The sequence below is a fragment of the Streptomyces sp. NPDC002577 genome, from assembly GCF_053594815.1.
In genome coordinates this window covers 113,804-169,763 of record NZ_JBSFWK010000003.1, presented here as the reverse complement: position 1 = coordinate 169,763, position 55,960 = coordinate 113,804, and the positions used below count along the sequence as shown (strand labels likewise).

The 55,960-nt window shown below is 70.4% G+C and carries 50 protein-coding genes and 1 tRNA gene (2 of these 51 cut by a window edge); 24 read left to right on the top strand and 27 right to left on the bottom strand.

Annotated features, from left to right (window positions below):
- Both dop and arc read right to left on the bottom strand, forming a co-directional pair.
- On the bottom strand, positions 1 to 586 hold the beginning of the coding sequence (dop, locus tag ACWD4J_RS06420; protein ID WP_451394164.1) for a depupylase/deamidase Dop. Its footprint begins 926 nt before the window's first position; only the first 586 of its 1,512 coding nucleotides appear in the window; its start codon is at positions 584 to 586; the stop codon falls past the left edge of the window.
- A gap of 268 nt (positions 587 to 854) precedes the next feature.
- Positions 855 to 2,621 carry a proteasome ATPase gene (gene arc / locus ACWD4J_RS06415; protein WP_451394163.1) on the bottom strand — a complete coding sequence of 589 codons (1,767 nt, stop codon included), beginning with the start codon at positions 2,619 to 2,621 and terminating at the stop codon, positions 855 to 857.
- A gap of 256 nt (positions 2,622 to 2,877) precedes the next feature.
- Between arc and ACWD4J_RS06410 the strand changes: the two genes are divergently transcribed.
- Positions 2,878 to 3,183 (top strand): ferredoxin, encoded by a 306-nt coding sequence (locus tag ACWD4J_RS06410; protein WP_451394162.1) that lies wholly within the window; start codon positions 2,878 to 2,880, stop codon positions 3,181 to 3,183.
- Positions 3,184 to 3,387: 204 nt separating this feature from the next.
- Here the strand turns inward: ACWD4J_RS06410 and ACWD4J_RS06405 are convergent, their stop codons facing one another.
- From ACWD4J_RS06405 to ACWD4J_RS06395, 3 genes are all read right to left on the bottom strand, one after another.
- Positions 3,388 to 3,957 carry a hypothetical protein gene (locus ACWD4J_RS06405; protein WP_451394161.1) on the bottom strand — a complete coding sequence of 190 codons (570 nt, stop codon included), beginning with the start codon at positions 3,955 to 3,957 and terminating at the stop codon, positions 3,388 to 3,390.
- Between the two features lie 436 nt (positions 3,958 to 4,393).
- Positions 4,394 to 5,296, bottom strand: a complete 903-nt coding sequence (locus ACWD4J_RS06400) for a tRNA (adenine-N1)-methyltransferase (RefSeq protein WP_451394160.1) — start codon at positions 5,294 to 5,296, stop codon at positions 4,394 to 4,396.
- Between the two features lie 102 nt (positions 5,297 to 5,398).
- Positions 5,399 to 7,228: a site-2 protease family protein gene (locus ACWD4J_RS06395; protein ID WP_451394159.1), complete on the bottom strand. Its 1,830-nt coding sequence runs from the start codon at positions 7,226 to 7,228 to the stop codon at positions 5,399 to 5,401.
- Between the two features lie 156 nt (positions 7,229 to 7,384).
- On the opposite strand from ACWD4J_RS06395, the gene ACWD4J_RS06390 reads away from it, so the two are divergent.
- Positions 7,385 to 8,494 carry a RecB family exonuclease gene (locus ACWD4J_RS06390; protein ID WP_451394158.1) on the top strand — a complete coding sequence of 370 codons (1,110 nt, stop codon included), beginning with the start codon at positions 7,385 to 7,387 and terminating at the stop codon, positions 8,492 to 8,494.
- Positions 8,495 to 8,508: 14 nt separating this feature from the next.
- Positions 8,509 to 9,180: a response regulator transcription factor gene (locus ACWD4J_RS06385; RefSeq protein ID WP_351290111.1), complete on the top strand. Its 672-nt coding sequence runs from the start codon at positions 8,509 to 8,511 to the stop codon at positions 9,178 to 9,180.
- A 107-nt stretch (positions 9,181 to 9,287) separates the two neighbouring features.
- On the opposite strand, the gene ACWD4J_RS06380 is transcribed toward ACWD4J_RS06385, so the two are convergent.
- The 4 genes from ACWD4J_RS06380 to metH all read right to left on the bottom strand — a co-directional run bounded on the left by ACWD4J_RS06380 (position 9,288) and on the right by metH (position 17,421).
- On the bottom strand, positions 9,288 to 10,877 hold the full coding sequence (locus ACWD4J_RS06380; RefSeq protein WP_451394157.1) for an ABC transporter substrate-binding protein: 1,590 nt from the start codon (positions 10,875 to 10,877) through the stop codon (positions 9,288 to 9,290).
- A 57-nt stretch (positions 10,878 to 10,934) separates the two neighbouring features.
- Positions 10,935 to 12,542 (bottom strand): ABC transporter substrate-binding protein, encoded by a 1,608-nt coding sequence (locus tag ACWD4J_RS06375; RefSeq protein ID WP_451394156.1) that lies wholly within the window; start codon positions 12,540 to 12,542, stop codon positions 10,935 to 10,937.
- Positions 12,543 to 12,952: 410 nt separating this feature from the next.
- Entirely contained in the window at positions 12,953 to 13,651 is a 699-nt protein-coding gene (locus ACWD4J_RS06370; protein ID WP_451394155.1) for an HAD-IA family hydrolase, read from the bottom strand.
- 251 nt (positions 13,652 to 13,902) lie between these two features.
- Complete coding sequence (metH, locus tag ACWD4J_RS06365) at positions 13,903 to 17,421, bottom strand: methionine synthase (RefSeq protein WP_451394154.1); 3,519 nt, start codon at positions 17,419 to 17,421, stop codon at positions 13,903 to 13,905.
- A gap of 260 nt (positions 17,422 to 17,681) precedes the next feature.
- Between metH and ACWD4J_RS06360 the strand changes: the two genes are divergently transcribed.
- The 6 genes from ACWD4J_RS06360 (at position 17,682) to ACWD4J_RS06335 (ending at position 25,084) form a co-directional block, all read left to right on the top strand.
- Positions 17,682 to 18,446, top strand: a complete 765-nt coding sequence (locus tag ACWD4J_RS06360) for an IclR family transcriptional regulator (protein WP_451394153.1) — start codon at positions 17,682 to 17,684, stop codon at positions 18,444 to 18,446.
- A 394-nt stretch (positions 18,447 to 18,840) separates the two neighbouring features.
- Positions 18,841 to 19,629, top strand: a complete 789-nt coding sequence (locus ACWD4J_RS06355) for an MIP/aquaporin family protein (protein ID WP_451394152.1) — start codon at positions 18,841 to 18,843, stop codon at positions 19,627 to 19,629.
- Positions 19,630 to 19,707: 78 nt separating this feature from the next.
- Positions 19,708 to 21,267 carry a glycerol kinase GlpK gene (glpK, locus tag ACWD4J_RS06350; RefSeq protein WP_451394151.1) on the top strand — a complete coding sequence of 520 codons (1,560 nt, stop codon included), beginning with the start codon at positions 19,708 to 19,710 and terminating at the stop codon, positions 21,265 to 21,267.
- A gap of 18 nt (positions 21,268 to 21,285) precedes the next feature.
- Positions 21,286 to 22,911, top strand: coding sequence for an FAD-dependent oxidoreductase (locus tag ACWD4J_RS06345; protein WP_451394150.1), 1,626 nt, complete (start codon positions 21,286 to 21,288; stop codon positions 22,909 to 22,911).
- 177 nt (positions 22,912 to 23,088) lie between these two features.
- Positions 23,089 to 23,760 (top strand): FadR/GntR family transcriptional regulator, encoded by a 672-nt coding sequence (locus tag ACWD4J_RS06340; RefSeq protein WP_451394149.1) that lies wholly within the window; start codon positions 23,089 to 23,091, stop codon positions 23,758 to 23,760.
- Positions 23,761 to 24,082: 322 nt separating this feature from the next.
- Positions 24,083 to 25,084, top strand: a complete 1,002-nt coding sequence (locus ACWD4J_RS06335; protein ID WP_451394148.1) for a PAC2 family protein — start codon at positions 24,083 to 24,085, stop codon at positions 25,082 to 25,084.
- Between the two features lie 135 nt (positions 25,085 to 25,219).
- Here ACWD4J_RS06335 and mshC read toward each other — a convergent pair whose 3' ends face one another.
- From mshC to ACWD4J_RS06315, 4 genes are all read right to left on the bottom strand, one after another.
- Complete coding sequence (mshC, locus tag ACWD4J_RS06330; protein ID WP_451394147.1) at positions 25,220 to 26,449, bottom strand: cysteine--1-D-myo-inosityl 2-amino-2-deoxy-alpha-D-glucopyranoside ligase; 1,230 nt, start codon at positions 26,447 to 26,449, stop codon at positions 25,220 to 25,222.
- 105 nt (positions 26,450 to 26,554) lie between these two features.
- A complete protein-coding gene (locus ACWD4J_RS06325) occupies positions 26,555 to 27,382 on the bottom strand; it encodes an SCO1664 family protein (RefSeq protein WP_451394146.1) in 828 nt (275 codons plus the stop codon).
- Positions 27,343 to 27,936 carry a DUF3090 domain-containing protein gene (locus tag ACWD4J_RS06320; protein WP_451394145.1) on the bottom strand — a complete coding sequence of 198 codons (594 nt, stop codon included), beginning with the start codon at positions 27,934 to 27,936 and terminating at the stop codon, positions 27,343 to 27,345. The genes ACWD4J_RS06325 and ACWD4J_RS06320 overlap by 40 nt, the downstream gene beginning before the upstream one ends.
- Before the next feature lie 65 nt (positions 27,937 to 28,001).
- Positions 28,002 to 28,691: a histidine phosphatase family protein gene (locus tag ACWD4J_RS06315; protein ID WP_451394144.1), complete on the bottom strand. Its 690-nt coding sequence runs from the start codon at positions 28,689 to 28,691 to the stop codon at positions 28,002 to 28,004.
- Between the two features lie 85 nt (positions 28,692 to 28,776).
- Between ACWD4J_RS06315 and corA the strand changes: the two genes are divergently transcribed.
- The gene (gene corA / locus ACWD4J_RS06310; RefSeq protein WP_451394143.1) at positions 28,777 to 29,775 is read left to right on the top strand and encodes a magnesium/cobalt transporter CorA; all 999 of its coding nucleotides are present in this window, start codon (positions 28,777 to 28,779) and stop codon (positions 29,773 to 29,775) included.
- Between the two features lie 46 nt (positions 29,776 to 29,821).
- Here corA and ACWD4J_RS06305 read toward each other — a convergent pair whose 3' ends face one another.
- Together ACWD4J_RS06305 and ACWD4J_RS06300 are read right to left on the bottom strand one after the other, a co-directional pair.
- Complete coding sequence (locus ACWD4J_RS06305; RefSeq protein WP_451394142.1) at positions 29,822 to 30,610, bottom strand: ferritin-like domain-containing protein; 789 nt, start codon at positions 30,608 to 30,610, stop codon at positions 29,822 to 29,824.
- Between the two features lie 283 nt (positions 30,611 to 30,893).
- Positions 30,894 to 31,958: an LLM class F420-dependent oxidoreductase gene (locus tag ACWD4J_RS06300; RefSeq protein WP_451394141.1), complete on the bottom strand. Its 1,065-nt coding sequence runs from the start codon at positions 31,956 to 31,958 to the stop codon at positions 30,894 to 30,896.
- 209 nt (positions 31,959 to 32,167) lie between these two features.
- Here ACWD4J_RS06300 and ACWD4J_RS06295 point away from each other — a divergent pair, with 209 nt between their 5' ends.
- Together ACWD4J_RS06295 and ACWD4J_RS06290 are read left to right on the top strand one after the other, a co-directional pair.
- Entirely contained in the window at positions 32,168 to 33,151 is a 984-nt protein-coding gene (locus ACWD4J_RS06295; protein ID WP_451394140.1) for an aldo/keto reductase, read from the top strand.
- Positions 33,148 to 35,490: a helix-hairpin-helix domain-containing protein gene (locus ACWD4J_RS06290; protein ID WP_451394139.1), complete on the top strand. Its 2,343-nt coding sequence runs from the start codon at positions 33,148 to 33,150 to the stop codon at positions 35,488 to 35,490. The genes ACWD4J_RS06295 and ACWD4J_RS06290 overlap by 4 nt, the downstream gene beginning before the upstream one ends.
- 126 nt (positions 35,491 to 35,616) lie before the next feature.
- Here the strand turns inward: ACWD4J_RS06290 and ACWD4J_RS06285 are convergent, their stop codons facing one another.
- Positions 35,617 to 36,306, bottom strand: coding sequence for a hypothetical protein (locus ACWD4J_RS06285; protein WP_451394138.1), 690 nt, complete (start codon positions 36,304 to 36,306; stop codon positions 35,617 to 35,619).
- Between the two features lie 47 nt (positions 36,307 to 36,353).
- On the opposite strand from ACWD4J_RS06285, the gene ACWD4J_RS06280 reads away from it, so the two are divergent.
- Positions 36,354 to 36,542 carry a DUF5703 family protein gene (locus ACWD4J_RS06280; RefSeq protein ID WP_067272272.1) on the top strand — a complete coding sequence of 63 codons (189 nt, stop codon included), beginning with the start codon at positions 36,354 to 36,356 and terminating at the stop codon, positions 36,540 to 36,542.
- Between the two features lie 152 nt (positions 36,543 to 36,694).
- Here the strand turns inward: ACWD4J_RS06280 and ACWD4J_RS06275 are convergent, their stop codons facing one another.
- The 3 genes from ACWD4J_RS06275 to ACWD4J_RS06265 all read right to left on the bottom strand — a co-directional run bounded on the left by ACWD4J_RS06275 (position 36,695) and on the right by ACWD4J_RS06265 (position 39,306).
- Entirely contained in the window at positions 36,695 to 37,396 is a 702-nt protein-coding gene (locus ACWD4J_RS06275) for a chaplin family protein (protein WP_451394137.1), read from the bottom strand.
- Between the two features lie 134 nt (positions 37,397 to 37,530).
- A complete protein-coding gene (chpH, locus tag ACWD4J_RS06270; protein ID WP_451394136.1) occupies positions 37,531 to 37,764 on the bottom strand; it encodes a chaplin ChpH in 234 nt (77 codons plus the stop codon).
- A gap of 207 nt (positions 37,765 to 37,971) precedes the next feature.
- Positions 37,972 to 39,306: a M20/M25/M40 family metallo-hydrolase gene (locus tag ACWD4J_RS06265; protein WP_451394135.1), complete on the bottom strand. Its 1,335-nt coding sequence runs from the start codon at positions 39,304 to 39,306 to the stop codon at positions 37,972 to 37,974.
- Positions 39,307 to 39,593: 287 nt separating this feature from the next.
- On the opposite strand from ACWD4J_RS06265, the gene ACWD4J_RS06260 reads away from it, so the two are divergent.
- Positions 39,594 to 39,678: transfer RNA gene (locus ACWD4J_RS06260), tRNA-Leu, on the top strand.
- A gap of 89 nt (positions 39,679 to 39,767) precedes the next feature.
- A complete protein-coding gene (locus ACWD4J_RS06255; protein ID WP_451394134.1) occupies positions 39,768 to 40,190 on the top strand; it encodes a YchJ family protein in 423 nt (140 codons plus the stop codon).
- Between the two features lie 34 nt (positions 40,191 to 40,224).
- Here ACWD4J_RS06255 and ACWD4J_RS06250 read toward each other — a convergent pair whose 3' ends face one another.
- A complete protein-coding gene (locus tag ACWD4J_RS06250) occupies positions 40,225 to 40,926 on the bottom strand; it encodes a FadR/GntR family transcriptional regulator (protein WP_451394133.1) in 702 nt (233 codons plus the stop codon).
- Positions 40,927 to 41,057: 131 nt separating this feature from the next.
- Between ACWD4J_RS06250 and ACWD4J_RS06245 the strand changes: the two genes are divergently transcribed.
- Both ACWD4J_RS06245 and ACWD4J_RS06240 read left to right on the top strand, forming a co-directional pair.
- A complete protein-coding gene (locus tag ACWD4J_RS06245; RefSeq protein WP_451394132.1) occupies positions 41,058 to 41,582 on the top strand; it encodes a gluconokinase in 525 nt (174 codons plus the stop codon).
- A gap of 92 nt (positions 41,583 to 41,674) precedes the next feature.
- On the top strand, positions 41,675 to 43,072 hold the full coding sequence (locus ACWD4J_RS06240) for a GntT/GntP/DsdX family permease (RefSeq protein ID WP_451394131.1): 1,398 nt from the start codon (positions 41,675 to 41,677) through the stop codon (positions 43,070 to 43,072).
- Between the two features lie 119 nt (positions 43,073 to 43,191).
- On the opposite strand, the gene ACWD4J_RS06235 is transcribed toward ACWD4J_RS06240, so the two are convergent.
- The 5 genes from ACWD4J_RS06235 to ACWD4J_RS06215 all read right to left on the bottom strand — a co-directional run bounded on the left by ACWD4J_RS06235 (position 43,192) and on the right by ACWD4J_RS06215 (position 49,147).
- On the bottom strand, positions 43,192 to 43,863 hold the full coding sequence (locus ACWD4J_RS06235; RefSeq protein ID WP_451394130.1) for a cytochrome b/b6 domain-containing protein: 672 nt from the start codon (positions 43,861 to 43,863) through the stop codon (positions 43,192 to 43,194).
- A complete protein-coding gene (locus ACWD4J_RS06230) occupies positions 43,847 to 44,596 on the bottom strand; it encodes a molybdopterin-dependent oxidoreductase (protein ID WP_451394129.1) in 750 nt (249 codons plus the stop codon). Before ACWD4J_RS06230 ends, ACWD4J_RS06235 begins: the two co-directional genes overlap by 17 nt.
- 149 nt (positions 44,597 to 44,745) lie before the next feature.
- Positions 44,746 to 46,278 (bottom strand): APC family permease, encoded by a 1,533-nt coding sequence (locus ACWD4J_RS06225; protein WP_451394128.1) that lies wholly within the window; start codon positions 46,276 to 46,278, stop codon positions 44,746 to 44,748.
- An 80-nt stretch (positions 46,279 to 46,358) separates the two neighbouring features.
- The gene (locus ACWD4J_RS06220) at positions 46,359 to 47,309 is read right to left on the bottom strand and encodes a hypothetical protein (RefSeq protein ID WP_451394127.1); all 951 of its coding nucleotides are present in this window, start codon (positions 47,307 to 47,309) and stop codon (positions 46,359 to 46,361) included.
- 182 nt (positions 47,310 to 47,491) lie between these two features.
- On the bottom strand, positions 47,492 to 49,147 hold the full coding sequence (locus tag ACWD4J_RS06215) for an FAD-binding dehydrogenase (protein ID WP_451394126.1): 1,656 nt from the start codon (positions 49,145 to 49,147) through the stop codon (positions 47,492 to 47,494).
- Between the two features lie 277 nt (positions 49,148 to 49,424).
- On the opposite strand from ACWD4J_RS06215, the gene ACWD4J_RS06210 reads away from it, so the two are divergent.
- From ACWD4J_RS06210 to ACWD4J_RS06185, 6 genes are all read left to right on the top strand, one after another.
- The gene (locus ACWD4J_RS06210; protein ID WP_451394125.1) at positions 49,425 to 50,318 is read left to right on the top strand and encodes a DMT family transporter; all 894 of its coding nucleotides are present in this window, start codon (positions 49,425 to 49,427) and stop codon (positions 50,316 to 50,318) included.
- 38 nt (positions 50,319 to 50,356) lie between these two features.
- On the top strand, positions 50,357 to 50,878 hold the full coding sequence (locus ACWD4J_RS06205; protein WP_451394361.1) for an NUDIX domain-containing protein: 522 nt from the start codon (positions 50,357 to 50,359) through the stop codon (positions 50,876 to 50,878).
- Positions 50,879 to 50,928: 50 nt separating this feature from the next.
- On the top strand, positions 50,929 to 51,321 hold the full coding sequence (locus ACWD4J_RS06200; RefSeq protein WP_451394124.1) for a YidH family protein: 393 nt from the start codon (positions 50,929 to 50,931) through the stop codon (positions 51,319 to 51,321).
- The gene (locus ACWD4J_RS06195) at positions 51,318 to 51,641 is read left to right on the top strand and encodes a DUF202 domain-containing protein (protein WP_451394123.1); all 324 of its coding nucleotides are present in this window, start codon (positions 51,318 to 51,320) and stop codon (positions 51,639 to 51,641) included. The genes ACWD4J_RS06200 and ACWD4J_RS06195 overlap by 4 nt, the downstream gene beginning before the upstream one ends.
- A gap of 154 nt (positions 51,642 to 51,795) precedes the next feature.
- The gene (locus tag ACWD4J_RS06190; protein WP_451394122.1) at positions 51,796 to 52,839 is read left to right on the top strand and encodes a phosphotransferase family protein; all 1,044 of its coding nucleotides are present in this window, start codon (positions 51,796 to 51,798) and stop codon (positions 52,837 to 52,839) included.
- Between the two features lie 9 nt (positions 52,840 to 52,848).
- Positions 52,849 to 54,081 (top strand): acyl-CoA dehydrogenase family protein, encoded by a 1,233-nt coding sequence (locus ACWD4J_RS06185; RefSeq protein WP_451394121.1) that lies wholly within the window; start codon positions 52,849 to 52,851, stop codon positions 54,079 to 54,081.
- 60 nt (positions 54,082 to 54,141) lie between these two features.
- Here ACWD4J_RS06185 and ACWD4J_RS06180 read toward each other — a convergent pair whose 3' ends face one another.
- Together ACWD4J_RS06180 and ACWD4J_RS06175 are read right to left on the bottom strand one after the other, a co-directional pair.
- Positions 54,142 to 54,735 (bottom strand): TetR/AcrR family transcriptional regulator, encoded by a 594-nt coding sequence (locus tag ACWD4J_RS06180; RefSeq protein WP_451394120.1) that lies wholly within the window; start codon positions 54,733 to 54,735, stop codon positions 54,142 to 54,144.
- A gap of 169 nt (positions 54,736 to 54,904) precedes the next feature.
- Positions 54,905 to 55,672, bottom strand: a complete 768-nt coding sequence (locus tag ACWD4J_RS06175; RefSeq protein WP_451394119.1) for an SDR family oxidoreductase — start codon at positions 55,670 to 55,672, stop codon at positions 54,905 to 54,907.
- A 150-nt stretch (positions 55,673 to 55,822) separates the two neighbouring features.
- Here ACWD4J_RS06175 and ACWD4J_RS06170 point away from each other — a divergent pair, with 150 nt between their 5' ends.
- On the top strand, positions 55,823 to 55,960 hold the beginning of the coding sequence (locus ACWD4J_RS06170; protein WP_451394118.1) for an exo-beta-N-acetylmuramidase NamZ family protein. The gene runs 1,164 nt beyond the window's last position; the window shows 138 of its 1,302 coding nt (coding positions 1–138); it begins with the start codon at positions 55,823 to 55,825; the stop codon falls past the right edge of the window.

Genomic DNA, 55,960 nt, shown 5'->3' with positions numbered 1-55,960 from the left:
CGTCCTGGCCGATGCCGACGCGGCCGGCGCCGGTGACGACCTGGCGGGTGACGAAGAAGGGGGTGAGGTGGCGCACGATGTCGGAGAAGGGGGTTTCCCGCTTCATCAGGTAGTTCTCGTGCGTGCCGTAGCTGGCGCCTTTGTTGTCGGTGTTGTTTTTGTAGAGGTGGATGGGCTGGGCGCCGGGGAGCTGGGCGGCGCGTTCGGCGGCTTCGGCCATGATGCGTTCGCCGGCTTTGTCCCAGAGGACGGCGTCCAGGGGGTTGGTGACTTCGGGGGCGCTGTATTCGGGGTGTGCGTGGTCGACGTAGAGGCGTGCCCCGTTGGTGAGGATGACGTTGGCGAGGCCGATGTCCTCGTCGGTGAGCTGGCTGGCGTCGGCGGCTTCGCGAGCGAGGTCGAAGCCTCGCGCGTCGCGCAGCGGGTTCTCCTCTTCGAAGTCCCATCGGGCGCGGCGCGCCCGGTGCATCGCCGCCGCGTATGCGTTGACGATTTGGGACGAGGTGAGCATGGCATTGGCGTTGGGGTGGCCGGGGACGGAGATTCCGTACTCCGTCTCGATGCCCATTACTCGCCGTACGGTCATGCGGCCCTCCTTGCCCGGCGGCGCCCTCGGTCGGGGGCGGCGCTCAAGTACCGCTGGTGCTCCGGTGCGTGTGCGGTGCCCGTCCCCGCACTGCGCGACTCGGCGGTACCGACGAGCCTAGAACGCCTTTGCGCTGGTGGGGAGATCATTTTCGTCTTTGCTCTCGCTCGGGTGTCGACACGGGTGAGGGGCTGTGTGCGGTCTGTCAGTATCAAGAAAGCAGTCGGCTGCGGGTTCCTGTGGAGGACACCCGCAGCCGTCCTGTCTTTTAGAGGTACTGACCGGTGTTTGCCACTGTGTCGATGGAGCGTCCGGTGTCTGCGCCCTGTTTTCCGGTGACGAGGGTGCGGATGTAGACGATCCGTTCGCCCTTCTTTCCGGAGATGCGTGCCCAGTCGTCCGGGTTTGTGGTGTTCGGCAGGTCTTCGTTCTCCTTGAACTCGTCCACGCATGCCTGGAGGAGGTGGGAGACGCGGAGGCCTTTCTGGTTTTGTTCGAGGAAGGCCTTGATGGCCATTTTCTTGGCGCGTCCGACGATGTTTTCGATCATTGCGCCGGAGTTGAAGTCCTTGAAGTAGAGGACTTCCTTGTCGCCGTTGGCGTATGTGACCTCGAGGAAGCGGTTTTCCTCGGATTCGGCGTACATCTGCTCGACGACGGACTGGATCATGCCGTGCACGGTGGCGGACTTGTCATGGCCGTGTTCGGCCAGGTCGTCGCCGTGCAGGGGGAGGCGTTCGGTGAGGTACTTGGCGAAGATGTCCTTCGCCGCCTCGGCGTCCGGCCGCTCGATCTTGATCTTCACGTCCAGGCGCCCGGGGCGCAGGATCGCGGGGTCGATCATGTCTTCGCGGTTGGAGGCGCCGATGACGATGACGTTCTCGAGGCCTTCCACGCCGTCGATCTCGGCGAGCAGCTGGGGGACGATGGTGTTCTCCACGTCCGAGCTGACGCCGGAGCCCCGGGTGCGGAAGAGGGATTCCATCTCGTCGAAGAAGACGATGACGGGTGTGCCCTCGCTGGCCTTTTCGCGTGCTCGTTGGAAGACCAGGCGGATGTGGCGCTCGGTCTCGCCGACGTACTTGTTGAGGAGCTCGGGGCCCTTGATGTTCAGGAAGTACGACTTTCCGGCGGGCTGGCCGGTCACCTCGGCGACCTTCTTGGCAAGGGAATTGGCGACGGCCTTGGCGATGAGTGTCTTGCCGCAGCCGGGCGGGCCGTAGAGCAGGACACCCTTGGGCGGGCGCAGCTCGTGCTCCTTGAAGAGGTCGGGGTAGAGGTAGGGGAGCTCCACCGCGTCCCGGATCAGCTCGATCTGGCCGCCGAGGCCGCCGATCTTCTCGTAGGTGATGTCCGGGACTTCTTCGAGGACCAGTTCTTCGACCTCGCTCTTGGGCACGACCTCGTAGACGTAGCCCGATCGGGGTTCGAGCAGGAGGGCGTCGCCGGGGCGGATGGTGACGTCCAGCAGCGGCTCGGCGAGCCGTACCACCCGTTCCTCGTCGGTGTGCCCGAGCACCAGGGCGCGCTCGCCGTCCTCGAGGATCTCCTTGAGGGTGACGATGTCCCCGACGCGCTCGAACTCCATGGCTTCGACCACGTTGAGCGCTTCGTTGAGCATGACTTCCTGGCCGCGCCTGAGCTCGTCGAGCTCGACGCTGGGGCTGACGTTCACCCGGAGCTTGCGGCCGCCGGTGAAGATGTCAGCGGTGCCGTCCTCGTTCGCCGTGAGGAAGACACCGAAGCCGGCCGGCGGCTGTGCGAGCCGGTCGACCTCCTCCTTGAGGGCCACGATCTGGTCTCGGGCCTCACGGAGCGTGTTCGCGAGCCGCTCGTTCTGTGCGGACACGCCGGCCAGGTTGGTCTGCAGCTCGACGATCCGCTCTTCGAGAATTCTCGTATGGCGCGGAGAGTCGGCGAGCTTGCGGCGCAGGACGGCGATTTCCTGCTCGAGATAGGCAATCTGACCGGCAGGGTCGTCGGACCCTCGACCCGGGCGGATGCCGCGGTTGATGTCGTCGTCGTGGGCTGCCACGGTCCTCACCTCCTCCAAAGGGAGCTGGACGCTTCCAGACCCTACCTGGGTGGGTGTCGATTGAAACCCCTAGATCACAAAGACGGTCGGGGTGTGTCCGATCTTCACCCTTGCGCTGCCCTTCACGCCAGGGGAATACCCACCCAACAACATCGGAAAGCGGGCGGTTGTATCGTCGGAGCGTTCAACACCCGTCAGACCTGGCCCGACTTGCTAGGGGGGCCGGTGGTCTCGGCGAAGGGAAATGGCAGGAGATATGACCGTGCAGGACGAGGCGGCCGCCGGCAGTGAGGCTCTGGAGGTCTGGATCGACCAGGACCTGTGCACCGGCGACGGGATCTGCGCCCAGTATGCACCGGAGGTCTTCGAGCTGGACATCGATGGTCTGGCCTATGTGAAGAGCTCTGCCGATGAGCTTCTGCAGACTCCGGGGGCCGCAACGCCCGTTCCGCTGCCGCTTCTGCGGGATGTGACCGACTCGGCCAGGGAATGCCCGGGTGAGTGCATTCATGTACGCCGCATTTCGGACAGGGTAGAGGTGTACGGCCCGGACGCTGAGTGACGGCGCAGCTGCGCAGCGCCATGAAAGCGAGGGGCCCGGGCGGTGGTGTCACCGCCCGGGCCCTTTTGCTGTGTCTGATGCGTCACATTTTCTCTGTGGGTGCCTGTGCGCCTGTGCGCCTGTGCGCGGCCGCGGCCGGGCCGGCTGTGCGCCGCGGGTCGGCGGCGGGGCGGTGTTGGGCGTGCTGCCGTCGCCGCCGTTGGGTCAGGCGCCTTGCGCGCCTGCGGGTGTGGAGCGGATGAACGCGCCGTTCTTCCACTGCCACTTGGCTCTCTGCTGCAGGTCGGGGCAGCAACTGGGTACGTCGGGCGACGAGTAGCCGAGCAGGGTGGCGGTGACGGCTGCGTGCTCGACGGCGAAGTCGGAGACGGTGAGGCGGTCCTTGGGGTCGACGAGTGTGGCCACGACACGGGGGGCGGCGTGCGCGTCGGTGGGCTGCGTGATCACGTAGACGCCGTTGGGCGGGGTGCCCGAGCCCGCGTCGCAGCGCACCACGGCGACGGTCTCGGGGCTGCCGTCGCCGTCGAGGTCCCCGGACGCCTTCTTCTGCACCACGGTCTTGGCGGAGCCGCAGTTGAGGCCGAAGTCGACGGTGGCCGGGTCCGGGGCGTGGGCCGCGGTGGAGTGGCGGGTTTCCGGCTGGGCGGCGGTGGCGGCTTCGGTCTGGAAGAAGGAGGAGCCCGCGACGACTGCGGCGAGGGCGGTGGCGGTGGCCACCCAGTGGATCGGGCGGGTTTGGGTGTGTGCCAGTTCCGGGACGGCGGATTGCTGCACTAGGAGCGTCTCCTGTGAGGGCTGTGCCGGTGGGGGTGGCCAGCATGGTGCCATACCTCACACTGCGGCGGAACGGCGGGGTCCGGTGGAGCTGGCGACACATCAAGCAAAAGGCCTCACGGACGAGTTCTCGGACGGTGCGCGGGAACTCGGCGGAGGGCTGTGTCCGTTGAAGTGCTTGTCCGTTGAAGTGCCGCCCGGTGGCCTGGTGTGCGGGGGCTTCCTTGCGGCTCTTCTTCGAGGGGTCGCTTCGCGGGTCCTCGTCACTCGGGTGCGGCGTGCTGGGCCTGGTGCGCTGGGGTTGAGTCCTGCGCGCCCCGTGGTGGGAGGCGTGCGGGACGCAGGTCCAGGGGCGCGGGCCGACGGAGGGCCGACGAAGGGCCGCCGGCTGTGTCGGTGCGGCGGCCCTTGAGTCGTGCGGTCGACGGCCCGTGCGTCAGCGGGCCATGCCTCCGTCGGCGTTCGGTCCGGCGTAGTCCTCGCCGTAGGCGCCCTTCGCCGGGCGGCGCCGGCGCGTGGGGGGCTCCACGCCGTCGGCGAGGCGGCGGGCGGTGAGCAGGAAGCCGGTGTGGCCGATCATCCGGTGGTCGGGGCGGACGGCGAGGCCCTCGATGTGCCAGTTGCGGATCATCGTCTCCCAGGCGGTCGGCTCGTTGAAGCAGCCGATCTCGCGGATGGACTCGACGGTCCGGGCGAGCTGGGTGGTGGTCGCCACGTAGCAGCAGAGGATGCCGCCGGGGACGAGCGCCTTGGAGACGGCTTCCAGGCACTCCCAGGGGGCGAGCATGTCGAGGATGACGCGGTCGACGTCGGTGTCCGTCAGGTTGTCCTGGAGGTCGCCCACGGTGAGCTGCCAGGCGGGGTGCGGGCCGCCGAAGTAGCGCTCCACGTTCTGCCGGGCGATGTCGGCGAAGTCCTCGCGGCGCTCGTAGCTGTGCAGCATGCCGTGGTCGCCGATGGCGCGCAGCAGGAAGCTGCTGAGCGAGCCGGAGCCGACGCCCGCTTCGACGACGCGTGCGCCGGAGAAGATGTCGGCGAAGGCGAGGATCTGCCCCGCGTCCTTGGGGTAGACCACGGCGGCGCCGCGGGGCATGGACAGGACGTAGTCGGGGAGCAGGGGGCGCAGCGCGAGATAGGCGACGTTCCCCGTGGTGCGGACAACGCTGCCCTCGGGAGCGCCGATCAGCTCGTCGTGCGGGAAGGACCCCTTGTGGGTGTGGAAGTTCTTCCCGGCCTCGAGCGTGAACGTGTAGTGGCGGCCCTTGGGGTCGGTCAGCTGTACCTGGTCCCCGACCTTGAAGGGCCCGCGCCTGCGGGCGGCACCGGTCGGTTCGGACATGTGACCAGCCTACCGGTCCTGGCCGGGGCCGCTGACCATGAGGGGGCGCGGGCCCGGGCGACCCACGACACAGGCTCTTGCGCCCCGGAGGTGCACCGAGCCCTAAGAAGAGGGCGTCCGGGCCATCGCTTTGACGAAGGCCCGTTCGACGTCGGCCGCGGACAGCACTCCGTAGATCTCCCCGGTGTCCTCGAGCACCAGGTACTCGGTGGCGGGTGTCGCGCGCAGCGCGTCGAGGAGTTCCTCGCCGGCGAGCTCTGCGGAGACCCGCATGCCGTCGGTCAGCTCCTGTGCCAGACCGCTGACCGCGACCCAGGGCCTGCGGTGCTCGGGCACGCCGACGATGGCTGCCTCGCGCACCACCGAGAGCGGGTCGCCGTGCGCGTCGACCACGACGAGGGCGCGGGCTCCCGCCTCGTTCGCGCGACGCAGGGCCTCGGAGAGCGGGGTGTCGGTGGTGACCGGGACGGCCCGCCGGGTCAGGGTGCGGGCGCGCAGCTCGGGCAGGTGTTCGCGGAGCCGGGCCATCCGGAGGCTGTTGCCGGCGCCGGTCCAGATGATCGCGGCGAGGATCGCGGCGAGCAGGGCGTCCGTGACGGTGTCCATGCCGCTGATCTCCTCGGCGCCGGAGCCGAGGGTTCCGGACTGGGTGAGCATCGGCAGCCCGACGAGTACGGAGATCGCCAGGGCGCGGCCCACCCAGGCCGCGGCGACCGTACCGCTCATGGGCTTGCCGGTGATCTTCCAGACGACGGCGCGCAGCATGCGGCCGCCGTCCAGGGGCAGCCCGGGGAGGAGGTTGAAGGCCGCCACGATCAGGTTGGAGATCATCAAGCCCGCGAGGAGCACGCCCGGCACGGTGCCCGGCTCGACGGTCTGCATGCCGGCGTAGAAGACCGCGGCGAGCACGAGCGAGAGCAGCGGCCCGACGAAGGCCAGGACGAACTCGCGGCCAGGTGTGTCGGACTCCTTCTCGATCTCGGACACTCCGCCGAAGAACTGCAGCTGGATGCGGCGTACGGGCAGTTTGAAGCGGAGCGCCGCGACCGTGTGGGCCAGCTCGTGGACGAGTACGGACGCGTAGAAGGCGACCGCGAAGAAGAGGGAGACGAGATAGCGGGCGGCACCGAGTTCCGGCAGCACACGGTCGAGCTGTCCGCCGAAGACCCAGGTGATCAGGGCCGCGACGAGGAACCAGCTGGGGGCGACGTAGACGGGCACGCCGAAGGGCCGTCCCATGAGCAGCCCGCCGCCGGGCCCCCGCGGCGGCTTTCCCGGCCCGCCCTGGCCGGGTCCCGTCTGCGGTCCCTGGCCTCCCGGCCGGCCCGCGGACCCGGGATCGCCGGCCGGAGATCCGGCAGGCCCGTCGGCGTGATTACGGCCACCCTCACGGTCACCGGCCTGCCGCTCCGCTGCCGCCCCGCCCGAAGACCTTGCGGGTCCGACGTCCGAGGGCTCGCCGGGCCCGCTGGGGTGCGGCTCCGCAGGGGCCCCTTCTTGCGAGTCCGGGTCCGCCGTACCGGCTTTGGTGACCTGTCCCGTGCCGCCGTCGCTCTGGCGCTCGCCGGAGGCGTCGCTCGGCCGGTCCGTGGCGGCGGTGGGCCCCGTCTGGTCCGCCACCCCGCGCCCCGCCTGCCCGGCCTGGTCGTCGCTCGGCGTCTCGGAGCCGGAAGGGGAGGACGGGCCCGAAGGCGCGTCCTGAGCCGAAGGACCCGGCCGGGTCGAAGGCGCGGGCGAGGCGTCGTCCCCGGTGCCCGCGGGCGGTACCGGCCGCTCGGGCCGGGCGTCGGCGCCGTCCGGGCGTGACGGAACGATGCGGCGCTCGTCCGCTTCGCTGTTGCCCGACCGCGGCTGTCCGCGCCCGCCGCTCTCGTCCACGGTGTCCCCTCGTTCGAAGCGTCCCTCACTCCTGCTGTCGCCTGTCGCGGTCATGCAGGGCGAGTGGGTCTGCTCGTCGATGGTATGCGGCCGCTCTTGCACGTTCCGCCTCGACTCCCCCTCTCTCCGCCCGGGTTGCCGGGCGGTACGGATGCGGGTACAGGGCTTGCGGTACGGCACTGTCAGTGGCGGGCCGTAAGGTCTGTCGTCATGGAAACCAGCTCCGACGGTGCCGCGGCGCCCGCGCCCTCTGCCGTGGCTGCCGGGCCCCCGGCGTCGCTGTCGCCCTCGCGTGCCGGCGACTTCATGCAGTGCCCGCTGCTCTACCGGTTCCGGGTGATCGACAGGCTGCCCGAGAAGCCGAGCGAGGCGGCCACGCGCGGCACCCTGGTGCACGCCGTGTTCGAGAGGCTGTTCGACGCCCCTGCAGCCGAGCGTACGGCGCCTCGCGCGAAGTCGCTGATCCCCGGCCAGTGGGACCGGCTGCGCGAGGCGAGACCGGAGCTGGCGGAGCTCTTCGCCGACGCCGACGAGCAGGCGGCGGGCGAGCGGCTGGCCCGCTGGCTGGCCGAGGCCGAGGCGCTCGTCGAGCGGTGGTTCTCGCTCGAGGACCCGAGCCGCCTCGAACCCGCCGAGCGCGAGCTCTTCGTGGAGGCCTCCCTGGAGTCGGGGCTGAAGCTCCGCGGCATCATCGACCGCGTCGACGTGGCGCCCACGGGCGAGGTCCGGATCGTCGACTACAAGACGGGCAAGGCCCCCCGCCCCGAGTACGCGGAGGGTGCCCTGTTCCAGATGAAGTTCTACGCCCTGGTGGTGTGGCGCCTCAAAGGCATCGTGCCGCGCCGCCTGCAGCTGGTCTACCTGGGCAGCGGTGACGTCCTGACGTACGACCCGGTCATGGCGGATCTGGAGCGTGTGGAGCGCAAGCTGCTGGCGCTGTGGGACGCGATCAGGCTGGCCACGGAGACGGGCGACTGGCGGCCGCGGCCCACGAAGCTGTGCGGCTGGTGCGACCACCAGGCGTTCTGTCCGGAATTCGGCGGTACTCCCCCGCCGTATCCGCTTCCGATCAGGACGCGCGCGGCCGGCGGCGACCGCCTACCGGTCGATCCGGTCGGACCCGTCGGTGACGAGGTCCCGGTGGCCGCGGCTGGATCCGTCGGCGCATCCGACGCCGGCAGCCGCCCCCTCTCAGGCGGTACCGCCCAGGCGGACGGGCACCTCACTCCGGCCGCGGCGTCGGGCGCCGACGGCAATCAGCCACCCTCCAGGGCGCCCGGGGAAGGCGGCGCGGCGCAGGGCAGAATGGGGCCGGGCTAGCGAAGGAGAATCACGTGGCGATCCGCGTCCTACTGGTCGACGACCAGCCGCTGTTGCGCACCGGGTTCCGGATGATTCTGGAGGCCGAGCAGGACATCGCGGTCGTCGGCGAGGCCGGGGACGGCCTGCAGGCGCTCGACCAGGTCCGTGCTCTGCAGCCCGATGTGGTCCTGATGGACATCCGTATGCCGCGTATGGACGGTGTCGAGGCGACCCGGCAGATCACCGGGCCCGGCCGGGACGGGCCGGCGAAGGTCCTCGTCCTCACCACCTTCGACCTCGACGAGTATGTGGTGGAGGCACTGCGGGCGGGCGCCAGCGGCTTCCTGCTCAAGGACGCCCCGGCGAACGAGCTGGTCCAGGCGATCCGGGTGGTCGCGGCGGGTGAGGCGATGCTCGCGCCGAGCATCACGCGCCGGCTGCTCGACAAGTACGCCGGGCATCTCCCGTCGGGTGACGAGCCGGTGCCGGACACGCTGCACACGCTGACCGAGCGCGAGGTCGAGGTGCTGAAGCTGGTGGCCCGGGGCCTTTCCAACGCCGAGATCGCCGCGGAGCTGTTCGTGAGCGAGACCACGGTCAAGACGCACGTAGGGCATGTGCTCACCAAGCTGGGCCTGCGCGACCGCGTCCAGGCCGCGGTGTACGCGTACGAGAGCGGTCTGGTCCGGCCCGGCGCCCAGTAGGCTCCCGGGCTCACCGGGCCCCAGCCACCCGAGACACCGAGGGCCGCCCTTTCGAGAGCGGCCCTCGCTGTACAGCACCCACTGCGTACCGGCACAGCCCTTGCCGATCAGCCCTTGCTGATCTCCCAGAACCGGAAGACCGTCGACGCGTCGAGGCAGTTCTCCAGGCCGTACACGCGGTCGTGGACGACGGCGTACTGCTTGGCCTGCCACACGGGGATGACCGGCAGCTGGTTGGCCACGATGTCCTGGAGCTGGGCGTACTGCCTGTCGGTCGCGGTGCGGTTGCTCTGCGCGGCCGTGCGGGGAATGATCTTCCCGGTGATCGTGCTGTTCTCGTAGCGGTTGTCGAGGACGTTGCCGTCGCCGAAGAAGGGCTGCGTGAAGTTGTCCGGGTCGGGGTAGTCCGGCACCCAGCCCTTCACATAGACGCCGTACTTGCCGGCCGCGATGTCCTTCTCGTACGTGTCGTACTCGACCGATTTGACGTCGGCGTCGAACAGTCCGCTGGCGTTGAGCTGCTTGGCGATCGCCTTGAACTCCTGCACGGTGGCCGGGCCGTAGCGCGAGGGGGTCGCCCACAGCGTCAGCTTCACCTTGCCCGTGATGCCCTCGGCGCGCAGCGCCTCCTTGGCCTTCTCGGGCTGCGGCCGGGCGCCATAGGTGTCGAAGAAGGCGGTGTTGTGGCCGCCGATGCCGGCCGGAATGATCGAGTAGAGCGGTGCTGCGGTGTCCTCGTACACCTCGTTGACCAGCGCTTCCCGGTCGAGGAGGTAGGCGATGGCCTTGCGGACGCCGAGCTTGCCGACGACAGGGTCGTCCATGTTGAAGACCAGGTGCTGCACTTCGGCGCTGGAGCCTTCGACGACCTCGATGCCGTCGCTCTTGCCGGAGGTGTTCGTCTGGATGTCGGCGATGTCCTGCGCGGCGAGTCCACGGTAGGCAAGGTCGATCTTGTTGTTCAGCAGCGCCTTCTTCAGGGCGGTCTGGTCTCCGTGGAAGAACTTGATGGTCATCCCGGAGTTCTTGACCTCGGCGGTGCCCTTGTACTCCGGGTTGACGGAGAAGACCGCCTCGGTCTTGTTGAACGAGTCGAGCTTGTAGGGGCCCGAGCCGACCGCCTTGCCGTCGGTGCGCAGGCTGCTCCCCTTGTACTCGCGGTGGTCCACGATCGAGCCGGCGCCGGAGGCGATCTTGCTCGGGAAGGTGGCGTCGGCGTACTTGAGCTTGAAGACGACGGTCTTGGCGTCCGGTGTCTCGACCTTGTCGAGCATGGGGAACATGATCGCCGGGCCGGCGTCGTCGTCGATCTTCATCATGCGGTCGAAGGAGAACTTGACGTCCTCCGAGGTGAGCGCGTTGCCGTTGCTGAACGTCAGGCCGTCACGCAGGGTGCACTTGTAGACCTTGGTGGCGGTGTCGCTGAAGCCGCACTCCTTTGCGGCCTCGGGAGAGGGCTCCGTGGCGCCCTTGGGGAAGCTCAGCAGCGACTGGAAGACGTTGTTGAACAGCAGCCACGAGCCCGGGTCGTAGCCGGACGCCGGGTCGGTGGCGAGGACGTCGTCCGACATTCCCATCACGACGGCCTCGCCTTCGCCGGCCGAGGCGCCGTCCTGGGAGTTGCCGCAGCCGGTCAACAGGGCGGCGGCCAGCCCCGCGCTGAGGGGCGGGACCAGCCACTGGTTGCGCATTTTCACCTACGTGTGCCTTGTCGTCGTTCTCCGAAGGGAGCTTTGGCCTGCGTTACGGCCGGGTCAGTCGCTCATGCCGCGGCTGAGCTCCCACAGCTGAAGGGTCGAAGAGGAGTTGAGGGCCCACTCCGTGCCCTGAATGTCGTCGCGGGCCGCGATGTACTGCTTGCCCTGCCACAGCGGCAGCACCGGGACGTCGTCGGCGACGATGTTCTGGATCTCCTCAAGGCTGTCGCTCGCGGCGAGGCGGTCGGCCTCCCGGCGCGAGGCCGGGATCAGCTGCTTGCGGATCGTGGAGTTGGCGTACGGGGAGCCGAGGAAGTTGTCCTTGTCGAGGAACGGCGCAAGGAAGTTGTCGGCGTCCGGGAAGTCCGGGAACCAGCCCATGCCGTAGACCGCGTACGTGCCCTTCGACTCGTTCGGGCGGAAGGTCGTCCACTTCTCGCCCTTGATGCCGACGTCGAACAGGCCGCTGTCGTTCAGCTGCTTCTGCAGCAGCTCGAACTCCTTCTTGGTGGCCGGGCCGTAGTGGTCGGTCGTGTAGTTCAGGGTCAGCTTCACCGGCGTTGTGATGTTCGCCTTGGCCAGAATCGTGCGGGCCTTTGCGGGGCTCGGGTCGCCGTACTTGTTGAAGAACGAGTTGGCGTGGCCGGTGATGGTGGCCGGTACGAGCGAGTACAGCGGCTCGGCGGACGTGCCGTAGACCTCCGAGGCGATCTCACCGCGGTCGATGATCTGTGCCATCGCCTGCCGGACGGCCTTGTTCCGGACCTGCGGGGCGTCGGTGTTGAAGCCCAGGTAGCGGATCTCCAGGCCCGGCATCTCGACGAGCTTGATGTCGCTGTCCCCGCCGCCGCCCGAGTACTGCTTGATCTGCTCGGGCGACATGGTGTGGGTCATGATGTCGATGTCGCCCTTCTTCAGCGCCGCGCCCATGGCGTCGGCGCTGTCGAACGACTGCATCTCGACCTTCTCGCTCTGCGGCGTCAACTCGCCCTTGTACTCGGGGTTCTTGGTGAACACCGCCTTGACGAGCTCGTTGTTCCTGGTCTCGACCTCGACGGTGTAGGGACCGGAGCCGTCGACCTGGAACCCGTCGCGCAGCTTGGTCCTGGAGTAGTCCTTCGGGTTGACGATGCCCGCGGCCGGGGTGGCCAGTTTGTACGGGAAGGTGGCGTCTGCGGTGTTGAGGTGGAAGATGACCTCGCGGTCGCCCTTGGTCTCGACGGTGTCGATGCTGGACAGCAGACCGGAGACGCCGCTGTCGCTCTTGATGGCGCGTACGCGGTCGATGGAGTACTTCACGTCCGCGGCGGTGACCGGGGTGCCGTCGGCGAACTTCAGGCCCTTGCGCAGGGTGCAGGCGTAGCGCTCGTTGCCGTTGTCGCTGAATCCGCACTGCTCGGCGGCCTCGGGCTCCGGCTCGCCGTCGCCGCGCGGCAGGGCCATCAGGGTCTGCAGCGTCTGCCGCAGGATGTTCCAGCTGCCGACGTCGTAGGCGTAGGCCGGGTCGAGGGGCGCAGGCGCCGCGTCCGAAGCGCTGAACCGGTCGGTGGTGCCGACGACGATCGCCTTGCCGTCGCCGCCTCCGCTGCCGGAGCCGCCGCAGGCGGCGAGTGCGGGGGCGAGCAGGCCGGTGACGGCCGCCAGAACCAGGATCTTGCGGTTCATGCTCGAAGTTCTCCAGAGCTTTCAATGTCCTTGCCGCCGCCGGCAACGGGGGTGGGTGCTGACGCGGCAGGAACCTGTACGGCGATGTTCTCGCGTCGACATTAGTGCGCGGCACAGCGCGGCCCGCCGGAGCCGGAGTTGAGGGCTCATCACGCAGCGGCACCGGGTGTGGACACACCGAAAACCCGCCACAGGGAGCTTTCATCCGGTGCCGAACAAATAGGACACAACACTACTCGCGTGCTCACTTCGATCAGCGCTTCGGCATAACCGCAGAGGCCTGTCGACCCCTGCATCGCGTGGCAAACGTCACAACCTCAAGAGCACTGGTGAGAGTCTGTTTTCGGCCACCCGGCATCACGGTTCGGCTTCATCGGCCGCCATCCGCTTGCTCCTGGCGAGCCGTGCGGTCAGTTGAGCGACATCAGACCCTGGAGAAAAGGCAGGTCGACCTCTTCGAGCGAGGTGACCACCGTGCGTCCCGCGACCGGGGCGATCGGGGCCACCGAGGGGACGGCCACCACCCGGCAGCCCGCGGCCTCGGCGGCGGCGACGCCGGTAGCGGTGTCCTCCACGACGGCGCATCGGGCCGGGTCCGCACGCAGGCCGGCGGCGGCGAGCAGATAGGGGTCCGGGTACGGCTTGGTGCGCTCCACCTCGTCCCCGGCGATGGTCAGTGCGAAGTTCTCCCGCCCGAGCGAGTCCAGGACGTGGTCGATGATGCGCCGGTGGGACGCGGAGACCAGGGCTGTGGGCACCTCGTGCGCGGCGAGTTCGGCGAGTAGCCGGGCGGCGCCCGGCATCAGCGGCAGTCTGCCGTTCAGGCGCTCCTCGAACCCGTCGTTGAGCAGCACGGTGAGCTCCGGGAGCGTGATGTCGGCACCGGTGGCCTCGATGAGGAATCCGGCACTGCGCGTCATGGGCCCGCCGACGACCACGTGGCGCCATGACTCGTCCAGCACATGGCCCAGGCTCGCGAAGACCTTGACCTCGGCGTCCCACCAGAAGCCCTCGGTGTCCACCAGGGTTCCGTCCATGTCCAGGAGTACGGCCTGCAGGGCGGAGCCATCGGCCGAACGGGTACCGACTACGGGGACCGTACTCGTCATCCGCGCACACCTCCATGAGGGACGAGAAGGCCGGTTCCCAGGGGGGAACCGGCCTGCACTGGATCGACCAGTGTACGACTCGTCCGCGGTGGGCGCTCTGTGAGGTTCTTCGCGCGCGTCACCGCATGCCCTGCGGGTACTCGCAGCAGGTAGCCGGTCACTCACAGGGCGCGCGTGGTCGCGATCGTCCGCAGAGGACCGCAGGGCGTGCGCGAGCACCGCAGCGGTGGCTGCGCGGGTGGCTGTGCGTGCTACCGCGCGTTGAAGTACTTCGCCTCCGGGTGGTGGATGACGATGGCGTCGGTGGACTGCTCGGGGTGGAGCTGGAACTCCTCCGACAGCTGCACACCGATCCGCTCGGGCTCGAGGAGCTGGGCGATCTTGGCGCGGTCCTCGAGGTCGGGGCAGGCTCCGTAGCCGAGCGAGAAACGGGCGCCGCGGTACTTCAGCGCGAACATGTCCTCCATGTCGGCGGGGTCCTCACCGGCGAAGCCCAGCTCCGAACGCACGCGCGCGTGCCAGTACTCGGCCAGAGCCTCCGCCAACTGGACGGACAGGCCGTGCAGTTCGAGGTAGTCGCGGTAGGAGTCCGACGCGAACAGCTTCGCCGTCTCCTCCCCGATCCGCGAGCCGACGGTGACGACCTGCAGGCCGACCACGTCGGTCTCGCCGGACTCCTCCGGGCGGAAGAAGTCCGCCAGGCACAGCCGCCGGCCGCGGCGCTGACGCGGGAAGGTGAAGCGGGTGCGCTCGTTGCCCTGCTCGTCGAGGATGATCAGGTCCTCGTCCTTGGACACGCACGGGAAGTAGCCGTAGACCACGGCCGCTTCGAGGAGGTTCTTGGTCTGGAGCTCGTCCAGCCAGCCCCGCAGCCGCGGCCGTCCCTCAGTCTCCACCAGTTCGTCGTAGGTCGGTCCGTCACCGGTGCGGGCCTGCTTCAGGCCCCACTGGCCCTTGAACAGGGCGCCTTCGTCGAGCCAGGAGGCGTACTCCTTGAGCTGGATGCCCTTGATGACCCGGGTGCCCCAGAACGGCGGCGTGGGGACGGGGTTGTCGACCGCCACATCCGAGCGGACGGCACCCTGTTCCGGACGCTCCTCGACCTGGACGGTGGCCGCCCGCACGCGGCGCTGCTTCAGCTCCGGCAGGGCCGCTCCGGGCACGCCCCGCTTGACCGCGATCAGGGCGTCCATCAGCCGCAGGCCCTCGAAGGCGTCGCGCGCGTAGCGGACCTCGCCCTCGTAGATCTCGTGCAGGTCCTGCTCCACGTAGGCGCGGGTGAGCGCAGCACCGCCGAGGATGACCGGGTACTGGGCGGCCAGCTTGCGCTGGTTGAGCTCCTCCAGGTTCTCCTTCATGATCACCGTGGACTTCACGAGAAGACCGGACATGCCGATGACGTCGGCCTTGTGCTCCTCGGCGGCCTCCAGGATCGCGGAGACGGGCTGCTTGATGCCCAGGTTCACGACGTTGTAGCCGTTGTTGGACAGGATGATGTCGACCAGGTTCTTGCCGATGTCGTGGACGTCGCCGCGCACGGTGGCCAGAACGATGGTGCCCTTGCCCTCCGCGTCCGACTTCTCCATGTACGGCTCGAGGTAGGCCACCGCGGTCTTCATGACCTCGGCGGACTGCAGCACGAACGGCAGCTGCATCTGGCCGGAACCGAACAGTTCGCCGACGACCTTCATGCCGTCGAGCAGGGTCTCGTTGACGATGTCGAGGGCCGGGCGCTCCTGGAGCGCCTCGTCGAGGTCGGCCTCCAGGCCGTTGCGCTCGCCGTCGATGATCCGCCGCTTCAGGCGCTCCTCCAGCGGCAGGGCCGCCAGCTCCTCGGCCTTGCCGGCCTTCAGCGACTTCGCCGTGGCGCCCTCGAACAGCTGCATGAGCTTCTGCAGCGGGTCGTAGCCCTCCGAGCGGCGGTCGTAGATCAGGTCGAGGGCGGTGGTGACCTGCTCCTCGTCGAACCGGGCGATCGGCAGGATCTTCGACGCGTGCACGATCGCCGAGTCGAGGCCCGCCTTGACGCACTCGTCCAGGAAGACGGAGTTCAGCAGGATGCGGGCGGCCGGGTTCAAGCCGAAGGAGATGTTGGACAGACCCAGGGTGGTCTGCACGTCCGGGTGGCGGCGCTTGAGCTCGCGGATCGCCTCGATCGTGGCGATGCCGTCCTTGCGGGACTCCTCCTGACCGGTGCAGATGGTGAAGGTCAGGGTGTCGATGAGGATGTCCGACTCGTGGATGCCCCAGTTCGTCGTCAGGTCGTCGATCAGCCGTTCGGCGATCTCGACCTTCTTCTCCGGGGTGCGGGCCTGCCCCTCCTCGTCGATGGTCAGCGCGATCAGCGCCGCGCCGTGCTCCTGCGCCAGCGCCGTGACCTTGGCGAACCGGGACTCGGGACCGTCGCCGTCCTCGTAGTTGACGGAGTTGATCACCGCGCGGCCGCCGAGCTTCTCCAGGCCCGCCCGGATCACGTCGACCTCGGTGGAGTCGAGGACGATGGGCAGGGTGGAGGCGGTCGCGAAGCGTGCGGCGAGCTCCTCCATGTCGGCGACGCCGTCGCGGCCCACGTAGTCGACGCACAGGTCGAGCATGTGCGCGCCCTCGCGGATCTGGTCGCGGGCCATCTCGACGCAGTCGTCCCAGCGACCCTCCAGCATCGCCTCGCGGAACTTCTTCGAGCCGTTGGCGTTCGTACGCTCGCCGATCGCCATGTACGAGGTGTCCTGGCGGAACGGCACGGTCTGGTAGAGCGAGGCGGCGCCCGGCTCGGGCTGCGGCTGCCGCTCGGTGGGCGTGAGCTCGCGGACGCGCTCGACGACCTGGCGCAGGTGCTCGGGGGTGGTGCCGCAGCAGCCGCCGACGAGGGAGAGGCCGTAGTCGCGTACGAAGGTCTCCTGCGCGTCGGCCAGCTCCGGCGCGCTCAGCGGATAGTGGGCGCCGTCCTTGGTCAGCACCGGCAGGCCGGCGTTGGGCATGCAGGACAGCCGGCTGCGGGAGTGCCGGGAGAGGTAGCGCAGGTGCTCGCTCATCTCGGCGGGCCCGGTCGCACAGTTGAGGCCGATCATGTCGATGCCCAGGGGCTCCAGGGCCGTCAGCGCGGCGCCGATCTCAGAGCCGAGCAGCATCGTGCCGGTGGTCTCCACCGTCACCGACACGATCAGCGGGACGTCGTACCCTGCCGTCTGCATCGCCCGGCGGGCGGCGAGGACGGAGGCCTTGGTCTGCAGCAGGTCCTGGGTGGTCTCCACCAGCAGCGCGTCGGCGCCGCCGGCCAGCAGGCCCTCGGCGTTCTGCTGGTAGGCGTCACGGATGGCGGCGAAGGTGGTGTGGCCGAGGGTGGGCAGCTTGGTGCCGGGACCCATCGAGCCGAGCACCCAGCGCTGCCGGCCGTCGCGCGCGGCGAACTCGTCCGCCGTCTCGCGGGCGATGCGGGCACCGGCCTCGGACAGTTCCGTGATGCGCTCGGCGATGTCGTACTCGCCCAGGGCCGTGAGGTTCGCACCGAACGTGTTCGTCTCCACGCAGTCGACGCCCACGGCGAAGTACGCCTCGTGGACGGAGCGGACGATGTCCGGGCGGGTCGCGTTGAGGACCTCGTTGCAGCCCTCGAGGTTCTGGAAGTCCTCAAGGGTCGGGTCCTGGGCCTGGAGCATCGTGCCCATCGCACCGTCGGCCACCACGACACGGGTGGCGAGGGCTTCGCGCAGGGCTTCGGCCCGGGCGCGGCTGTCGGCGGGGACGGCGGAAGGGGTCGGCAACGAGGCCATGTAGTGCTCCCTGGAGTGCGACGGCTGTCGGCTTTGCGCCCTTCTTGTGGAAGGCGCACTCCGCCAGGGTAGCCGGGAGGGCCCTCCGCCCGTACGAGCGTCCAATGGCCGGACGGGCCGCCTGATCAGGCAGGCTTCCGCATTACTCTCCCGGACCGGCGTGCCGAGGGACGCGGGGTTGCTCGCGGAGTTCGGCATCGACCGATAATGTTCAGCATTGCCGAACGCTGTTGATCGAGGGGATGGGAGGGAGCGCTGCGATGGCGAAGAACATCCAGTCGTTGGAGAGGGCGGCCGCGATGCTGCGTCTGCTCGCGGGTGGCGAGCGCCGGCTGGGCCTCTCCGACATCGCCTCCTCCCTGGGTCTCGCCAAGGGTACGGCGCACGGCATCCTGCGCACCCTGCAGCAGGAGGGTTTCGTCGAACAGGAAGCCGCTTCGGGCCGCTACCAGCTGGGTGCCGAGCTGCTCCGGCTCGGCACCACGTATCTGGACGTCCACGAGCTGCGGGCGCGTGCCCTGGTGTGGACGGACGACCTGGCCCGGTCCAGCGGCGAAAGCGTCTACCTGGGCGTTCTGCACCAGCAGGGCGTGCTGATCGTGCACCACGTGTTCCGCCCCGACGACAGCCGGCAGGTACTGGAGATAGGCGCCATGCAGCCGCTGCACTCCACGGCCCTCGGCAAGGTCCTCGCCGCGTACGACCCGGTGGCGCACAGCGAGGCGCTGGAGGCCGAGCGCAAGGAGTTCACGTCGCGGACCATCAGCGACGCGGACGGCTTCGAGAACGTGCTCGACCTGACCCGCGCGCGCGGGTACGCCGCCGACGTCGAGGAGACGTGGGAGGGCGTCGCGTCGATCGCCGCGCCGATCCACGACCGGCGGCGCATGCCCGTCGGCGCGGTGGGGATCACCGGGGCTGTGGAGCGGGTCTGCCTGGACGGGCAGCTGCGTCAGGAGCTCATCGCGGCGGTGCGGGACTGCGCGCGTGCCGTCTCCAGGGATCTGGGCGCGAGCCGGTTCTGACGGGTTCGGCGCCGTTCCGTACGTAGTACGCCGTACGCCGTACGCCGACAGCCCGAGGCCCGCTTCGGGGACACGAGGGCCCGCGCGGCATGTGCGCGGGCCCTCTCCGTACGCGCCACCCGCACCAGTTGCCTGGTGAACGCACTCTCGTGGTCGCCGCTCCGGCGATCAAGGTCCTGGTGGTGATCGGACTTTTCGGCGGCAGAACCCTTGACGTTCCCGGCGCCCCAGGACAAGACTCCCGTCCATCGGTCGGCATTGTCGAACACCTACCGACAAAAGCGTTAGAGTGTGACGACGCCAGGGCCGCCCCCAACGCCCTCACATGAGGGCGCGAACCACCGGACGGACCCGGGGTTCGCCTTCCCCTGGACGAAGGACAAAGGAGTCGCGGGTGTCCAGCTCCGACATCTTCATCGGCGAGACGATAGGTACCGCCGTACTCATCCTGCTCGGCGGTGGCGTGTGCGCCGCCGTCACGCTGAAGGCCTCCAAGGCGCGCAACGCCGGCTGGCTCGCCATCACCTTCGGGTGGGGCTTCGCGGTCCTCACCGCGGTGTACATCTCGGCCCCGCTCTCCGGCGCCCACCTCAACCCGGCCGTCACCCTCGCCCTCGCGATCAAGGACAACGACTGGAGCAACGTCCCCGTCTACTGGGCGGGGCAGCTGTTCGGGGCCATGATCGGTGCCGCTCTGGTCTGGGTCGCGTACTACGGACAGTTCCTCGCCCACCTCACCGATCACGAGATCGTCGGCGGCCCGGGCGCGCAGGACACCAAGGCCGTCGAGGCACAGGAGGCCCAGGCCGGCCCCGTGCTCGGCATCTTCTCCACCGGTCCGGAGATCCGGAACGTCGCCCAGAACCTGGCCACCGAGATCATCGGCACGGTGGTGCTGGTCCTCGCCGTCCTCACTCAGGGCCTCAACGACAGCGGCAAGGGCCTCGGCACCCTGGGCGCGCTGATCACCGCCCTGGTCGTCGTCAGCATCGGCCTCTCGCTGGGCGGCCCGACCGGCTACGCGATCAACCCGGCCCGCGACCTCGGCCCGCGTATCGCCCACGCGCTTCTGCCCCTGCCCAACAAGGGCGGCTCCGACTGGGGCTACGCCTGGATCCCGGTCGTCGGCCCCCTGGTCGGCGGCGCGATCGCCGCAGGCATCTACAACGTCGCTTTCGCCTAGAGACGTCGGCTTCGCTCAGAGACGTCACCTTCGCTTAGAGCCGCAGCCCCGACAGATACCGACTTCCAGGAGCACACCGTGACCGACGCACACACCGCCGGCCCCCTCTCCCACGGCACCGGGCCGTTCATCGCAGCCATCGACCAGGGCACCACGTCCAGCCGCTGCATCGTCTTCGACCGGGACGGCCGGATCGTCTCCGTCGACCAGAAGGAGCACGAGCAGATCTTCCCCAAGCCGGGCTGGGTCGAGCACGACGCCGCCGAGATCTGGACGAACGTCCAGGAGGTCGTCGCCGGGGCCATCGAGAAGGCCGGGATCACCCGCGACGACATCAAGGCGATCGGCATCACCAACCAGCGTGAGACCACGCTGCTGTGGGACAAGAACACCGGCGAGCCCGTCCACAACGCCATCGTCTGGCAGGACACCCGCACCGACGCCCTGTGCAAGGAGCTCGGCCGCAACGTCGGCCAGGACCGCTTCCGCCGCGAGACCGGCCTCCCGCTCGCCTCCTACTTCGCCGGCCCGAAGGCCCGCTGGCTGCTCGACAACGTCGAGGGCCTGCGCGAGCGCGCCGAAGCCGGCGACATCCTCTTCGGCACGATGGACACCTGGGTCATCTGGAACCTGACCGGCGGTGTCAACGGCGGCAAGCACGTCACCGACGTCACCAACGCCTCCCGCACCCTCCTCATGAACCTGCACACGATGCAGTGGGACGAGAAGATCTGCGAGTCCATCGGCGTGCCGACGCAGATGCTGCCCGAGATCCGCTCCTCCGCCGAGGTGTACGGCGAGATCACCGGCGGCAAGCTCGGCGACCTCCTCGGCGGCATCCCCGTCGCCTCCGCGCTCGGCGACCAGCAGGCGGCCCTGTTCGGCCAGACCTGTTTCGGCGAGGGCGAGGCCAAGTCGACGTACGGCACCGGCACCTTCATGCTGATGAACACCGGCGACAAGATCATCAACTCGTACAGCGGGCTGCTGACGACCGTCGGCTACCGGATCGGCGACGAGGCCCCGGTATACGCGCTCGAGGGCTCGATCGCGGTCACCGGCTCCCTGGTGCAGTGGATGCGCGACCAGATGGGCCTGATCAGCACCGCGGCCGAGATCGAGACCCTGGCCCTGTCCGTCGAGGACAACGGCGGCGCCTACTTCGTGCCGGCCTTCTCCGGCCTGTTCGCCCCGTACTGGCGCTCCGACGCCCGCGGTGTGCTGGCCGGTCTGACCCGGTACGTCACCAAGGCGCACCTCGCGCGCGCCGTCCTCGAGGCCACCGCCTGGCAGACCCGTGAGATCACCGACGCCATGACCAAGGACTCCGGTGTCGAGCTCTCGGCGCTCAAGGTCGACGGCGGCATGACCTCCAACAACCTGCTGATGCAGACGCTCTCGGACTTCCTGGACGCACCGGTCGTGCGCCCGATGGTCGCCGAGACCACCTGCCTCGGCGCCGCCTACGCCGCCGGCCTGGCCGTCGGCTTCTGGCCGGACACCGACGCGCTGCGCGCCAACTGGCGCCGGGCCGCCGAGTGGACCCCCCGTATGGACGCGGACAAGCGGGACCGCGAGTACAAGAACTGGCTCAAGGCCGTCGAGCGGACCATGGGCTGGCTCGAAGACGAGAACTGACGAGGAGCAAGAAACCCCATGAGCAGCCAGCCCACCCTGCAGACCGTGCCTGCCCTCGGTACGCACCCGGTGTCCGGCTCCCTCCCCAGCCGTGCCGAGACCCGGGAGCAGCTTTCCAAGGCGACGTACGACCTCCTCGTCATCGGTGGCGGAATCCTGGGCATCTCCACCGCCTGGCATGCCGCGCAGTCAGGTCTGCGGGTGGCGCTGGTGGACGCCGGCGACTTCGCCGGCGCCACCTCCTCCGCCTCCTCCAAGCTCCTCCACGGCGGTCTGCGCTATCTGCAGACCGGCGCGGTGAAGCTGGTGGCGGAGAACCACTTCGAGCGGCGTGCGGTGTCCCGCCAGGTGGCACCGCACCTGTCCAACCCCCTCACCTTCTATCTGCCGGTGTACAAGGGCGGTCCGCACGGCGCGGCCAAGCTGGGCGCGGGCGTCTTCGCCTACTCGGCGCTGTCCGCGTTCGGTGACGGCGTCGGCCATGTGATCAGCCCGGCGAAGGCCCAGCGTGACGTTCCGGAGCTGCGCACCGAGAACCTCAGGGCCGTGGCCGTGTACGGCGACGACCAGATGAACGACGCGCGTATGGCGCTGATGACGGTGCGCGCGGCGGTGGAGGCGGGTGCGGCCGTCCTCAACCACGCCGAGGTCACCGGCCTGCGCTTCACCAAGGGCCGGGTCAGCGGCGCCGACCTCAAGGACAGCGTGGACGGCACCGAGTTCGGCGTCACCGCGCGTCTCGTACTGAACGCGACCGGCCCGTGGGTCGACCACCTGCGCAGGATGGAGGACCCGAACGCGGCCCCGTCGATCCGCCTGTCGAAGGGCGCGCACCTGGTCCTCAAGCGCACCTCGCCGTGGAAGGCCGCCCTCGCGACACCGATCGACAAGTACCGCATCACCTTCGCCCTCCCCTGGGAGGACATGCTGCTGCTCGGCACGACCGACGAGGAGTACGAGGGTGACCCGGCGGACGTCGCGGTCAACGAGAAGGACATCGCCCAGATACTCGACGAGGCCGCCTTCTCCGTCCGTGACCAGCAGCTGAAGCGGGAACTGATCACGTACGCCTTCGCGGGCCTGCGGGTGCTGCCGGGCGGTCCCGGCGACACGTCGAAGGCCAAGCGCGAGACGGTGGTGACCGAGGGCAGGGGCGGCATGCTGTCCGTCGCGGGCGGCAAGTGGACCACGTTCCGCCACATCGGCCGTACGGTCATGAACAAGCTGGCGGCCCTGCCCGGGCACCCGCTCGGCGAGGACATGGAGCCCATGTCGCAGCTCCCGAAGAAGCTGCCGCTGCCGGGCATCGCCAACCCGCAGGCGGTCGCGCACCGGCTACTGGTCGACGGCGGCACCCCGGGCCCGCGCATGGCCGCGGACACGGCGAAGCACCTCGCCACGCACTACGGCTCGCTGTCCTTCGACATCGCACGCCTGGCGAACGAGAACCCGGAGCTGGGCGAGCGCGTCCACCCCGACGCCCCGGAGATCTGGGCCCAGGTCGTGTACGCCCGCGACCACGAGTGGGCCGAGACGGCGGACGACGTGCTGCGTCGGCGGACGACGCTGACGATCCGTGGGCTGGACACTGAGGACGTACGGGCCAGGGTGAAGGAACTGCTGAACGGCAGGACCGGCAGGTAAGCAACGGGAGGGCAGCGCGGACCGAGGGGTGGCTTCCACGGGGGAGTCACCCCTTGGTCCTGCCCATGGTCGGCCGTGCCACCGTCCGTCGGGCCTGTTGCCGGACCGTGGCATCCCCTCGCACTCCGGACCCGCATAATGGGCGCAGACATCGGATGTCTGAACGGAGGCGGGGCCATGGCAGTCACGGACGAGGCCATCGAGAAGATCAAGGACATGATCGTCTCCGGCGCTCTGCGCCCCGGCGACCGGCTTCCCAAGGAGAACGAGCTCGCGGCCGAGCTGGGCCTGTCCCGGAACTCGCTGCGTGAGGCGGTGCGCGCGCTGTCGCTGATCCGCATCCTCGACGTTCGCCAGGGCGACGGCACCTACGTCACGAGTCTCGATCCGCAACTCCTGCTGGAGGCGCTGAGCTTCGTCGTGGACTTCCATCGCGACGACACGGTGCTGGAGTTCCTGGCCGTCCGCCGCATCCTGGAACCGGCCGCGACGGCGATGGCGAGCACCCGCATCAGCGAGGCGGAACTGGATGCGCTGACGGCCCAGTTGGACGCGCTCGGGACATCCCCGTCCGTGGAGGAACTCGTCGCGTGCGACCTGGAGTTCCACCGCGGCATCGTGCAGAGCTCGGGGAACTCGGTGCTGTGCTCACTGCTCGACGGGCTGTCGGGCCCCACCACGCGGGCCCGGATATGGCGCGGCCTGACCCAGGAGGACGCGGTCAGCCGCACGCTCCACGAGCACCGGGCGATCCTCACCGCCCTGCGCGACCGTGACCCGGAGGCGGCGAGGTCCTGGGCGACGGTACACATCGCGAGCGTGGAGCAGTGGCTGCGGTCGACGCTGTAGAGGCCGACGATGCAGAGCCGTTGTGAAGGGACCAGGTCCGAAGCGTCCGCCGGGGCCTCGGGTCCAGTGGTGGCCCCCTTGCGTCGCCACGGCGGTGCACATCGGACCTCTCACGATCCTCCGACGCATAGCGCGCTCCAAGCGCAACGTCCAGGAATCCGGAGGGAGTTGGCCGGATACAGCTCGGATGACTGGAGGGTGTTCGAAGGTCGCTACCGGGGCAGTGATCCGTTCACTCCCCCGTGCAAGGGGGCTGCGGAGGGCCCCCGCGGACGCCGTAAGGTTGGTCCGTAAGCGAGGGCACGTCGGAAGGAGGCGCTGGGTGATCGAGCTCGAGGGGGTTCCCGAGCTGGTCGACCCGGTCATGGTGGCCGCGTTCGAGGGCTGGAACGACGCCGGCGACGCCGCCTCCACCGCGGTCGCGCATCTCGACAAGGTGTGGAAGGGCGAGGTCTTCGCGGCGCTCGACGCGGAGGACTACTACGACTTCCAGGTGAACCGCCCGACCGTGTGGCTGGACGGCGGCGTCCGCAAGATCACATGGCCGACGACCAGGCTCTCGGTGATCCGTGTCGGCGGCGAGAAGCCGCGTGACCTGGTGCTGATCCGCGGCATCGAGCCGTCCATGCGCTGGCGGTCGTTCTGCAACGAGCTCCTCGGCTTCGCGCACGAGCTCGGTGTGGAACTCGTGGTCATCCTGGGCGCGCTGCTCGGCGACACCCCGCACACGCGTCCCGTCCCGATCAGCGGGACCACGTCCGACCCGGACCTGGCCCGCAGGATGGACCTGGAGGAGACCAAGTACGAGGGCCCGACGGGCATCGTCGGCATCCTCCAGGAGGCCTGCACGCACGCGGGCGTGCCCGCGGTGTCGCTGTGGGCGGCCGTCCCGCACTACGTGTCGCAGCCGCCGAACCCGAAGGCCACGCTCGCCCTGCTGAACCGGCTGGAGGACCTCATCGACCTGCGCATCCCGCTGGGCGAGCTGCCCGAGGACGCGCGTGCGTGGCAGCTGGGCGTGGACCAGCTGGCGGCCGAAGACAGCGAGGTCGCCGAGTACGTGCAGTCGCTGGAGGAGGCGCGGGACACCGCCGAGCTGCCTGAGGCGTCGGGCGAGGCGATCGCCCGTGAGTTCGAGCGCTATCTGCGCAGGCGGGACGGTGTCGGCCAGGCCGGTGGCCATGCCACGGAGAGCGGCGACGGTCCCCCGTATCTGCGCGAGGGTCCGGGCGACCGCACCCGGCCGCCCAAGCCGCAGCGGCCGGGGACCGACGACGAGGGTGGTACCACGGCCGGAGACTCCGAGGACTCGCCGGAGGAGTGAGCCGGCCGGTGCCGGGGAGCGCGCCGGTCCGGGCAGCGACGGCGGCTCGACGGACGTGACGGTCCCAGAACCGAAGAGGGGCGGTGCGCCACAGCGCACCGCCCCTCTCCCGTCAGTGGGCTCGCCGGCCTCCGGCTAGAGGGCGACGCCGAGGAGCGCGTCGACGGCGCGCGACACAACGCCGGGCGCGCCCTCGTCCGTACCGCCCTGCTCCTGCTGGAGCGCCGCCCAGCGGTCGACCGCGGCGAGCGCGGCCGGCGCGTCCAGGTCGTTCGCGAGGGCGTCGCGGATCTCCTCGACCAGGGCCTCGGCGGACGGGCCGTCGGGGCGCGAGACGGCGGACCTCCACCGTCCGAGCCTGGCGACGGCTTCCTCGAGGACCTCGTCGGTCCACTCCCAGTCGGAGCGGTAGTGGTGGGCGAGCAGCGCGAGCCGTATGGCGGCGGGGTCGACCCCGTCGCGCCTGAGCTTCGAGACGAAGACGAGGTTGCCCTTGGACTTCGACATCTTCTCGCCGTCCAGCGCGACCATGCCCGCGTGGACGTACGCCTTGGCGAACGGGTACTCGCCGGTCAGCGCCTGCGCGTGCGACGCGCCCATCTCGTGGTGCGGGAAGGCGAGGTCGGAGCCGCCGCCCTGCACGTCGAAGCCCATGCCGAGGTGGTCCAGGGCGATGGCCACGCACTCGATGTGCCAGCCGGGCCGGCCACGGCCGAGCGAACCGCCGTCCCAGCTCGGCTCGCCCTCGCGGGCGGCCATCCAGAGCATCGGGTCGAGCGGGTTCTTCTTGCCCGGACGGTCGGGGTCGCCGCCGCGCTCGGCGGACAGCAGCCGCATGGCGGCGGCGTCGAGGTTGGAGACCTCGCCGAAGTGCGGGTCGGCCTCGACGGAGAAGTACACGTCCCCTTCGAGTTCGTACGCGGCACCGGCGTCCCGCAGCCGCTCGACCAGCGGGACGATGCCCGGTATGGCCTCGACGGCACCGATGTAGTGCTGCGGCGGGAGCATCCGCAGCGCGGTCATGTCCTCGCGGAAGAGAGTGGTCTCCCGCTCGGCGAGCCCGACCCAGTCGACTCCGTCGCGCTCGGCGCGCTCGAGCAGCGGGTCGTCGACGTCGGTCACGTTCTGGACGTAGTGAACCTGCCGCTTGGTGTCGAGCCACACGCGCTGCACGAGGTCGAACGCGTTGTAGGTCGCCGCGTGACCCATGTGGGTCGCGTCGTACGGGGTGATCCCGCAGACGTAGATACGGGCGACGGGACCGGGGTCGAGAGCGACGAGGCCGCCGGTCGCGGTGTCGTGGATCCGGAGGTCGCGGCCCTTGCCAGGCAGGGCGGGGACCTCAGAAGCGGGCCAGGCATGCATGACCTGAGCCTAACCGGACGGATGTTCCGCATACGAACCGGACCGGCGCCGACGACCGGAAAGGCCCTCTTGCAAGGCGGCGCAGCCTGTGTAACAGCGAGTCGCCTAGACGGGTGGCCACGGAATGGCCGGCCACTCCCCCGACGGCTCCGGATGCCGCCCGGACGCCAGCAGCGCCTCGACACGCGCGCGTAGCGCCCCGAACTCGTCCGTGGTGATCAGCTCACGGAGCCGCACCGCGAGCCCCCCGCCGTCCAGGAGCGCATCCCGCAGGGACCCGAGCACCGCCACCGCCTCGGCGGTCAGCGCCTCCCCCGCCCACCCCCACAGGAGCGTCCGGAGCTTGTCCTCGGCATGAAAGGTGACCCCGTGGTCGATCCCGTACAGCCGTCCCTCGGCGGCCGGCAGCAGATGGCTCCCCTTGCGGTCGGCGTTGTTGATCACCGCGTCGAGCACCGCGAGCCGCCGCAGCCGCTCGTCGTCCGCGTGCACGAGAAGCGCCGTGCGCCCGCCGCCGATCTCCGCGAAGCCGATGGCCTTCCAGCCGTCGTCCGGCTCGTCGCCCTCCACGAGGGCCAGCAGCTGCGCGCCGTCCTCGACCGACGCCTCGATCCACAGCTGGCACATGCCCTCGCCGTACGGGCCGTCCCGCAGCACGGTCGGCGGCACGAGCCCCCATCCGGTGGCCTCGGACACCTCGTACGCGGCGACCTCGCGCTGCGCCAGGTTGCCGTCGGGGAAGTCCCACAGGGGCCGCTCCCCGGCCACGGGCTTGTAGATGCAGGAGGCCTCCTGTCCCTCGTACGACACCGTGCAGAAGAGCGCCGCGTTGGAGGCGTCGCGGATGCGGCCGCGCACCGTCAGCTCACCTTTGGCGAGCAGCTCGGCAGGCGTCACGCCGCTCCGCGGCGGTATCCGTTCTGGCGCGGACATACATGTCCTTCCGGGTCGAGCGGGAGGCTGCACAGCGGGCACGGCGGGCGGCCCGCGTTGACGACGTCCAGGGCCCGCTTGGCGAAGGCTCTGGCCTGGGAACCGGTGAGCAGGACGCGGAGCATCGGCGGGCCGTTCTCCTCGTCCTGCAGCAGCCGCTCCTCGGCGGCCGCGAGGTCTTCTTCGGACTCGACGTCGATCTCCACCAGCGCCTGGGCTTCGACGATCATGCGCTGCTCTTCACCGTCCCAGGCCAGCGCCATGGTGCCGACCCGGAACTCCTCCTCGATGGGGGTCTCGAGCGGTGCGCTGTCCGAGACCTCGGTGGGGGCGACGGCCGGTACGGCTGCGCTTCCCCCGCTGCGCCGTACGACCTCGTCGAGAAGCTCGTCCATGCGCTCGGCGAGCGCGGCCACCTGGGTCTTCTCCAGGGCGACGCTGGTCACACGGGTTCCGGAGGAGGCCTGGAGGAAGAAGGTGCGGCGCCCTGGGAGCCCGACCGTTCCGGCCACGAAGCGGTCCGGCGGGTCGTAGAGGAACACCTGACGGGACACGTCCTGTCTCCATTGGATCGACTTGGGGCGTTACTTCGATCGCTTCACCCTACTGCGGGCGACGATCACGGTGCTCCCGCACCGCCTCCCACCGGGGCATCGCCGCCGTTCTCCGGCACCGCTCGCGGCGCCAGGGAGGCGAAGTCCCCGGTGTCGCCGAGGCGCAGCAGGAAGGGACGCAGCCGTGTGTAGCGGATCGCGGTGACAGAACAGGGTTCCACGCTGATGCGCTGGAAGAGGTCCAGGTGAAGGCCGAGTGCGTCCGCGACGAGCGACTTGATGATGTCGCCGTGCGAGCACATGAGGTAGACCGCGTCGGCGCCGTGTTCGCGCTCCACGCGCGCGTTCCACTCGCGTACGGCTTCGGCGGCCCGGGTCGCCATCTCGCGCATGGACTCGCCGCCGGGGAAGGCGGCCGCCGTCGGGTGCTGCTGGACCACCTCCATCAGCGGCTCGTCCTTGAGCTCGGCGAGTTTGCGGCCGGACCAGTCTCCGTAGCGGCACTCGCCGATGCGTTCGTCGGTGTGCAGGGTGAGCTCGGGCCGGGCGGCGAGCAGCGGCTCCAGCGTCTCCCGGCAGCGCTGCAGGGGGCTCGTGACGGCCGTGGCGAGCGGCAGACCGGCCAGCCGGGCGGGCAGGCCCGCCGCCTGGGCCGCGCCTCGCTCGTCGAGGGCGACTCCGGGAGTCCACCCGGCGAGCAGACCCGCGGTGTTGGCGGTGGAACGTCCGTGCCGGACGAGGATCAGCGTGGGCATGCCGCAAGCCTAGGCCGACCGAGGAGTGTGCCTTCGGCTGCCCCAGGGGGTGTGCTCGAGGCTGCCTGCGGGAAGGAGACGCTGCGTGATCGTGGACTGCGCCATCTACCGCGAAGGGCGCCGGACCGAGGGTCCCGCCGACTTCTCCGACGCGCTGGACCAGGCGCGGGCCAGCGGGGACGCGTTCGTCTGGATCGGACTGCACGAGCCCACTGAACGCGAATTCGACCACGTCACGAAGGAGTTCGGGTTGCACCCACTGGCGGTCGAGGACGCCCTCAAGGCGCATCAGCGCCCGAAGCTCGAGGTGTACGACGACTCGCTGTTCCTCGTCCTCAAGCCGGTGGTGTACGAGCCGCAGGGTGACACCGTGTCCTCGGACGAGGTGATGCTGTTCCTCGGCGAGTCGTTCGTGGTGACCGTCCGGCACGGCGGAGGCGCCCCTCTGAAGGCGGTGCGGCAGCGGCTGGAGTCGGAGCCGGACCTGCTCAGACAGGGCCCGACGGCAGTGATGTACGCGATCGCCGACGCGATCGTGGACCGCTATCTGGAGGTCGCAGTGGAGCTCCAGACCGACCTCGAGGAGTTGGAGACGGAGGTGTTCTCGCCGGACCAGACCACGTCCCGGCACACCGCGTCCCGGATCTACGCGTTCAAACGGCAGGTGCTGGAGTTCCGCCGGGCCACGGGTCCGCTGACCCTGCCGATGGCCCGGCTCGCCGGTGCGGGCCTCTACGCGGCGGCCATCCCTTTCGTCAGCGACGCCGCGCAGCCGTTCTTCCGTGACGTCAGCGACCATCTGACACGCGTGAACGAGTCCGTGGAGGGGCTCGACCGGTTGGTCTCGGACATCCTCTCGGCGCATCTGGCGCAGATGAGCGTCCGGCAGAACGACGACATGCGGAAGATCTCGGGGTGGGCGGCCATGGCCGCGGTCCCCACGATGATCGCGGGGATCTACGGCATGAACTTCCAGTACATGCCCGAGCTGACGTGGACGTGGGGGTATCCGGCGGTGATCCTGCTGATGGCTGTGCTCGAGATCGGCCTGTACAGGCTGTTCAAGAGCCGCGGCTGGCTCTAGCCACACGGCCCGGCACGCGCGCGTGCCGTACCCGGACGCGGATGCGTTACGCGAACTCGGGTGCCGAGGTCGCGGGGCCGCCCAGCGCGTTGCGCCGTTCGGGCATCTTCAGGGACACCATCCGGCGCCAGCCGCCGAGCCGCTCGTACACGTACATGGCGTGGATTCCCGCGGCGAGCAGCGCCGCCCTGGCCCTGGACCAGCCCAGGATGCGGCCCATGTGGTCCATCACGGCCAGACTCACGTCGCGGTAGATGCGGATCTCGGCGAGGGCGCTCTCACGCAGGATGCGCTGGATGGTGCGGCCGTGTCCGGCGCGCGCGAAGCGGAGCAGCTCCTCGTGGCAGTACGCCAGGTGGTTGTCCTCGTCGCTGGAGATCATCCGGACCGCGCGGCCGATGTCGGGGTGGTCGGCGAAGTACCTGCGCAGCAGTTCCATCTGCTCGGAGGCGCGCTGCTCGGTGACCCGGCTGTGGGCGAGGTAGGTGACGATGTCCTGGACGGTGAGCGGCTGGTCGCGCTTGAGCTGTTCGTGGGCGAGCCCGATGCCGTGCCGCTCGAGGAGCATCGTGTAGTCCGTCTTGTGCGGGACCTCGACCGGTGCCAGGCCGCGCTTCTTCAGCAGGGCGTTGAAGATCCGCCCGTGCTTGTCCTCGTCGGCACCGTGGCGCGCGACCTTGGGCGCCAGTTCCCGCTCGCTCTCGGGGACGAGCGCGGCGATGCGGCCGTTCTCCCAGCCGCCCTGGGCCTCCCCGCTGGCAGCGATGGAACAGAACAGCCGGAAGGACTCGTCGTTGTCGAGGATCTCCTGGAAAAGGCTCTTCGCTGAAAGCATCACTGCCACCTCCGTGGGGTCCGCAAAGAACGAGTCAAATGCGGTGGCAGGCCCGGGGCAACAGGTATGTCGGACAACTCCGCCGAAAGGGGTATGTTGACGCCGGAAGGGGTACGCCGGTGCCGAAAGGGGCGCGCGGGGACCGAGGCGCCGCGTAACCGCGGGGGCCTTGACGCGTTGTTCCTGGAGACGGCCGTGGCGGGGAAGACCCCCGAGCCCCCACCACGGCCGCAGAAATCTTTCTCCAGTGAGCGTGCGGCCTCGACTGCCCGGCTACCCGGCCTTACGCCAGTCCGGCCCGCTCCAGCGCGTCGATGCCGGCCCGCAGGGACGCGAGCCGCTCGTCCAGCGTGAAGCCCGCGGGGGCCAGCGTGAGGGTGGTGACCCCGGCCTCGGCGTAGGCCCGCATCCGCTCGGCGATGCGGTCCACGGAGCCGAGCAGCGTGGTCTGGTCGATCAGCTGCTGCGGGACGGCGGCGGCCGCGCCCTCCTTGTCGCCGGACAGGTACTTGTCCTGGATCTCGGCAGCCTCCTTCTCGTACCCCATGCGCTGCGCGAGCTGGTTGTAGAAGTTCTGCTTGCGGCTGCCCATGCCGCCGACGTAGAGCGCGGTGTACGGGCGGAACATGTCGGCCAGCGCGGAGACGTCGTCGCCCGACCCGGCCGGGCTCACGGCGATCGGCAGGGTCGGGGCGACGTCGAAGCCCTCCATCGTCAGGCCCGCCTTCTCGCGGCCCGCCCGCAGGTGACGGATCGCCGTCTCCTCCAGGTGCTCGGCCGACGGGAAGATCAGCAGCGCGCCGTCGGCGATCTCGCCGGTCTGCTCCAGGTTCTTCGGGCCGATCGCCGCGATGTACAGCGGGATGTGCTCGCGCTGCGGGTGAACGGTGAGCTTGATCGGCTTGCCCGGGCCGTCCGGCAGCGGCAGCGTCCAGTGCTCGCCCTCGTACGACAGGCGTTCGCGCGTCATGGCCTTGCGCACGATCTCGACGTACTCACGCGTGCGTGCCAGCGGCTTGTCGAACTTCACGCCGTACCAGCCCTCGGAGACCTGCGGTCCCGAGACGCCGAGGCCGAGCCGGAACCGGCCGCCGGAGAGCGAGTCCAGAGTCGCCGCCGTCATGGCGGTCATGGCGGGCTGACGGGCCGGGATCTGGAAGATCGCGGATCCGACGTCGATGCGCTCGGTGTGGGCGGCGACCCAGGTCAGCACGGTGGCCGCGTCGGAGCCGTAGGCCTCGGCCGCCCAGCAGACGGCGTAGCCCAGCCGGTCGGCCTCCTGAGCGACGGCCAGATTGTCCGCGTCCATCCCGGCGCCCCAGTAGCCGAGGTTGATACCGAGCTTCATCGGCCGATCCCCTTACTCGTCGGTAACGTCCCTTGTGCCGCAGACCCTAGCGCGCTGGTGCGGGCCGCGTCAGCGACGGGTGTGGGCGACGCATCCGCGGGGTCGTCCGCGGGCGATGTGCACAGGACACCGTCCGCGGTCCCGGTTGTCCACAGGCGGTTGTCCACAGGGCCCCACACGGCGACGTCCGGCCAGTAGTGTCAGCGCCCATGGAGCAGAGGCATCTCGGCCGTACCGGCCTGCGTGTGTCCCGCATCGGACTCGGCACCCTGACCTGGGGGCGGGACACCGACGAGCGCGATGCCGCAGAGCTGTTGAAGGTCTTCTGGGAGGCGGGCGGCACGCTCGTCGACACCGCCGATGTGTACGGCGACGGGGAGGTCGAGTATCTGCTCGGGCAGCTCATGGAAGGACTGGTTCCGCGGCGCGATCTGGTGATCGCGACCAAGGCGGGCAGCGTGCCGGACCCGGACCGGCGCTTCGACGGTTCGCGCGGCCATCTGCTGGCGGCGCTCGACGCCTCGCTCGGCCGCCTCGGGACCGACTACGTCGACCTGTGGCAGGTGCACGCGTTCGACCCGGAGACACCCCTGGAGGAAACGCTGCAGGCCCTGGACATCGCCGTCAGAAGCGGCCGCGCGCGCTATGCCGGGGTGTCCAACTTCAGCGGCTGGCAGCTCGCCAAGGCGGCGACATGGCAGCTTGCGGCACCCGGCGACCGGACGCGGCTGGCCAGCACACAGATGGAGTACTCGCTGCTGCAGCGCGGTGTCGAGCGGGAGGTGCTGCCCGCCGCGCTCGACCTCGGCGTCGGACTACTGCCGTCGTCGCCCCTCGGCCGGGGCGTGCTCACCGGCAAGTACCGGCACTCGACCCCGGCCGACTCCCGCGGAGCCTCCGAACACCTCGCCCCGTTCGTCGCCCCCTACCTCGACGACGCCGCGAGCCGCATCGTCGACGCGGTGGCCACCGCCGCCGACGGGCTCGCCGCGACACCGCTGCAGGTGGCCCTCGCCTGGGTGCGGGACCGCCCCGGAGTCGTCGCACCGATCGTCGGCACCCGCACCGCGCAGCAGCTCACGGCGGCATTGTCAGTGGAGGCGCTTAGTCTTCCAGACGAGATCTGCCAGGCGCTCGACGACGTGTCGGCGCCGGTGCACCGCTATCCCGATCAGGACTGGAGCACGCTGTGAGTACGGAGCGGGAGTCCGCTGCCGCGGTCGGAGCCGAGCCGGGGGGTTCCCCGGAAGACCCGGGGAGCCCCGAGGGCGCAGGGGACCCGGGAGCCGGAGGGCAGGTGGCCGCCGGGGCCGATGCCCGGCCCGACGGGCCCGGCGGGACCGCCGACTCCAGCGCCGGTACCGGCGCCGCCGCCGGGACGGGCGAGGACGGCGAGCGCGACGCGGCTCCTGGTGGAGATGAGGGCGCGGGCGCCGGCGCCGCGGGGGAGGTGTCCGAGGCCGAGGCCGAGTTGGCGGCGCAGCGGGCCCTTCGGGAGCGGATCGAGCAGCGGAAGGCCGAGAAGCAGGGGCCCGTCGCCGGTGGGGCGAAGCTGACCGGCAAGGCAGCTGATCTGCTGGCCGCGGTGCGGGCGGTGGAGAGCGGTGAGCATCCCGTCGCCCATGTCTTCGTCGAGCCGGAGCCGGCGCCGCGCAAGCCGGCCCGGGAGCCGGTGCGCCGGCCCGAGCCCGCCGCCGCGGCACCCGCAGCCGGTGCGGCTCCCGAGACCGTCGCAGCGGTACGCGAGGTGCTGGCCGGCGGCGGCGCCCCCGCAACCCTCGCCGTGCCGGCCGCCGCCGCCCTGGGTGAGGGCGCAGCCGGTCAACTCCGGGACGACCCCTGGCAGTTGCTCCGGGTCGCCGGTGTGCGGCCCGAGCAGGCCGACGGTTTCGCCCGGGCCCTGCTCGGTGCCGAGTGTGGCCCGGACGACGAGCGCAGGGGCCGCGCGATCACCGTGTGGCTGCTGGAGCAGGCGGCCCTGGCCGGGCACACGGCCCTCGACGCCGACGAACTCCGCGCCGCGCTCGCGCAGCGCTCGGTGCCCGATCCGGATGCCGCCGTGCACAACGCCATCACGGACGGAGACGTGCTCGTCTTCCAGGACGCGCTCGATGCGCCCCCGTCCGCACCCGCGCCCTCGGGTGCCGACGACGAGGCCGCCGAAGGCGAGCGGCCGGTCCGGGTCCTCATCGGCCTCGAGCGCTGCGCGCTGGCCGAGGAGAGCCTGGCGGACGGGCTCGCACGGGTGGTCAATTCCCTGGTGAAGGGCGACGAGCCGGGCCTCGCCGCCTGGGAGAGCGCCGCCGGTGCCACATCGGGCTCCGCAGCGGAGCTGATCCGCGCGGTGGCCGGGCACGGTCTGGTGCTGCACTCGGGAGGCGAGGCGGCGCGGGCCGAACCGGCCGCGCTGGTCGCCGCCGCACGGGCCCTGGGCCTGCGCGTGTGCGCCGCCACCCACACCCCGGACGGGCAGCGCCGCTTCGCCGCTCTCCTCGCCGCCGCGGAGGGCGCTGCGGTGCCCGGGGCAGGGACGGCGCGCGAGGCAGCGGACCAGGCCGAGGCCGTCGCCACTGTGCCCGGTCTGCTGTCCGGTGCGGAAGGGCCCGGGCGGGACGCCGACGGAGCGCTGGCGGTCGATCTGCTGGTGGTGCTGGACGCGGCTCAGCTGGACGTCGAGACCGCGGCCATGCTGGCCGAGTCGCTGCCGGACGGTGCGCGGCTGGTGCTGAGCGGTGACCCGAGTGAGCTGTGGTCGGCCGGGCCGGGCCGCGTCTTCGGGGATCTGCTGGCCGCCCGCGTCTGCCCGCAGGTCGCCTCGCGTACGCCCGATCCGGGCCCGATCGGAGAGCTGGTCTCCGGAATCGGCATCGGGGAGCTCAACCAGGTCGCGGCCCCCGGCAAGGAGGTCGTGATCGTGCCGGTGCGGGACGCCGGCGAGGCGGTGCACCGCGCGGTGCAGCTGGTCGCCGACTCCGTGCCCAGGGCGATCGGGGTGCCCTCCGAGCACACCCAGGTCATCACGCCGGTGCACGGCGGTGCAGCGGGGACGCGCGCGTTGAACGCGGCGCTGAAGGAGCGGCTGAACCCCGGCCCCGGCCGGTTCGGCGGGTTCGACCCCGGCGACCGGGTGGCCTACGCGCCGGCCCTCGGCCGTACGGTGCCGGGGCGCGTGGTGAAGGCCGACGCGGAGGGCCTGCATCTGGACTGCGACGGCACGCCCGTGGTCGTACCGAGGGAGGAGGTCGAGCGAGTCGTGCGGCACGGGTGGGCGATGACCGCGCACCAGGCGGTGGCACAGCGGTGGCCCGCGGCGGTGGTGGTGCTCCCCGGCGATGCGGCGGGCGCCCTGACCCGGGCCTGGGTGTACACCGCCTTCGGGCGCGCCGAGCGGCATCTGTCCGTGGTGCACGGAGCGGATCAGGCTCTGCCACGGGCGGTGGCCGAGATCCCGGCGAAGCCGCGGACGACACGGCTGCAGACGTTGGTGCGCACACAGGTCCCAGCCGGGGAGGCCCCGTCCGGGACGGCGTAGGCCGGTCCGCGGCGGCCACCGCGCCGGACCACAGCCGCCCCCACAACCACACGCACCACGGCGGCCGCCCAGACATGGCGGCCCCCAGTCCGGCATGGGCCCGGTCCTCCGGGCCCACGCCGGGCATCAGCGTTCGGCCCGGAGATCCTCCTCCTCGAAGTCGTCCCCAGAGCCCAGCGGCTCCAAGTCGTCGTCCTCGTCGTGCTCCGGGTCGTCAAGCTCGTCGTCGAAGACCGCGCTGACGTCGAAGCGGCACACGACCCGCTGCGGGTCGATCTGGTCGAAGGGGGCGTCCAGCCACTCCCCCGGCTCCGGTGTCTCGTCGGAGACGGTCACCCACAGTGTGGAGTCGCCCTCCTCGAGACCGAACTCCTTGTGCCGTGATGCGATCTCGTCCGGTTCGTACTCGCCGAAGATGATGCCCAGCGCACCATGGGCGGTGCCGTTCGCCCTGGCTGCTTCGGCTTCCGCGGCCGTCACCCGCTGGGCCTGGGCCAGCAGTCGCTGCGGCTCCACCACGGCGTAGTCCCGGCGGATCAGCACGCTGAGCGCGTTCGGCTCCTCGGGACCCGTGTACGGCGGCAGTGTGCCCTCCGTGCCGGGGATCTCGAAGGGGGTGACTTCGTCGTAGCGGTCGTAGAGCAGCTCGTCGTACTCCTCGGCCGCCGCGGCCAGCTCGTTGAACGCCTCATAGACGGCCGGGTCGTCCTCTCCCGACCTGCGCTCGACCGCGGCCAGGTGGCGGTCGAGCGCAGCCTTGACCGCCTCCGCGGCGGCGCGTACCTCGGCAGCGGTGGGCTGCGCAGCATCAGACATAGTGCAGACGCTATCCGTACGGGGGCTCTGCCCGCACAATAGATGCGATGCCGGAATACGAATTTGTCGACGTGTACGTACCGCGCGGGGTGTCCCGCAAGGAGACCACACGTCTGCTGACCGACCATGCCGAGTACGGACACTGGGAGCTGGACCGTCTCAGACTCCACCCGGACGGCAGCCGCAGGGTGCGGTTGCGCCGGCGGATCATCCGTCAGGTGCGTGCCACGTGGTGACCCGAGACGGGGAAACGGAGCGGGCCCCGCGGCTGCGGGGCCCGCTCCGTTCCGTTCCGTGCGCCACCTCGGTGACATAAATCACCTTGGTGATCTTCGGAGTTCAGCGGCAGATGCGTGCGAACTCTCCGTGATGCGTTCGCTTCACGCTGTTAGGCGGCCGATCGGGCCTTGCGGTAGAGCACGGCACCGGCGAGCAGCGCGCCCGCGGCGACCGGAACGACCATGCCCACCGGCAGCGAGCTGCCGGTCTCGGCCAGCTGCTCGGTGCCTTCGGGCACCGCCACGGTGTTCGTTGCCGGGTGGTTCGACCTGGTGGAGCCCGGGTCGTTCCCGACCGGCGCCTGCGGCTCGTCGGGGTGCAGCGGGTCGCAGGGCGTGTGGCCGCGCGGTGTCGTCGCGTCGTTGCCGCCCGAGGAGTTGCCGCAGTCGTTGCCCCCCGCTCCGGTGCCGAGGCCGCCGATGGTGACGCTGTTGCCGCAGACGTCGACCGGGACGTCGACCGGCACCTGAACGTGGTTGCCGGAGCCGACGCCGGGCGAGTGGCTCGTGTGCCCGCCGGCCTCGGAACCGCCGCCGGACGGCTGGTCGTCGCCGTTGCCGCCGTCGTCGTCGGAGTCGTTGCTGCAGTCGTTGTCCGCCGCGGGGTTGAGGGCCCCGATGACGTTCACCGTGTTCCCGCACACGTTCACCGGGATGTCGACGGGAACTTGGACGCTGTTGCCCGAGAGAACTCCGGGCGAGTCGGAAGCGGTTCCGCTCGCTCCCGAGTCGGCGTGTGCGTAGCCGCCGGTCATGGCGAGTACGCCGGTCGCGGCCGCCAAGGTGAGGCGTTTGCGCGTGACCTGTCGCATAGGTTTTCCCTGCCTTGTACCTTCCGGAATGCGCACGGCCTGCTTGCACGTGCGCGGAAGATCCGTCGGCCCCGGAGCTCGTCCCGCGAACTCCGAGGCCGAGGACTCAGACCCTCATGGGGTGGTGCTCAACGTCAGTCGTTGATGCAGGTGTTGCCGAAGGCGGGGTTCAGCAGCCCGATCACATTGACGGTGTTGCCGCAGACGTTCACCGGCACGTGGATCGGCGCCTGAATGACGTTGCCCGAGAGCACGCCGGGCGAGTGCACAGCGGCGCCCTGAGCACCGGCGTCGGCAGCGGCAATACCCGCACCAGCGAGTACGAGACCACCCGTGGCAGCCGCGGCAGCGACGACCTTCTTGATCATTCTTCCTCCTCATTGGCAATGCGGCCCCGGTCTCGGACCGCATCATCAGTAACGAGGAGCCGGTAATCGGGCTACGTCCTTATCGTTCCATTCACTCTTTCTGATAACTACGCACGTCTGGACGAATGTTGGAGTGACGTCTCGGCGGTGACATCTGACCGAGTGGGCTGAAATGCCCACGGACGATCGCGAGTTGCCCCGTCGGCGTCAGGATGCGTCGATGAACCTGTCCAGCACGCGCACGCCGAACTTGAGTCCGTCGACCGGCACACGCTCGTCGACGCCGTGGAACATGCCGGCGAAGTCCAGCTCGGGCGGCAGCTGCAGCGGCGCGAAGCCGAAGCAGCGGATGCCGAGATCGTCGAAGGACTTGGCGTCGGTGCCGCCGGAGAGCATGTACGGCACGGCCCGTGCGATCGGGTCTTCGGCCCGCAGCGCCGACTGCATGGCGTCGACCAGCGAACCGTCGAAGTCGGTCTCGAGGGCCTTGTCGCCGTGCACGTCCTCGCGCCGGACGCGGGGCCCGAGGATCCGGTCGAGGTCGGCCAGGAACTCCTCCTCGTAACCCGGCAGGAAGCGCCCGTCGACGTGGGCGGTGGCCTGGCCGGGGATCACGTTGACCTTGTAGCCGGCGCCGAGCATCGTCGGGGCCGCCGAGTTGCGCAGCGTGGCGCCGACCATCTTCGCGATGCCGCCGAGCTTGGCGAGCGTCGCGTCCATGTCCTCGGGGTCGAGCTCGGTGCCGAGCGCGTCGGAGAGTTCGTCGAGGAAGGACCGTACGGTCTTGGTGACGCGCACCGGCCACTTGTGCCGGCCGAGACGGCCGACCGCCTCGCAGAGCTCCGTGATGGCGTTGTCGTCGTTGGTCATCGAGCCGTGCCCGGCCGTGCCGTCCACCGTGAGCCGCATCCAGTGCATGCCCTTCTGGGCGGTCTCGACGAGGTAGAGCCGCAACTGCTCGTTGACGGTGAACGAGAAGCCGCCGACCTCGCCGATCGCCTCGGTGACGCCCTCGAAGAGGTCGGGGTGCTTGTCCACGAGGTGGCGCGCTCCGTACACACCGCCCGCCTCCTCGTCGGCGAGGAAGGCCAGCACGATGTCCCGCGGGGGCTTGCGGCCGCTGCGCAGCCGGTCGCGTACGACCGCGAGGGTCATCGCGTCCATGTCCTTCATGTCGACGGCGCCGCGGCCCCACACGCAGCCGTCGGCGATCTCGCCGGAGAACGGGTGATGGGTCCAGTCGAGGGCGTTGGCCGGTACGACGTCGGTATGGCCGTGGATGAGGAGTGCGGGCCGCGAGGGGTCCTCGCCCTCGATACGGGCCACCGTGGAGGCGCGGCCGGGATGGGACTCGAAGATCTTCGGCTCGAGCCCGACCTCGGCCAGCTTCTCCGCCACGTACTCGGCGGCCTTGCGCTCGCCCGGCCCTGAGTGGTCTCCGTAGTTGCTGGTGTCGATCCGGATGAGGTCGCGGCAGAGGTCGACGACCTCGTCCTCGCCGGAGACGGACCCGGTCCTGCTGGCGCCGCTCGACTCGCTCACGCTGCTTCCTCCCGCTGTCGCTGCTGGTGGTCCCCGTCCTTGGTGGCCCCCATCCTCCCCCTCGGGGCGGCTGCGGCCCAAGGCCGGGCCCGGCCTGGTCATACAGCGTTAACAGCGGGACGGCGCCACCACGTGCCCTTGGGCGGCGGTGTGCTTCCCGGTCCCCCCGCTCGGTCCGCGGGTGGATCGGCCGCGGATCAGCCGCGTGCCCGGTCGGGTGATCAGGCACCTCCGAATGTTTGCTATGGTTTTCCACGTCGCCGCGGGAAACCGCGAGAGACCACCTGGTCCGGGTGGCGGAATGGCAGACGCGCTAGCTTGAGGTGCTAGTGCCCTTTATCGGGCGTGGGGGTTCAAGTCCCCCCTCGGACACATCGGCGAACTGCCGGTCACTTCGGTGACCGGCAGTTTTCGTGTGGTCGGCTGTCCGGCGCCAGGGCACCGGCGGGCACAATGGCCGCATGGCCCGACGCAAGCCCCGTCCCTCCGTTCCCCCGGCAGCCCCCGCCGTGTGCCCCTGCGGTTCCGGCGCCGCGTACCCCGAGTGCTGCGGCCGCCGTCACTCAGGGGCCGTCGCCGCGCCGACGGCAGAGGCACTGATGCGGTCGCGGTACAGCGCGTTCGCGGTGCGGGACGAGGCGTATCTGTTGCGGACCTGGCATCCGCAGACGCGGCCGCCGCGGGTGGAGTTCGATCCGGGGATGCGCTGGACGGGCCTGGAGATCCTCGGGACGACCGAAGGGTCGGCCTTCCACACCACGGGCACGGTGACCTTCCGGGCGCACTACACGGACGGTGGCAGGCCTGACGTGCTGCATGAGCGCAGCCGCTTCACACGGGTGGCCGGGGCATGGGTCTACGTGGACGGGGACTTCGTCGAGTAGCGGGGCACGGCTGTTCCACGAGCCGTGCCCGGCGTCAGGGCGCCAGGATGTCCAGTTCCTGGAGGGCGCCCACCGCGATCTCTCGGGTGAGCTGCTCCGCGCGCTCCGCGTCGCCTTCCCGTACCGCCTCCGCGACCTGCACATGCAGCCGGACGGCCGGTGGATCGGGGTCCTTGAACATGACCTGGTGGTGGGTGCGGCCGGACAGGACCTCGGCCACGAGGTCGCCGAGGTGCGCGAACATCTCGTTGCCGGAGGCGTTGAGAATCACCCGGTGGAAGGCGATGTCGTGCACCAGATACGCCTCCAGCTGGTGGCCGCGTGAGGTGGCGACCATGCCGAGGGCGCACTCGGTGAGCTCCGCGCACTGCTCGGGGGTGGCGTTGCGTGCCGCCAGTCCCGCGGCGACGGGTTCGACGGCCGAGCGCAGCACGGTCAGGGAGCGCAGCTGGCGGGGGCGGTCGGCGCCGGCCAGCCGCCAGCGGATGACCTGGGGGTCGTAGACGTTCCACTCCGCGACGGGGCGCACGGTCACGCCCACGCGGCGGCGGGACTCCACCAGGTGCATCGACTCGAGGACGCGCACCGCCTCGCGCATCACGGAGCGCGACACGTCGAGGCGCTCGGCCAGCTCGTCGGTGCGCAGCACGCTGCCAGACGGATAATCCCCGGCGGTGATGGCGGGCCCAAGGGTCTCCAGTACGCGTGCGTGCAGCCCCTGGGCCTGTGTCGTCATGCGGTTCAGCGTACGAGGCGACGCCCGCCACTCAAAAGTCAGACTTTTAGATCACACTCCCTTGAATTAATCAGACCTTTGGGTTTCAGTGAGCTGACACAGCGATGTCGACGAAGACAGCGAGGCAGTTGATGAGCACCCCCCACGTCGTCGTGGTCATGGGCGTCGCAGGAACCGGCAAGACCACGATCGGTCCCCTGCTCGCCGCCCGGCTCGGCGTTCCCTACGCCGAGGGCGACGACTTCCACCCCGAGGCGAACATCGCGAAGATGTCCGCCGGTACCCCGCTGACCGACGAGGACCGATGGCCGTGGCTCGACTCCATCGGCGCCTGGGCGCACAGCAGGGAGGGGCTCGGGGGTGTGGTCAGCAGCTCGGCGCTGAAGCGGAGTTACCGCGACCGGCTGCGGGCTGCCGCTCCCGGACTCGTCTTCGTCCATCTCGCCGGTGATCGCAAGCTCATCGAGGACCGGATGTCGCATCGCGAGGGCCATTTCATGCCGACCGCGCTCCTTGACTCCCAGTTCGCCACGCTCCAGCCGCTGGAGCCTGACGAGCCGGGCGTCGCCGTCGATGTGGCGGGCAGCCCGGACGAGATCACCGACCGGGCGGTCGAGGCGCTCCGCGGCTTCGCGCGGCAGCAGCCGGCCCAGTAGCAGCAACCAACCCCCGTACCCGTACCGGATCCGTGCGCGGGCGGGCCCTGTCCGCCTGCCCACACACTCACCCCAGACACGAGGAATAGACCGTGACCAGTCTCAGCGTCGAGACGCTGGCAGCGGACGCCGTGGAGCCGATCACCTCGGCAGGCCATGCCCAGCTCGGGATAGCCGTTCTCGCGGGCATCGCCGTCATCGTCCTGCTCATCACGAAGTTCAAGCTCCATGCGTTCCTGGCGCTGACCATCGGGTCGCTCGCGCTCGGTGCCTTCGCGGGCGCCCCGCTCGACAAGGCGATCACCAGTTTCACCAGCGGTCTCGGCTCCACGGTGTCGGGCGTGGGTGTGCTGATCGCGCTCGGCGCGATCCTCGGCAAGCTGCTGGCCGACTCCGGCGGCGCCGACCAGATCGTCGACACGATCCTCGCCAAGGCGGGCGGGCGCGCCATGCCGTGGGCGATGGTGCTGATCGCCTCCGTGATCGGGCTTCCGCTCTTCTTCGAGGTCGGCATCGTGCTGCTGATCCCCGTGGTGCTGATGGTCGCCAAGCGCGGCAACTACTCCCTGATGCGTATCGGCGTCCCGGCGCTCGCGGGCCTGTCCGTGATGCACGGCCTGATCCCGCCGCACCCCGGCCCGCTCGTCGCGATCGACTCGGTCAAGGCCAACCTCGGTGTGACGCTGGCGCTCGGCATCCTCGTCGCCATCCCGACGGTGATCATCGCGGGTCCGGTGTTCTCCCGGTACGCGGCCCGCTGGGTCGACGTCCCCGCGCCCGAGAAGATGATCCCGCAGCGGGCCTCCGACGACCTGGAGAAGCGCCCGGGCTTCGGCATCACCCTCGCCACGGTGCTGCTGCCCGTCGTCCTGATGCTGGCCAAGGCGCTGGTGGACATCGTCGTCGACGACCCCGAGGCCACCGTGCAGCGTGTCTTCGACGTCATCGGCTCGCCGCTGATCGCACTGCTCGCCGCCGTGATCGTCGCCATGTTCACGCTCGGCCGTGCCGCCGGCTTCAGCAAGGGACGCATCTCCTCCACCGTCGAGAAGTCCCTCGCGCCCATCGCCGGCATCCTGCTCATCGTCGGTGCCGGCGGCGGCTTCAAGCAGACGCTGATCGACTCCGGCGTGGGCCAGATGATCCTGGACATCTCCAAGGACTGGTCGATCCCGGCGCTGCTGCTCGCCTGGCTGATCGCGGTGGCGATCCGCCTCGCGACCGGCTCGGCGACCGTGGCGACGATCTCCGCGGCCGGACTGGCGGCGCCGCTGGCCGCCGACATGTCGACCACGCACACGGCCCTGCTGGTGCTGGCCATCGGCGCGGGTTCGCTCTTCTTCAGCCACGTGAACGACGCCGGTTTCTGGCTCGTCAAGGAGTACTTCGGGCTGAGCGTCGGGCAGACGGTCAAGACCTGGTCCGTGATGGAGACGATCATCTCGGTGGTCGCGGGCGCACTGGTCCTGCTGCTGTCCTTGATCATCTAGGGCATCCCGGCAGTACGCCCACGGCGGCGTTCACGGCGACGGTGAGACCACACGAGCAGAGGTCCCACCGTCGCCGTCCGCATAACGGGAAGTGCGGACTTACGGCGGACGGACGTGACTTACGGCCGCCACAGCGGATGTTCGCGTTTCGCCCACTCCCGGTCCACGGAGCCCGTACGCAGGCCGCGACGGGCCTCCGGGTCGGCGAGGGCCATGCCGATGTGGCCGGCCAGCACGATGCCGATCGTCAGGGCCAGCCAGTCGTGGACGAAGGTCGCCCCCGTGCGCCACACCAGTGGGGCCAGGTGCGTGAACCACATCAGCAGCCCGGTGCCGAGCATCACGAGCACGGCTCCGGCGATCCACGCGGCGAAGGTCTTCTGCCCGGCGTTGAACTTGCCGGCCGGCCGCGACTGCGGGCGCCTGTCACGGCGTACGGCCGCACGCAGCCACCGCCGGTCGTGCGGGCCGAAGCGGTTCAGGAGCCGAAGGTCCGCGCGGAAGGCGCGGGAGGCGAGGCCCACCAGCAGCGGGACCGGCAGCAGCAGCCCCGACCACTCGTGGACGGTGACCACGAGGGCGCGGCGGCCGACGAGTTCGGCGAACCGGGGCACGTAGAGACAGGCGGCCGTCACCACGCACAGGCCCATCAGGGCCGCCGTGGTGCGGTGCACCCAGCGCTCGGCACGGGTGAAGCGGCGGACCCTCGACGCGGCGTCGGAGGCGGGGGCGGGGGTCGCGGGTGCGGAGCCGGGGGCGTGTGCGCCCCCGTGTTCAGGTCGTAGGCGCATCGTCCCGTCCGTTCGAGCGGCCCACCCACGCGTCCACGTCATAGCCGCGCTCTTCCCAGTACCCGGGCCGGACGTCCTCGGTGACGGTGATGCCGGAGAGCCACTTCGCGGACTTGTAGAAGTACATCGGTGCCACATAGAGGCGGACGGGACCGCCGTGCGAGTGGCTCACGGGCTTGTCCTGCATACGCAGGGCCACCAGGACGTCGTCCCTGCGGGCCTGCCGCAGGGTGAGGCTCTCGGTGTACGTGCCGTCGAAGCACGTGAAGCGGACCGCCCCCGCCGTGGGCTGAACTCCGGCGGAGTCGAGCAGCTTGGACAGCAGTACGCCCTCGAAGGGGGTGTCCGGCACCCGCCATCCGGTGACGCACTGGACATCGTGGACGAGCCGCGTCTGCGGCATGGCGCGCAGCTCGGCGAGCGTGTACGCGGCGGGGCGGTCGACCAGTCCGCCGACGGTCAGGCGGTAGTCGTCGGCGCTCTTCTGCGGTACGGAGGAGGCGACCGAGTAGTAGCGGAAGCCGCCGCCGTTGGGGAGCAGGCCGGTCAGGCCGGTCGGGTCCTTGTCGGCCGCGCTGCCGAGGAAGGACTCGAGCCCGCGCTGGAGGCCGGGGGCGGCGGCCACGCCCAGCGCGCCGAGGCCGAGCATGCCGAGCACGAGACGGCGGCCCACCGGTGTTCCCTGGCCCTCTTCCCTCGGCTCCGCGGGCTCAGCGGGTTGTTCTGAGGTCACCCGTCGATTCGAACACCTGCGGCCTCTGGAAACCAGGGGCCGCAGGTGTTCGACAGGCTTCTGTCATCTCAAGACTTCGTAATCCGCTGTCATCTCACGACTTCGTAGTCCGCTGTCGTCTCGAGACTTCGTGCTCCGCTGTCACGCTGTCACCTTGAGACTTCGTGCTCCGCCGCCTTGTCGAGCTGGAACGCCTCGTTGCCCAGGCCGATGCGCGCATGCGCCTCCGGGCGCCGGGCACGGAGCACCGCGCCCTGGACGAGGCCGGTCACGGCCGCCAGCGCGATGATGCCCGGGAGCACCCAGCTGAGCGCCGAATCCGGTCCCGAGCCGACGAGGACGTCGAAGTCCTTCACGGTGTAGACGGCGATGACGAGCAGGGCGGTCCCGGCGACCGCTGAGGCGGCCAGGCGCCAGGCCTGGGCGCGGGCGGCGCCGCGGCGGGCGAAGAACACGATGACGGCCAGCGATGCGACGGCCATCAGCAAGATGACGCCGAGCGCACCGATGTTGCCCATCCAGGTGAAAAGGTGCAGCACGGGCGCCGTCGGATCGCCGGTCGCGCCCTCGTCGGTCACCGCGAAGGCCACGACGACGACCGCGGAGATCACGGTCTGCAACAGCGATCCGGTGCCGGGCGCGCCGCTGGTGTTGTTGGTGCGGCCGAAGGCGGCGGGCAGCAGGCCCTCGCGGCCCATGGCGAAGGCGTACCGGGCGACGACGTTGTGGAAGCTGAGCAGCGCGGCGAACATGCCGGTGACGAACAGGACATGCAGCACGTCGGTGAAGGTGGTGCCCAGGCTGTTCTCGGTGAGGAAGAACAACAGCCCGGCGCTCTGCTTCTGCGCGGCCGCGACGATGCCGGACGGGCCCGCGGCGACCGTGAGCGCCCAGCAGCTGAGGGCGAAGAAGACGGCGACGAAGCCGACGGCGAGGAACATCACGCGCGCCACCACGACCTGGGGCCGGCTGGTCTCCTCGGCGTAGACGGGCGCCTGTTCGAAGCCGAGGAAGGCCGCCACGCAGAAGCACAGCGCCGTACCGAGGCCCGCGCCGGTCAGCGTTCCGGGGTCGAAAGCCTGGAGGGACAGGCCCTCGGCGGCGGGGTGGGCGACGGCCGAGATGTCGAAGACGACGACGAGCGCGACCTCGACGATCAGCAGCACGCCCAGCACGCGCGCGTTGAGGTCGATCTTCAGCCAGCCGAGGGCTCCGACGACGAGCACGGCCGCGAGGGCCGGGATCCACCAGGCGACCTCGGTGTCGAGATAGGTGGCGAAGAGCCCCGAGACCTCGAAGCCGAAGATGCCGTAGACGCCGACCTGCAGCGCGCTGTACGCGACGAGGGCGACCAGCGCCGCGCCCGCCCCGGCCGTACCGCCCAGGCCGCGCGATATGTACGCGTAGAAGGCACCGGCGTTGTGGACGTGGCGGCTCATCTCGGCGTACCCGACGCTGAACAGCGCCAGCACCACGCCCAGGATGACGAAGAGCAGGGGCTGCCCGACGATGCCCATCACGCCGAATGTGGTGGGCATGACACCCGCGACGACCATGAGGGGTGCCGTGGCGGCGAGCACGGACAGCAGCAGCCCTGCCGCGCCGAGGCGGTCGGCGCGCAGGGCGCGCTCCTGCCCCTTGTAGGTTCTGATCTCGCTCGTGCTCGAACTGCCCGTGGTCATGACGGGGTTGTCCTTTCGCAGCGGATGAGGTGCGGGGCGGGTGGGACACAGGGCTGGCGGGCCAGGCCCACCGAACGGCCCTAGGCGGTGCCGAGTGCGATGTTGCGTGCGGTGCGGAAGGCGTCGTACGGGTCCCGGTCCGGGTACGACCAGGGGGCCGGGGTCGCATGCGGTCCGATGCGGTGGAACAGCGCGGCCGCCTCGGCGGGACGGCCCTCGCAGTACTTCGCATGGGCGAGGAAGTTCAGGTCGATGCGGTTGCGGGGGTGGTCGTCGCGCCCCCACTCCAGCCACCAGTCGAAGGCCGCCTTCATGACCTGGCGGGCGCGGCGTCCCGTCCAGTGCCGGGAGGACGCCGCGTCGCGGGGTTCGCTGCCGGCGGTGGCCAGGACGCGGTAGCGCTCGGCGTGCGCGACGACGGGGAGGATGGCCAGGGGCGAGTCGGCGGGGGCCTGCTCGGCGGCCCAGGACGCGAAGTCGTACACCTCGTGCATCGGGTCCTGGCCGACTTCGGCGTACCGCTCCGCGAGCCGGGCCACCATCAGATGGTGGGCGTGGTGGTGGCCCGGGTGGCGGTGGCGGACCTCGTCGAACAGCCGCACGACGTCCTCGTCGCGGCCCGTCGCGCACTCGAGGATCAGCAGGGACAGCCAGGGGGTCGGGTCGTCCGGGAGGAGTACGGCCGCGGCGTGGCAGGCCCCCCGCGCGTGGTCGGAGCGCTCCTTGCCCTTCAGGGCGCGGAAGACCATGGCGCAGGCCTGCAGTACGGCCGCGTCGGCCGACTCGGGCTCGGCGAGCCGCCATTCACGGGACCAGGGGGCGGTGCCGGGTTCCCGGGCGAGCACGGTGATCCGGTGGCCGCGGCGGTCCCAGTCGTCGCCGGTGTCCGCGAGCAGCGAGCGGACGGCGGTCCAGCGGCCCTGGGCCAGCGCGGTACGGGCGGAGGCGAGCTCCGTGTCGTCCAGAGCCGCGTCGAAGGCGTGGTCCGCCCGTTTGCGGGCGCGGCCGAAGGGGGGCGGGGGTGGGGGCACCGCGGGTTCCTTTATGACACGGCTACGGCACGATTACTGGCACGGTGTGCCATCGGGTGATCACGGACAGCAAAGCGGAGGGGGTTCTCTCCGTCAAGGCCGTCTTCGTGCGTACTCGTGTCAGCTGAGCGGTTTGCCCGCCCAGCTGATTGCCCACAGCGGACAGCGGGGCGGGCGGCCCCCTACGCCACCGCCTTCGCCGTCGCGCGGCCCGCCGTGCGGCCCGAGAAGAGGCAGCCGCCGAGGAAGGTGCCCTCGAGGGAGCGGTAGCCGTGGACTCCGCCGCCGCCGAAGCCGGCGGCCTCCCCCGCCGCGTACATGCCGGGCAGCGGGTCGCCGCCCTCGGCGAGAACCCGCGAGGACAGGTCCGTCTCCAGGCCGCCGAGCGTCTTGCGGGTGAGGATGTTCAGACGTACGGCGATCAGCGGGCCCGCCTTGGGGTCGAGGATGCGGTGCGGGGCCGCCGTGCGGATGAGCTTGTCGCCCAGGTAGTTGCGGGCGCCGCGGATCGCGGTCACCTGGAGGTCCTTGGTGAAGGGGTTGGTGATCTCGCGGTCGCGTGCGGTGAGGGTGCGGCGCAGGTGTGCCTCGTCGATCAGCGGTTCGTCGGTCAGGGCGTTCATGCCGCGCACCAGCGCGCCGAGGTCCTTCTCGACGACGAAGTCGACGCCGTGGTCCATGAACGCCTTGACGGGACCGGGGACGTCGGCGCGGGCCCGCCCGATGACGTCGCGGACGGACTTGCCGGTCAGATCCGGGTTCTGCTCGGAGCCGGAGAGCGCGAACTCCTTGCCGATGATCTTCTGGTCGAGGACGAACCACGTGTGGTCGTACCCGGTGTGCATGATGTGTTCGAGCGTGCCGAGCGTGTCGAAGCCGGGGAAGAGCGGTACGGGCAGCCGGTTGCCGCGCGCGTCGAGCCAGAGGGACGAAGGACCGGGCAGGATGCGAATGCCGTGCTTGTCCCAGATGGGGTTCCAGTTCTCGATGCCCTCGGTGTAGTGCCACATGCGGTCGCGGTTGATGAGGCGGGCACCCGCCTTCTCCGCGATGCCGAGCATCAGGCCGTCGACGTGCGCGGGCACACCGGAGAGCATCTTCGCGGGCGGGTCGCCGAGGCGCTTGGGCCAGTTCGCACGTACGAGATCGTGGTTGCCGCCGATGCCCCCGGAGGTGACGATCACCGCCTGGGCGCGGAACTCGAAGGAGCCGGTGACGGTGCGGCTGCTCGCCTGGCCGCGTTCGATGCCTGACGGCTCCAGGATCTCACCGCTGACCGTGTCCACCGCGCCCGCGCTGCGCGTCAGACCCGTGACGCGATGGCGGAACTTCAGCTGTACCAGCCCGCGCGCGACACCTTCGCGCACCCGGCGCTCGAACGGCGCGACGATGCCGGGACCCGTGCCCCAGGTGATGTGGAAGCGCGGTACGGAGTTGCCGTGGCCGTTCGCGTCGTAGCCGCCGCGCTCCGCCCAGCCCACCACCGGGAAGAAGCGCACGCCCTGCGCGTGCAGCCAGGCACGCTTCTCGCCGGCCGCGAAGTCGACGTACGCCTCGGCCCACTGCCGCGGCCAATGGTCCTCCTCGCGGTCGAAGGCGGCCGTCCCCATCCAGTCCTGGAGGGCGAGCTCATGGCTGTCCTTGATGCGCATGCGGCGCTGCTCGGGCGAGTCGACGAAGAACAGGCCGCCGAAGGACCAGTGCGCCTGGCCGCCGATCGACTGCTCCGGTTCCTGGTCGAGGAGGATGACCTTGCGTCCCGCGTCGACGAGCTCGGCCGTCGCCGCGAGCCCGGCGAGACCCGCACCGATCACGATCACATCTGCGTCGTAGGCCATGAGCCCCGTTCCCTCCTCGAATGTCAGTGGGCGACATTCTTACCGGTCGGTCGGATCTTCGGGAACGGGCCTGACCGAGTCTTGGGACTCGGCGTACCGCCCTCCTGGCTCCGGCCGTCTGCTTCCCGGTATCTGCAGGTCCCGGGACTGGAGTGGCCCGAGCAGGGCACTCGACGTGACGGAGCCGACTGCGGGGTGCGGGCAGGGGCGCTATCGTCAGGCTGGTACCCCGGCCGTCGCGCGCCCGTGGCCGGACACAAGTCTTGAGGTGCTCTGCGTGTCGGTTCTGGTTCTCGTTCTCGCCGTGTCCGCTGCCTGCTGCCTGGGCCTTGGATACGTCCTGCAGCAGAACGCGGCGCAGCACGCCCCGCTGAGCGACTTCCTCTCGCCCCGCCTCCTGCTCGACCTGATGCGGATGCCGCGTTGGCTGGCCGGGATCGGGCTCATGGTGTGCGGCATGGCGCTGGGCGCCGTCGCCCTGGGCAACGGCGAGCTGTCCCTCGTCGAGCCGCTGCTGGCGACGAACCTCCTCTTCGCGATGGCCCTGTCCCGCCGGCAGACCAGACAGCCCCTGGGCCGCCAGGGCTGGATGGGGCTCGCGCTGCTCGCGGGTGGCGTGACCGCGTTCATCCTGGCGGGGCAGCCGACGGGCGGTGGCCACGTCGCCGGTCCGCTGCGGCACTGGCTGATCATCGGGCTGGTGCTCGGCGGGGCGCTGGCGCTGACGACGGTCGCGAAGCGGTCGCGGCTCAGTTCGGGGCCGGCGCTGCTGGCGGTGGCGGCCGGTCTTCTGTACGGCGTGCAGGACGCGCTGACCCGGGTGAGCGGGCAGCGGTTCACGGAGGGCGGCTGGCTCGTGCTCTTCACGGGCTGGCAGCCGTACGCGGTGCTGGTGCTGGGTGTCGTGGGGCTCATCATCGTCCAGAGCGCCTTCGAGACGGCATCGCTGCGGATGTCCCTGCCCGCGCTGACAGCCGCGCAGCCGCTGGCCGGCATCATCTGCGGCGTCGGCTTCCTCGGCGACCGGCTGCGTACGGACGCCGGCGCGCTGGCCTGGGAGTCGGCGGGCCTCGCGGCGATCGTCGCCGGCATCGTGCTGCTCGGCATCCATCCGGCCATGCCGCGGGGCGGGGCGCCGGTGGAGCGCGTACCGGACGTACAGCCCAGCTGAGTGACGATCCCTGGAGAAAAGCCCCTGTGAGTGACGCCATGAGTGCCGCGGACGAGCTGCTGGACATCGTCGACGAGGACGACCGGGTCGTGGGGCAGGCTCCGCGCGGCGAGGCGTACGCCCGCGGCCTGCGGCACCGCTGTGTGTTCATCCAGGCCCGGGACGCCGACGGACGGATCTTCGTGCACCGCCGTACACCGACGAAGCTGGTCTTCCCGTCGATGTACGACATGTTCGTCGGCGGGGTCGTGGGCGCGGGCGAGTCGTACGACGCCGCGGCGTTGCGCGAGGCCGAGGAGGAGCTCGGCGTAGCGGGGCTGCCGCGCCCCGTGCCGCTGTTCACGTTCCTCTACGACGGCGGCGCCGGGCAGAGCTGGTGGTCGTCCGTGTACGAGGTCCGCTGCGAGCTGCCGGTCAGCCCGCAGGCCGAGGAGGTCGCCTGGCACGGCTTCCTGTCCGACGCCGAGGTGGAGCGGCGGCTCACCGAGTGGCCCTGGGTACCGGACGGCCTGGCGGCGTACGAGCGGCTGAAGGAGCATCGCGCGGGTCGCGCGGGCTGAACCGCCTGCCTGCGCCCGGCTCCCGGCCCCCTCCCGGTAGGGTCCTGCGCGTGATCGAGTTCGTACGGAACCTCCGGCTCTGGTTCGTGCCCCAGGCCATCCGGGAGGAGGGCCGGACGCCCGACTACCGGTTCTCGCTGGCCAACGAGCGCACGTTCCTGGCCTGGCTGCGCACCGCGCTCGCGCTCATCGGCGGCGGCTTCGCCGTGGACCAGTTCCTGCCGGACCTGCGCTGGGCATGGCGTGTGGGGCTCGCCCTCGCGCTGCTCGCCGCGGGTGTGCTGTGCTCGCTGCGGGCCGTGAACCACTGGGTCCGCTGCGAACGGGCCATGCGGCGCGGCGAGGACCTGCCGGTGTCGCGGTTCCCCGCACTGCTGAGCCTCGCCGTCGCGGTGGTCGCGATCGCGATGGTGGTGGTCGTGCTCGTCGGCTGGGCAGGATGACCGGCCCGGCCGCGGCCGTGGACCGGGACCCGGGCCTGCAGCCGGAGCGTACGAGGCTCGCGTGGCGGCGGACGACGCTGGCCTGCACGGTCGCCGCGGTGCTGGCGGCCCGGACGACCCTGCACGGCGGTCCCACCACGGTCGGCGTGGTGGCGTGCGCTCTCTGCCTGCTCGCCTGGCTGGGGTTCCTGGCCGTGGCCCATCGCCGGATCCGCGCGCTGTCCGGCGCCTCCCCGGCGCCGTTGACGCCCCGGCACGCGGTCGCGGCAGCGGCGTGCACACTGGCCCTGGCGGTGTTCGCAGCGGCCGTCGTCTACTGATGCCGCGGCTCTTACGGGTACTGATTCGGCGGCACTCACCGGAGCGAAACGGATCACGTTCCGCCCCACCCCTGGACTACATACCGACCGGTCGGCATCATTCTGTGGTGTCCTCGGGAACGTATCCCGGCAGCCTCGCACGGAGGAGCGAACGATGAGTTCAGACCACCCGCCAGGCCTCGACCTCGACCGGCTGCGCCAGCGGCTGGACAGGGAGCGGCCCGGCCTGGTGAGCGGTCCGCTGACCGGCCGGCTGATCGAGGGCGGACGGTCGAACCTCACGTACGCGGTCTCGGACGGGGCGGCGAAGTGGGTCGTACGCCGGCCGCCGCTCGGCCATGTGCTGGCCACCGCGCACGACATGAAGCGCGAGCACCGGGTGATCAGCGCGCTGCACCCCACCGCGGTGCCGGTGCCGCGGCCCGTGCTGCTGTGCGAGGACGAGGATGTGGTCGGCGCGCCCTTCTACGTCATGGAGTACGTGGACGGCACCCCGTACCGCACAGCCGAGCAGCTCGCCCCGCTCGGCCCCGACCGGACCCGGGCCGCCGTGCTCGGGCTCGTCGACACCCTCGTCGAGCTGCATGCTGTGGACCCGGCCGAGGTGGGCCTGGCGGACTTCGGGCGGCCCGAGGGCTTCCTGGACCGGCAGCTGCGCCGCTGGGGCAAGCAGCTGGACGCCTCCCGCAACCGCGAGCTGCCCGGCATCGAGGAGCTGCACGCCGCACTCGGCCGCGAGCTGCCCGCCTCCCCCGCCTCGGCGGTCGTCCACGGCGACTATCGGCTGGACAACGTGCTGATCGGCCCCGCGAGTGAGCCGATAAGAGGTGCCGACGAGATCAAGGCGATCCTCGACTGGGAGATGTCCACGCTCGGCGACCCGCTCACCGACCTGGGCCTGCTCGTGATGTACAGCGTCCCGCTCGAGATGCCCGACTCCCCCGTCAGCACCACCGCCACGGCGGCCGGCCACCCGGACCCAGCCGAGCTGATCGAGCGGTACGCCGCGCGCTCGGGGCGCGACGTGTCCGCCGTCTCCTGGTACACGGCCTTCGCGTGGTTCAAGCTCGCCGTGATCCTTGAGGGCATCCACTACCGCTACACGCTGGGCCAGACGGTCGGCGCCGGGTTCGACCGCATCGGCGACCTCGTCCCCGTCTTCATCGAGCACGGCCTGACCACCCTCCAGGAAGGCTGACCCAGAACCATGGACTTCGCATTCGACGCGCGCACGGAAGAGCTGCGCGGCAAGCTGCTGGCCTTCATGGACGAGTTCGTCTACCCGGCCGAGGCGATCGCACACGAGCAGCGCGCGCGGCTCGCCTCGCCGTGGGACACCCCGGCGGTCGTCGAGGACCTCAAGGCCGAGGCCCGCAGGCGCGGCCTGTGGAATCTTTTCTTTGTAGACCAGCACAGCCTGCCGGACGAGGAGTACGGCGCCGGGCTCACCAACCTCCAGTACGCGCCGCTCGCCGAGATCACCGGCCGCTCCCCGCAGCTGGCGCCGACCGCGCTGAACTGTGCGGCCCCCGACACGGGCAACATGGAGGTGCTCGCCCAGTTCGGCGACGAACGGCAGAGGAAGCAGTGGCTCGAGCCGCTGCTCGCGGGCGAGATCCGGTCCGCCTTCGCGATGACCGAGCCCGAGGTGGCCTCCTCCGACGCCACCAACATCACCACGCGTATCGAGCGGGACGGCGACGAGTACGTCATCACCGGCCGCAAGTGGTACATCTCCGGCGCGATGAACCCCGACTGCAAGATCTTCATCGTGATGGGCAAGACCGACCCGGACGGCGCGGACATCCGCCGCCAGCAGTCCATGGTGCTCGTGCCGCGCGACACCCCGGGCCTCGAGGTCCGGCGCGCGATGCAGGTGTACGGGTACGAGGACCACTACCACGGAGGCCACGCGGAGGTCGTGTTCGACCACGCGCGCGTGCCGGTGTCGAACCTCATCGGCGAGGAGGGCGGCGGCTTCGCGATCGCGCAGGCGCGGCTCGGCCCGGGCCGTATCCACCACTGCATGCGGCTGATCGGCATGGCCGAGCGGGCGATCGAGCTGATGTGCAAGCGGGCGGTAGCGCGTACGGCGTTCGGTAAGCCGCTCGCCCAGCAGGGTGTCGTCCAGCAGTGGATCGCGGACGCGCGGGTCACCGTGGAGCAGCTGCGGCTGCTCGTACTGAAGACGGCCTGGCTGATGGACACGGTCGGCAACAAGGGCGCCCACACCGAGATCCAGTCCATCAAGATCGCGACCCCGCGGGCGGTCGTGGACATCATCGACCAGGCGGTGCAGCTGCACGGCGCGGGCGGCGTGAGCCAGGACTTCCCGCTGGCCGAACTCTGGGCTGCCGCACGGACGTTGCGGCTCGCGGACGGGCCGGACGAGGTGCATCAGCGGTCGCTGGCCCGGCGTGAGCTGAAGCGGTATCTCTAGCCGCACATAATTCTGAGCCCCCAGCCGTCCGGCTGGGGGCTCATGAGTGCGTCGGGTATCTCAGGGCCGCAGCGCCCGCAGCAGCAGGTCCGCCAGATGGTCGGCGACCTCCTGCGGGGTGAGCGGGCCGTCCGGCCGGTACCACGTGGACAGGTGGTGCACGGACCCGAAGTGGTAGTCGACCACGAGGTCGGCCGGCGTCGCGGTGGAGAACACCCCGCTCTTCTGGCCCTCTTCGACCAGCGCCCGGAACCGCTCGTGGTAGCGGCGCCGCTCGGCCCTGACCTGCTTGTTCTTCTCGGGGCTGAGGTGATGCATGGAGCGGAAGAAGATCGCCGCGTCGTCGAGGTTGTCGATGGTCGTGACGACGACGTCGGCCGCAGCGTCCCGCAGCCGCTGCTCGACCGGTGCGTCGGTGTCCGCCACGGCGTCGAGGCGCTCCTGTTGGAGGCGGAGCACGCGCGCGTACACCTCGTGCAGCAGGTCCTCCTTGGAGCCGAAGTAGTGGTAGAGCGCACCCTTGGTGACCCCGGCCGCCTCGACGATCTCCTGCACCGACGTACGGTCGTAGCCGCGCTCGGCGAAGAGCCTGGTGGCGGCGGCGAGCAGCCGCTGGGGGACGGGCGTGCCGTCTCCGTCCGTCGTCCTGGGCACTGTCCGCCACCTGCCTTTCCGTGTCGTCACGTGTCGTCACGCCCGGTGCGTCACGCGTCCTGTGGCCGGGAACACACGTCCCCCGAGAGGATCTTCCCACTCACCGTCTCCGGCGTGTCGGGCAGGACCCGCCGCGCGCGGGGCCGACCGGCCCCTCCCGGACGGACGGTCACTGCCCGGTCGCCTCCCATTTCTGCTGGATGTGGTTCATGCCCGCCAGCCAGCGGTCGGGTTCGGCGGCCCGCACCTGGTAGTACTCGGCGACATCGGGGTGCGGCAGGATCAGGAAACGGTCCTCGGCCATGCCGGCGAAGAGCGCGTCCGCGACGTCCTCGGGCTCGATCGCCGTCGGCGCCAGCACGAGTTCACCGGCCGAGCCGGATGCGGTGAGCATGTCGGTGCGTACGCCCTGCGGACAGATCGCGTGGACCTTGATGCCGCGGTGACGGTAGGTGAGCGAGAGCCACTCGGCGAAGGCGTACGCGCCGTGCTTGGTGACGCTGTAGGGCGCGGCGCCGATCATGGTGAGCAGTCCGGCGGCGGAGACGGTGGAGACGAAGCGGCCGCTGCCGCGCTCCAGCCACTCGGGGAGCAGCTCGCGGGCGGCACGGACATGAGCCATGACGTTGACGTCCCAGGCGGCGGCCCATACCTCGTCCTCGGCGCTCTCCGTACCGCCGGATGCGAGCCCGGCGTTGGCGCAGTAGACGTCGACGGTGCCGCCCAGCGCGTCCCGCGCCTCGGCCACGACCGTGGAGGCGTCGCCCGGCAGCGCGATGCCCCCGAACTCGTCGGCCACGGCTCTCGCTTTCCCGGGATCCAGGTCGTTGACCACGACGCGTGCCCCGGACGCGGCGAACCTGCGTGCCAGCGCCGCCCCGATGCCGCCTCCGGCCCCGGTGACGACGACTCCCGTCCCCTGCAGGGTGTCCACCATCGGTCTCCCTCGACTCGACTGCACGTACAGACTAAGCAGTCGGTCAGGAGAAGGGGAAGGGGCAACGCCCGGTTCCCGCCGAGCGGCACGCGCGCTAGCGTGCGAGGCCATGCGATCTTCCGCGATCGACCAGAACACGGAGGTAGCACCATGAACCTGCCCGGACGCAACCTGTCCGGACGCACCCTGTCCAGACGCAATCTGCTCGCCGCCGGCTCGGCCATGGGAGCGGCGGCGGTCGCGGGACCGGTGTCCGCCGGACCGGCGGTCGCGGCGGAGGGCGGCCGC

What these genes read in the sequence shown, in the direction of transcription:
- ACWD4J_RS06375 (WP_451394156.1), bottom strand. Translation starts at nt 12,542, where the DNA reads ATGAACCGCAAGATCCTGGTTCTGGCGGCCGTCACCGGCCTGCTCGCC.
- ACWD4J_RS06235 (WP_451394130.1), bottom strand. Translation starts at nt 43,863, where the DNA reads ATGCGCCTACGACCTGAACACGGGGGCGCACACGCCCCCGGCTCCGCA.
- ACWD4J_RS06395 (WP_451394159.1), bottom strand. Translation starts at nt 7,228, where the DNA reads ATGACCGCGACAGGCGACAGCAGGAGTGAGGGACGCTTCGAACGAGGG.
- chpH (WP_451394136.1), bottom strand. Translation starts at nt 37,764, where the DNA reads ATGATCAAGAAGGTCGTCGCTGCCGCGGCTGCCACGGGTGGTCTCGTA.
- ACWD4J_RS06300 (WP_451394141.1), bottom strand. Translation starts at nt 31,958, where the DNA reads ATGAAGCTCGGTATCAACCTCGGCTACTGGGGCGCCGGGATGGACGCG.
- ACWD4J_RS06245 (WP_451394132.1), top strand. Translation starts at nt 41,058, where the DNA reads ATGAGCACCCCCCACGTCGTCGTGGTCATGGGCGTCGCAGGAACCGGC.
- ACWD4J_RS06325 (WP_451394146.1), bottom strand. Translation starts at nt 27,382, where the DNA reads ATGTCCGCGCCAGAACGGATACCGCCGCGGAGCGGCGTGACGCCTGCC.
- ACWD4J_RS06370 (WP_451394155.1), bottom strand. Translation starts at nt 13,651, where the DNA reads ATGACGAGTACGGTCCCCGTAGTCGGTACCCGTTCGGCCGATGGCTCC.
- ACWD4J_RS06360 (WP_451394153.1), top strand. Translation starts at nt 17,682, where the DNA reads ATGGCGAAGAACATCCAGTCGTTGGAGAGGGCGGCCGCGATGCTGCGT.
- ACWD4J_RS06410 (WP_451394162.1), top strand. Translation starts at nt 2,878, where the DNA reads ATGACCGTGCAGGACGAGGCGGCCGCCGGCAGTGAGGCTCTGGAGGTC.
- ACWD4J_RS06280 (WP_067272272.1), top strand. Translation starts at nt 36,354, where the DNA reads ATGCCGGAATACGAATTTGTCGACGTGTACGTACCGCGCGGGGTGTCC.
- ACWD4J_RS06305 (WP_451394142.1), bottom strand. Translation starts at nt 30,610, where the DNA reads ATGCTTTCAGCGAAGAGCCTTTTCCAGGAGATCCTCGACAACGACGAG.
- ACWD4J_RS06175 (WP_451394119.1), bottom strand. Translation starts at nt 55,672, where the DNA reads ATGGTGGACACCCTGCAGGGGACGGGAGTCGTCGTCACCGGGGCCGGA.
- ACWD4J_RS06315 (WP_451394144.1), bottom strand. Translation starts at nt 28,691, where the DNA reads ATGCCCACGCTGATCCTCGTCCGGCACGGACGTTCCACCGCCAACACC.
- ACWD4J_RS06185 (WP_451394121.1), top strand. Translation starts at nt 52,849, where the DNA reads ATGGACTTCGCATTCGACGCGCGCACGGAAGAGCTGCGCGGCAAGCTG.
- ACWD4J_RS06225 (WP_451394128.1), bottom strand. Translation starts at nt 46,278, where the DNA reads ATGACCACGGGCAGTTCGAGCACGAGCGAGATCAGAACCTACAAGGGG.
- ACWD4J_RS06400 (WP_451394160.1), bottom strand. Translation starts at nt 5,296, where the DNA reads ATGTCCGAACCGACCGGTGCCGCCCGCAGGCGCGGGCCCTTCAAGGTC.
- ACWD4J_RS06215 (WP_451394126.1), bottom strand. Translation starts at nt 49,147, where the DNA reads ATGGCCTACGACGCAGATGTGATCGTGATCGGTGCGGGTCTCGCCGGG.
- ACWD4J_RS06390 (WP_451394158.1), top strand. Translation starts at nt 7,385, where the DNA reads ATGGAAACCAGCTCCGACGGTGCCGCGGCGCCCGCGCCCTCTGCCGTG.
- ACWD4J_RS06275 (WP_451394137.1), bottom strand. Translation starts at nt 37,396, where the DNA reads ATGCGACAGGTCACGCGCAAACGCCTCACCTTGGCGGCCGCGACCGGC.
- mshC (WP_451394147.1), bottom strand. Translation starts at nt 26,449, where the DNA reads ATGCATGCCTGGCCCGCTTCTGAGGTCCCCGCCCTGCCTGGCAAGGGC.
- ACWD4J_RS06285 (WP_451394138.1), bottom strand. Translation starts at nt 36,306, where the DNA reads ATGTCTGATGCTGCGCAGCCCACCGCTGCCGAGGTACGCGCCGCCGCG.
- ACWD4J_RS06195 (WP_451394123.1), top strand. Translation starts at nt 51,318, where the DNA reads ATGACCGGCCCGGCCGCGGCCGTGGACCGGGACCCGGGCCTGCAGCCG.
- ACWD4J_RS06205 (WP_451394361.1), top strand. Translation starts at nt 50,357, where the DNA reads ATGAGTGCCGCGGACGAGCTGCTGGACATCGTCGACGAGGACGACCGG.
- ACWD4J_RS06345 (WP_451394150.1), top strand. Translation starts at nt 21,286, where the DNA reads ATGAGCAGCCAGCCCACCCTGCAGACCGTGCCTGCCCTCGGTACGCAC.
- ACWD4J_RS06295 (WP_451394140.1), top strand. Translation starts at nt 32,168, where the DNA reads ATGGAGCAGAGGCATCTCGGCCGTACCGGCCTGCGTGTGTCCCGCATC.
- ACWD4J_RS06255 (WP_451394134.1), top strand. Translation starts at nt 39,768, where the DNA reads ATGGCCCGACGCAAGCCCCGTCCCTCCGTTCCCCCGGCAGCCCCCGCC.
- ACWD4J_RS06190 (WP_451394122.1), top strand. Translation starts at nt 51,796, where the DNA reads ATGAGTTCAGACCACCCGCCAGGCCTCGACCTCGACCGGCTGCGCCAG.
- metH (WP_451394154.1), bottom strand. Translation starts at nt 17,421, where the DNA reads ATGGCCTCGTTGCCGACCCCTTCCGCCGTCCCCGCCGACAGCCGCGCC.
- ACWD4J_RS06340 (WP_451394149.1), top strand. Translation starts at nt 23,089, where the DNA reads ATGGCAGTCACGGACGAGGCCATCGAGAAGATCAAGGACATGATCGTC.
- ACWD4J_RS06250 (WP_451394133.1), bottom strand. Translation starts at nt 40,926, where the DNA reads ATGACGACACAGGCCCAGGGGCTGCACGCACGCGTACTGGAGACCCTT.